We start from the raw sequence: 57,671 nt of genomic DNA on the forward strand, positions 1-57,671 counted from the left end.
GAAAGCACCGGTCTTGAAAACCGGCATACGTTAATAGCGTATCTAGGGTTCAAATCCCTATCTCTCCGCCACTTTTAAAAAAACCGCTGTTCTTACAGCGGTTTTTTTGTATCTGCTGTTTTTTAACCGCTGTTATCGAAACTTCTAATTGGTTTTTCTCTAGCTCTTTCTTCAAGTTTTTGCGTACCTACTTTGGGTTTAGTTTACGCAGTAATACCTTCAATCGAAGACATTTCCATACGCCATTTGGGCTTCAAATAGAGCTTTTTTAAGTCTCAACGTGGGATGCTTAAACGCATTTTGATAGAGTTCCAGTCTAAATACTGCGGATGCACTTGGAGAAAAAATGAAGCTACTTTACTGGTTAGATGAATGGCAAGCTCTTACTCAGCAAGAACAAGAGATGGCTTTACCTATCTCTGGCTACGATTTACTTGATGATGTATTTGTGAAGTATGAACTCGTCGATCTTAACAAGCCATTGTTATTCACATTTTCTCCTTCTGGTACTGATGTGCAGGTACAAGACTTAACTCCGGATTTTTCTCCTTGGGGCTACGAGCTCGGAATACAACAAAAAGTAAACATTATTGCCTTTCAACATTTAGGACAAAGTAATTGGTTCCGTAGTCGGAATTTGATTTTCTTTCTGGAGCAGCTATCTGAGTTGCTTCATCCCTTCAAATGTCGTTTGGGTTATGGGCAAAGTCGAGGTGGCTTTGCAATTGGCGCGTTCGCTAACTTGCTGAAACTAGAAAATCTTTTGTTGTTTTATCCTGTTAGCACAAAAAATAAAGCGTTAGTGCCTTGGGATGATCGGCCGAGTACTGAGCTTGCTCAGCAGTTTGCTTGGGAAAGCGGCTATCATGATAGAGATTTGGGCAATGCCAAAGGTTATATTATTTATGACCCATCCAATCGCATTGATCGTCTTCATGCTGAACGTTATCCCGAGCTTACCCATTTAAAAGTCGTCGGTATGGGACACGGCACTCAATTCGCACAATTAGATAAATTAGAATTTTTTAATCTGGTGGCGCAGGAGTTTGTTCGCCATCAAACCTTAGATATTGACCAATTTAATAAGCAAATTCACGCTTTGTTTTAAAAGAGGACTGATATCAGAGTCCCCTGTAACCAGGGGGAGATGATCACACACTAAAAACTAGATTTTTAACACAATTGCTAGGCGCAATTTAGATGGAGGATTAATGAAGTTACTGTACTGGTTGGATGAATGGCTGGTTCTTTCTCGTGAAGAACAGCAAACCAGGCTACCGATGTCCGGGGAGGACTTACTTGATGATGTATTTGTTAAGTATGAGTTTGTCGACCGCAATAAACCGTTGTTGTTCACCTTTTCCCCTGCTGGTACGAATCTACAAGTACAGGACTTACACTCAGACTTTGCGCCTTGGGGTTATCGCTTAGCCCAGAAACAAAAAGTAAATATTATTTCATTTCAGCATCTTGGGAAAAGTAACTGGTTTCGCAGCCGTAATTTGATTTTCTTTCTAGAGCAGCTATCAACTTTACTTGAGCCTTTTGAATGTCGTTTAGGTTATGGGCTTAGCCGCGGTGGTTTTGCTATTGGTGCCTTTTCTAATCTATTAAAGTTGGATCAAGTATTGATGTTTCACCCGGTCAGCACAAAAAACAAAGTGCTGGTGCCATGGGATGATAGGTCAAGTACTGAACTTGCCCAACAATTTGATTGGGAAGGAAAGTATCACGACCTCGACCTTGGCGATGCAAAAGGCTATATCATTTATGATCCAACTAATGAAATCGACCGCCTTCACGCCAAACGCTACCCAGAGCTCACTCACTTGAGAGTCTTTGGGATGGGACATGGTACCCACGCGACGTATTTGAATAAATTCGGTTTTTATAAGCAAGTGGCCGTAGACTTTATACGTTATCAGAAGATAGATATAGCGCAGTTTCGTCATCAGACCAAAACGCTGCGCTTAAAAGAAGATTACTATAAGTGCCTTAACAAGGCGAATGCGAGTTCACAGCATCGTTTAAACTTACTGAGTACCGCTCATAATGTACTAATTGAAGAAAAGAAAGAACATGTGAAAGAGCATCAAGCGCAAATCGATATTCAGCCACTTGTTGATATTGCACTTAAGCATGAGTATGACAACCCGCAAGATGCAGTACAGCTTTTGGAAGTCGCTCAGCAGTTGGTTCCGAATGATCCCGTTGTGGAGCACAAGTTGCAGCAACTGTCGTAACGTTGAGATGTAATGCGGACGATATTGGTCGAAATAGGTCAGTGGCTTTTGTCGCTGGCCTTTTTAATAGCTTATGGATTGATATTTCGATGAAATCTAATGAAGCAGTACAAAATAAAAAGCCCAAGCAAATGCTTGGGCTCAATAAATGTTAATGCGAGTTTTAAAACTCTTTTGGCGCAAAGCCTGTCATCACATCAAGGCGAAGTTCTTTACCAACTTTTGTTAATGGGTGAACGATTACTAAGCCGCGTACGCGTTTTTTCAGTTTGCCGATGTCCGCTTGTTCTGCTTTGGTGATTTCACGAGAGAAAGGCATATCAAGTAAGCTTTTACGTTCTTTGTTCAGCTCATAGTTTTGCTTGTGCTTTAACTGGTTAAGCTTTTTGGTAAGCTGTTCTACTTCATCCGTGAACTTTGTAATCATTTCGTGATCACCACGAGAACGTGCCGCATCAAGTTTACGTTGGCATGTATCTAAACGGTTGTGCAGCTTTTGAATATCAGTTTTTATGCTCATGGTAATTTGGCTCAAATTTTAAATAGTCGAGGAGTATAGCATAGCTGAGATCACACGCTCTACTATACTTCTCGATTGTCTGGCTTTAGTTAATCAGTTCATTGCCCGATACGTTACCAGAGAAAAAGGCTTCGACGTTATCAAGCGTCACAGAGGCAATATTATTCAGTGCTTCGTGAGTCAAGAATGCTTGGTGGCCAGTAAACAGCACGTTATGACAAGCCGATAAACGGCGGAAAACATCATCTACAATGACATCGTTAGATTTATCTTGGAAGAATAAGTCTTTTTCATTGTCATACACGTCTAGGCCAAGCGCACCAATCTTACCTTGTTTCAACGCTTCTATCGCCGCTAGTGAATCTAGCAACTCGCCTCGACTGGTGTTAATGATCATTACACCATCTTTCATTTGCGCGAAGGCTTTTTCGTTCAATAAGTGATAGTTTTCTTCACTCATTGGACAATGGAGAGAGATAATATCCGCATTAGCGTAGATTTCTTCAAGCGAACAGTAACGGGCTCCCATTTCTAGCGCTAATGGGTTTTCGTAGGGGTCGTAGCAAAGCAGTTCCATGCCAAGCCCTTTGAAGATACGCATCGTCGCGATACCAATCTTACCCGTACCAATAACACCAACGGTTTTTCCGAAAAAGTTAAAGCCAACAAGACCTTCTAGCGAGAAGTTGGCGTCACGTGTCCGTTGGTAGGCCTTGTGAAGGCGACGGTTTAGGCACATCATTAAACCAACCGTGTGCTCTGCCACTGCTTCTGGTGAGTAAGCAGGAACTCGAACCACTTGTAAGCCTAGTTCTTTGGCTGCTTGTTGATCAACTTTATCATATCCCGCGCAGCGCATAGCAATAAGCTTGGTCCCGCCCAGAGAAAGCTGTTTAAGGACAGGAGCTGAAAGATCATCATTAACAAACGCACATACGACATCACTGCCGTGCGCCATCTTGGCTGTTTTTTCGGTTAGTCGGAAGTCGTGATAGTGAAATTCAAAATCGCGGTTATTTTTAATTTTATTAAAAGAGGCTTCGTCGTAGGATTTTGCACTAAAAAAAGCAATGTTAATCATGGTTCCCTCTCAAAAAGTACGGACTTTATAAATAAATATGCTTATAAAGTAATGCAACTTAGCCGCAATGAATAGAGAAATCTTCTCTTTGACTTTTGTTGTATCAAACAACAACAAGAAGTACGCCTTTCAGCGAGTGCTATCTTACGGTTCCGCATTAGATACTGTTTGCTTTACGAGCATTAACTGACTAGCATTATCGCTCTTTTCTTGTTCACTTTATTAGCTTAGGCGTTACGACAATGTCAGTAAAATGGTTCTCTATGTTCTTGTGTTGTGTGTTTGCTTCGGGCACTCACGCAGCTGTTGACCTTGTTAAAGTCGACAAGTCTAAGCGTCGAATGTATTTGATGGAACAAGGAGCAGTGCTAAAAGAATACCGAATTGCTTTAGGAGCGAACCCGCAAGGACATAAACAAGAAGAGGGAGACAATCGCACGCCAGAGGGCGAGTACACTCTAGATTATGTTATAGAGGACTCTGCTTTTTATCGTTCTGTGCATATCAGTTACCCTGATGCGATTGATACGTTGGAAGCGAAGCGCCGAGGTGTGTCCCCTGGAGGGAACATCAAAATTCATGGCTTAAAAAACGGTGAGAGTCAGTTGCCGATTTACATCCAAAGTTTTGATTGGACTAATGGGTGTATTGCGATTACCAACGAGGAGATGGATGAATTTATCCAGCTTGTCGAGATGGGGACACCAATTCAGATTGAGTGGTAATAAAAGGTCCCCTTTAATGTTCTGGCTCTTATAGGCTATGGCATAAAGCGCTGTGGATGATCACTAAAAATACCGTCTAACTGAGGCAGGTATTTCAGTTTATTTGGATTGTTCACCGTATAGCACATCACTTTGTAACCGGCTTGTTGGAGTTTGTTTATCTGGCGAGTACGAACCCAGTTAATATTTAGGTTGCAGCTATAGGCACTAACTTCTTCCAAAAGGCGTTTATCTTTTCTCGTAAAGAATTCACTTAACACACCCAATCGGTAGCCACTGCAGTATTTGTGCATCGCTCTAATGACGTCATGACTAAAGCTCGATAGGAGTACATTCTCTTGCGGCATTGGACTTTTTGTTAACGCATTGGCGAGAGTCTGCGCCACTTCTTCCGCTGGATGGTTGTCTACTTTAACTTCGATATTCAAGTTAAGCTTATTCTCAGTAGCTAAAGTGAGCAGTTCATCTAGTGTCACGATCTTCTCGCCTGAAAAGTCTGTGCTAAACCAACTACCGAAATCTAATGCTTTTAAGTCTTCCAGGGTGAGCTCATCAACACGCCCTTGTCCATTGCTGCATCGATTGACGGTATGATCATGGCAAACCACTAAAACATTATCTTTGGTAGGCTGTATATCCACTTCCACCCACTTCAACCCCAGGTCAATGGCTGCCTGAATGCTTATTTTTGTATTCTCAGGATATGAACCTGCCACGCCACGGTGACCAATTAATAACGTTTCCATTCGCTTTATCTTTTGCTTTGCGGTTGCCAGATTGTACTCGTTTTTTCTATGAAGATATATCTAGGTGCATATTGTTAGGAACCTTTCGTAAAAGTGAACATTAAACTCTAATGGCACGTTGCTGCTTCTTGGACTGAGTCTTGTGGACTTAAAGCCTTAGAGTGTGTAGTTGTTTAATTGGTAAATGAGTAATAAAATGCGAACCATTTTTATTTGAATGGTGAGTGGTAATGTCACGAGTTTTGATAGTCGATGATGACGTTCCTTTGTGTGAGCTGTTAGAAGCGGTTTTGCAAGAGGAGGGCTACATCGTCTCTTCTGTACATTGCGGTGAAAGTGCGCTGCAATATATGGAAAAAACGCCTGTAGATCTTGTATTGCTTGATGTCATGTTACCAAACCTTAACGGCATGCAAGTTGCTCGTAGGATCTGTCAGCGCTTCGCGACACCTATCCTAATGCTTACCGCTCTCAACGATGAAAACTCGATGCTTGATGGTTACCAAGCGGGGGCCGATCAGTATATCGGAAAGCCTTTTAATGTCGCTGAGCTTCTAATGCGCATCAAAGCGATTCTTCGTCGTGTCGGCTTGGAACGTCAACGTCAGACGATGTGTAGTACCGTTCAAACGATCAGTGACCAGCTTAATAGCTTACCCCTCACAAGTACGGAAGCTGAACTATTGAGCTACTTGGTAAAAAACCAAGGAGTCGTGATTTCAAAAGCAGAGCTTCAAACCGAAGTGTTAAAGAAAGAGCTGAGTCCTTTTGATCGCAACCTTGATATGCACATCAGTAACATACGTCGCAAGTTAGTTGAAGCGGGGCTTTCCAAGCAACATATCAAAACCTTCCGTGGCAAAGGTTACAGTTATTTAGAGGCTGTAAACCGTTAATGAAGCTCCGGTGTCCACCTTTTATTGCAAAACGTAAAGATAGCTTAGCGTTCAAGTTATTTAGTTGCATGACCGCAATTGTAATTAGTATTTTGGTCGTGCAATCCTTAGCGGAACAAGCTCTGGTGAAAGCCATGTTGAAAGTGCCCGATAGTGTGCGAGAAGAAATGCTAGACCTTGCACATCAAGCCAATGTATTGATTGAGCACGGAGACATGGACGAACTTGCTGACTGGGCAAATGCGCAAAACTTTTATTTATTTGTGTTGAATGAACATCAGCAACCAGTTACGCACCGTCTGATGCATCCGCACTTCGAGTTCAAACTTCAATTTAAGAGAAGCATTGATGATCAACTTGAGGGGAAAGTGAATCGCCCCATCATCAATATTCCTTTAGTTCATGGCAATACTTTAGTGATTCAATTGCCACATCGACTGCACCCTGCAAATGACTTCATTCTGTATTTCTCTATTCTCAAAGTCGTGATTGCAGTGGTTATTTTGGCGCTCTTTTCGCTGCTAATGGCACGTAACTTACAGCAACCATTGGATCGATTGAGAGAAGCAAGCAAAAAGCTATCTAATGGCGATTTTAATGTCAGTGTCGTGAAAGAGCTGAAGTCGAGCACGCGTGAGTTTAACGAGTTAGCGCAAGATTTCGATCACATGACGCAACAGATTCATTCTCTCGCTGAAAAGCAGCGACTGCTTATAAGAGATGTCTCTCACGAATTGAGAACGCCGTTAGCGAGGCAGAACTTGGTTCTGCATCTTTTGCGAAAGCGTGTTGGAGAAAGTGAGCAAAGTCTAGTGACAAGGCTAGAAGATGAAGCAAAAGAGCTAAACCATTTGATCAGCGATATATTGGAGTTCAGTCGCTTGGAAAATGCGCGCTTCGACAAAGCCACGAAACGCTGTGATTTAGAAGTTTTGCTCTCCCCGCAAGTAGAGCGTTGCAAAATAGATTTGAAGTCAGAACAGACGTTGTCTTTCCGCTCAGAAGCTGTATGTGCTAAAGCCATTTGTGAAGAAACGCTCGTCATTCGTTGTTTGAACAATCTTATTGGTAATGCCATTAAATATTCAGGACAAGCATCTCAGATAGAAGTTTCTCTGGAAAATTATGTCAAAGAAGGGCAGCAGTTCACCATCATGTCAGTATCTGATGATGGGCCTGGTATTCCAGATAACAAGCTGGTCGATATTTTTGATCCGTTTACGCGCTTAGATGCTTCTAGAGATAAAAAGCTTGGTGGCTACGGTTTAGGTCTTGCGATTGTCAAAGAATCCATGCGTATTATGGGTGGAGCAGTTACGGCGAAAAACCGTGAGCAAGGTGGTCTGAGGGTTACTTTAGTGTTCAAGCAATAAGTATGATTAAGTCGTAATTTTTGTGATTAATATCACATTATCATGGCGCATCATCAGAGAGTACTTTACAAAAGTTTGCAAATGCAAAGAATGTAAATTTAATGCAAATGGTAATACTTATCACTTATATTCACCCGCGAAATAATTAAGAGGGAATCGCATTCAACAAGTATGTGACCCGAAAAATAATAATCGGAGTGAAAGGATATGTTTACTAAGAGCCATTTGGCGTTAGTGATCGGTGCAGTGTTAGCAACACCTGCAGTGGCGGAAGTTCAAACAGACGAACATGTAGTTGTAGAAGGTCGAGAGTTCGGCTACAAGGCAGATACAAACAGTACAGCAATGCGCATGGAAATGACGCAGCTGGAAACGCCGGGACAAGTAGCGGTTATCGATGAAACGGTAATTGATGAGCAGCGTGCAAGTACACTTGGTGAAGTGCTACGTAACGATGCAAGTGTTAGCGCGGGTGGTACAAGCCGTAACCGCGAACGTTTCTCTCTACGTGGTTTTGAACTTAGCAGTTCAGACGGTTTTCTTCGTGATGGTCGTCAACACTGGTCACATTACCGTCAGCCAATTGAGCTTTTAGAGCGTGTTGAAGTGCTTAAAGGTCCATCAGGTCTGCTATACGGCAAATCTGAGCCGGGTGGCTTGGTAAACATGGTTTCGAAAAAACCAACAACTCAAACACAAGCAAGTTTGAGTCAAGATCTAGGTTCGAATGATCACTCACGCACTGTGCTTGATGTGAGTGGCGCACTAAATGATGCAGAGACACTGCGTGCGCGCGCAATTTTTGCCAAAGAAAGCTACGGCTCTTGGCGCAGATACGGCGATGGTACAGAGCCAGAAACAGATCGTACGGTAGCGGGCCTAGTGGTTGAGTACGACATCACCGACAACTTTATGGTATCGGCTCATTACGATCGCACGAAAGACGATGGTAGCGTGGACTCTGGCGCATACATTGTTGATGGCAAAGCGGTTCGCGGTGATAAGTACATTTGGGATGCGCAGTGGTCTGAAATTGATAACGAAGTAGAAAACTACGGTGTCGATATTAATGCGCAAGTCACGGATAACGTGAACGTAAAAGCAGGTTACAACCGTCAAGACTTTAAGCGTTTTGATGTGGAGTCTTACCCAGGTTTCGAAACTTATGACCAAGATACTAAGATCGACCATTCTGGTAACGAACGCAAAGATAATTGGGTGTTTGATACTGCATATATAGATGTGACGACGGACTTTTCTCTGTTTGGTACAGATAACACGTTTTTGGTAGGTGCGAACTATCTAGAGTATACCTATGACCGTTTCCAAAAGTATTACAACCCTATAAGTATAGAAGCCGGTCAGACAGTGCCTCGTCCTGGCTACTCAGGGAAAGTTAAACAGTCCACAAGCGAGCACGATACTTGGGGTATCTACGCGCAAAATATGATGACGATTAATGATTACTGGCAAGTGCTTGCAGGTGTTCGTTATGACGAAAAGCGTGATGATGACCTGACCGAAAACCAGGTTTCTCCAAAATTTGGTGTAATTTTCCACCCAGCGACGAATGGCTCGGTTTACGTTCAGTACTCTGAAAGCTTTATGCCGCAAGGTGAAGTCAGCAGTGGTCGTGGCAAAAAGTATATCAATGATGGTGAGAAGCTAGACGCAGAGCGTGGTATCTCTTACGAGATCGGAACTAAGTGGGAACTGTTTGATCAGCGCTTATTTGTATCTGGTGCAGTGTTTGATATCACGTTAGAGAACATCTCGCTGGATGTTGAAAGCGGCAAAGACGCGGGCGGCAATCTCCTACACAAGAAAACGCAAGGTGGTGAGCAAGTTCACAAAGGTGCTGAGTTAATGGCTCAAGGTTTTGTGACCCCAGAGTTGTCGCTAACGGCTTCTGCAATGTATTTGGATGCAGAGTTGACGAAAGCGGATAAAAAATTCGAGGGTAACCGCCCTGTAGACGTGCCAGAGTTCTCGGCAAGTCTATGGTCTAGCTACAAGGTTCAAGACAACACTAACTTAAACCTTGGTTTGATTTATGAAGGTGATCGCTACGGTGATGCAAAGAACACCTTCAAGAAAGATGGCTACGCTCGCGTTGATATGGGCGTGTCATACAAACATAAGTACGATGAAAACTTGGATATCATTGCTCGATTCAATGTCGAGAATTTATTCGATACCGACTACTTCGCAGGTGGTGGTAGCACGAATAGCGAGCAAAAAGGTGCGAGTGGGGTTGTGGTTGGAGAAAGCCGCAACTACATGGCAACAATCCAGTTCAAGTACTGATAACAATTTGATTATTAGAGGGGAAGGGTAGTCTTCCCCTTTGGTCGTTTTTGGAACACAGAAATATAACTCGTATGAATCTAATGAAATCAAGTATCGCTCTGTTGATATCATCGGTTTTGATTCCCGCTCACGCGGCGAACTTAAACGATGCACAAGCTGTGCAGAGTAAAACAAACCAGTCGTCGGCGGTAAGCCAAAAACGTATTGATGCAAGCGCAGAAAAATCACTTACTCTAGAAGCTGAAATTGAGCAGCTGCAAGAGGAAGTCGGTAACTTGAAGATTTATCGCGATCATCTTGCAAGCCTTGTTGAAAGTCAAAATCAAGAAGTTGATAGCTTGAACGAGCAAATTGAGCAGATTGCTCAAACTCGTCAAGGTGTCGTGCCTTTGATGTATCACATGCTTGAGGGCTTAAAAGTGCTCGTCGCTAACGACAAGCCTATACGCAAAGCGCAACGTGAGGAGCGAATTGCAAAGCTGGATTCCATGATGACGCGTGCAGACGTTGCGGATGCAGAGAAGTTTCGTCGTATTTTAGAAGCGTACCAAATTGAAATGGATTACGGCACCAAGCTTGGCGTTTACCAAGGCAAGATTAACCTAGGTGACAATGAAGCTGTGGAGGCGGACATTCTCTATTTAGGGCGTTTGTCTTTGGTAGCGCGTAGCTTATCTGGTGACACATTTTGGAGCTGGCAACAGCAACAACAAGCATGGCAACAAGTGGGTTCTGAGCAAAAATCAGAGCTAGACAAAGCGTTCGCTATGGCGAATAAACAGATCGCGCCGAGCATGTTAACTCTACCAGTGTCGTTAACCGCTGCGGAGGGCAAATAAATGATGAAAAAATGGTTATCGGTTGCATTAATCTCGACAGCCGCATTAATGCCTCATACAACTCTTGCTAGTGATGCGTTGTTACAAAAGGCGCAGCAAGAAAATCGTCAACAGCAATCGCACAATGTCGCGCGTGAATCAGGTTTTAAGCAAACAGAGCAAGAGCTACAGGCTATAAAGAATAAATTGGTGGCAGAGCGGGCTGCTCTTCAAGCAGAAGCGGACTCATTAAGTGTTACCTTCGGTGAAAATGAAGCAGAACTGGCACAGCTAGAAGAAAAGTTGCGTCTAGAAACCGGGAGCCTAGGTGAGTTATTTGGCGTCGTTCGCCAGAACGCAAAAGAGCTAGAGTCTGAGCTAAAAAGCTCAGTAACCGGTGTAGATGCAAACTCATATCAGAAAGATATCGATGCTATTGTTGCGGCTAAATCACTGCCAACGTTGACCCAACTTCAGGCGATGTGGCGCAGCATGGAAGAACAAATCAAAGCAAGCGGTGAAATGGCAAACGTCTCTTTCACACTGCTAAATGGCGAAGGTCGTGAACAAACGGTTAATGGTGTTCGTCTTGGTTCTATGGCGCTGCTAGATGAGACTGGCTACGTTAAGTGGAATGGTCAACGCGGAGACGCGGTAAACTATCTTCGTCAGCCTGAGAACGGTCCAACAGCGAATACTATTTCCTCTGGTGACATTGATGCACTTGTCATTGATCCGTCACGTGGCATTCTTCTTGAACAGCTTGCAAACTCACCGACTTTGGCTGATCGCCTAAATGCGGGTGGCGTTGTCGGTAAAATCATCCTTGGTTTATTGGCTATCGGCCTATTGATTGCGCTCGTACGTGGTGCATCACTGATGATTTCGCGCCAGAAAATCATGAAGCAGCTGAAAACCCCAGCTCAGCCAGGAAACAACCCTTTGGGTCGCGTGCTTGCGGTATACCAGAAAGACAAGCATCGCAGCGTAGAAGCGTTAGAACTACGTCTTTTGGAAGCTGTTGTTGATGAGCAAACCCACCTAGAAAAAGGGTTGTCGATGCTTAAGCTTCTTGCTGCTCTAGCTCCTATGCTTGGCCTACTAGGCACGGTAACGGGTATGATCGAAACCTTCCAAGTCATCACTCAATTTGGTAATGGTGATCCGAAAGTAATGGCGGGTGGTATTTCAATGGCACTTGTGACTACCGTACTTGGCCTTGTTTCAGCCATGCCTTTGCTATTAGCGCACAACGTATTGAGCTCTCAAGCAGAAAATATTCGCAGTATCTTAGAAAAACAAGGCATCGGTTTAGTTGCAGAACAAGCTGAGCGTGATATGCCGAATAACAAAAGTCACTCTAACACCTTAGCGGAGAACGCAGCGTAATGGAGCAGATCCTACTCAGCACATTGGGTTTGATCAGTGAGGATTGGGCCACAACCTTGACGAGCTTTATGCAGCAAGGTGGTCAAATCCTATGGTGGCTGGCCGCCGTCGTGGCGGTGTGCTGGCTGTTGGTTATGGAGCGAGTTATTTATCTCACAACGGTTTTCCCTGGGGTAAAAAAACAGCTTTGTGAGCAGTGGCACGCAAGATCAGAGCACCACTCTTGGTACGCGCATCAAATCCGTGAAGGATGGATTGCAAAAGCGCAAATCGAACTACGCCAAAACCTATCGACTATTAAGCTACTTGTGGCGGTTTGCCCAATGCTAGGGTTGTTAGGGACGGTGACAGGCATGATTACGGTGTTTGACGTAATGGCATCGCAAGGCAGCAGCAATCCGAAATTGATGGCTTCTGGTATCTCACTTGCTACGCTGCCAACCATGGCAGGTATGGTAGCAGCGCTTGCGGGCATGTTTATTCATGCTCGCCTTAGCAAAGTGTGTGAACGAAAAGCTATCCAGTTAGAACAATCTTTAAGGAGTCAAAAGTGAGACTCGGACGCAGACCTAACCAACAAGATGAAGCTCAAGTCGATTTAACCTCGATGCTTGATATCGTCTTCATCATGTTGATCTTCTTCATTGTGACCAGTTCGTTTGTACGTGAATCCGGTGTAGAAGTGAATCGCCCTCAGGCTTCTAATGTAGTAAGCCAAAAAGATGCGGGCATTTTTATCGCAGTAACGGCAGCGAATGATGTGTACATTGACAAACGAGTGGTTGATATTGAGCGTGTTGAGGCCTCTATTGAGCACCTGTTACTTGATCAACCTGATGCCTCGTTAGTTATCCAAGCTGACGAGCATGCTTACAATGGCACTGTCGTGAAAGTGATGGACGCTGCAAAGGCGGCGGGTGTGAAGAACATTGCATTGGCGGCGGAGAAACCTTAATGGGCAGGCTGTTACTTGCACTACCAGCATCACTGTTAATTTCTGTGAGCTTGTTTAGCTTTATGGCGTGGATGGTTGATAAAGGCAACCAGCGTGCACCAGAAGCTTCAGAAGCCGTTCGTTTTGATATGGTGATGGTAGAGAATGAAGCAGACGTGCAGCGTCGTCAACGTTCAGTGCCGGAGCAACCAGAACCACCTCAAGCGCCGGAGCCAATGGATCTATCTCAAGCTGATACTCAAATGGAACCAATGAGTCAGATGACGCCAGTCAGTGCTTTAGGTTTAAACACTGCCCTTGAAGGCATTGCGATTAGCGCCCCAAACTTGAAGGGAACAATGGGCAACCAGCAAGCACTGCCGTTGTATCGTGTTGATCCTCGCTATCCAAGTAAGGCGCTGAAACGTAGAGTGGAAGGTTATGTCATTATGCGTTTCACGATCGATGCAACTGGACGACCAAAAGATATTGAAGTGATCGAGGCTGAGCCCGAGCGCATGTTTGAAAGGGAAGCAATCCGTGCGCTTAAAAAATGGAAGTATCAGCCAAAAGTTGAGGATGGTGTGTCAATTGAGCAGTTCGGACAAACCGCTAAAGTGGAGTTCAAGTTAGCCAAATGATGAAAAAATTCTTAATCGGTACGGTATTAAGCCTGAGTGCACTCTCAACCATTGCCAGTGAGTTAAGCCAATACACCGCAGCGAGAGTTCAACGAGCACACAACTTGGCTCAAGAGGAGAAACTAAAAGAAGCGATTTCATCTCTTGAAGCTATGGAGCTTTCTCGTGGATATGACCAAGCTTATGTTGCTCGAATGTTGGGTATTTTTTACTGGCAGAACGAGCAAACTCAAGCGGCGATTAAGCAACTTGAGTTGGCAGTCAATAGTGGTTTGCTACAAGATGAGCAAGCATGGCAAACCCGAAAAATGTTGGCTGATATACTGCTGAACGAGCAACGTTTTTCTAAGGCGTTACCTCATTACTATGCCTTGAGCCAAAACATTCCTAAAGGTCAACAAGCGCATGAGCTATGGCTACGTATTTCCCAATCTCATTATCAACTGAGTCAGTGGCAAAAAGTGCTTTCAGCAATGGCTCGTTATGAGAAATTTGGTCAGCCAGACAAGCTTGGCGCATTGTCGATAAAGCTTTCTGCTGAGCTAGAACTGAAAAAGTGGAAGCCGGCAATCTCGACCATCAAACGCTTAATCGTGATTGAACCTGAGCGAATTGAATGGTGGCGTCAGCTTGTTGCTCTATACCTACGGGTTGATGACAACAAACGTGCCCTAGACTCTTTGGCGTTGGCAAAACTGAAAGGGTTACAACTTAGCCAAGATGACTTAAAGCTGCTGGCACAATTGTACGCGAAACGAGGTATTCCTGAGAGAGCTGCGTTGGTGATGAACGAGCTAGAGGATGTAAACTCGAATAGTAAGCTAAAAGCTCAGCAAGCAACGTATTGGCAAATGGCAAAAGAGTGGGAAGAGTCTATTGATAGCTGGCGTATTGCAGCTCAGCTAGATAGGCAGTATTACTGGAACTATTCTCAACTGTTGGTGCAAGAAGGCCATTATAAAGATGCCATTGCCGCGCTCGATAATGTCAGAGGTCGTAAAGCGGATGTTGCACTTATCAAAACTCGCGCTTACTACAAACTTAAGCGGTTTGACGATGCGCTCGCTAATGCCAAAAGAGCGAATGAGATTAAGCCATCGAATCAGGCAAAAAGTTGGGTTAAGTATCTATCTCAGCTACGCAAAGTAGAATCGACGCAGAACTCATAGCGAACATTTTTATTAAATACCCGAGCTCAGTCTCGGGTATTTTTTGTCTAAAGTCATAAAGGCTATTTACTGCATGAGTTTTTCATAAAAGGCTAACGCATCAAATGGTCGGGAGAAAAAGGGGCTTTTCTCTATATATTCTTGATGTACTTTGCTCAGTGTTTCAAACTTTTCTATAGATGTAGGTTCGATATGGAAAGTAAGGCTTTCAGTCGATTCTACAAGCTTTAATGTTGAGGTTCTTGAAGCGTTATTTTTTGCTATTAATAAGTAATATGCTAGTTCTTGTTTCTCTTTTAAGACACAAGCTTCAAAAGCTTTTTCGCTTAAAAAAGGTAGAACAGGAGTTAATGCTTCTATATGGTTCTTTGAATACTCTAGGGTTTGTTTGTCAGGTGTATTCTGGTCTGCCATAGATTCGCACAGCTTTATCTTAGCACCATAATTATCGATAGATTGGCTTACGTTGTTAAACAAACTGGCTTCAAACTTTTCACTTGCGAAAGTGACACTTGAGAAAAGTGATAAGAGAATTATTCCAACATTCTTGTTCATATTTTTCCTTCTGAACTACACCATAACGTTTGGCTAGCATCAGAAAATCTTCTCTATCTAACCCTACACTAACTTCTTAGCTTACCTTTTTTATCTAGTTTATGGATAGCTTTTAAGCTTTTCATTAAATATACATAAAGGCGCATTTTGGTGGAGTCTATCCCACTTTTTAGTATTGGAAATATCATTAAATTTTGAGTCATTAAAATTGATAGGGTTATTATCTAGAGGGTAGGCAATCGGTAACTCGCATTGGCCCAAATAGCTAAAACATGTGCAAGCCAAGCTGAATTGAAAAAGTAAACAATGTAAATTAAATGCCAATACGAATGATTATCACCTAAATTATGCCCCACATTTATTGGTGATGATTGTTTCTATGTTGCTTAAAAGCAAAGGTGTTCAAACTTGGGCTCGCCGCCTACATATCTATATTTCGATGGCTCTTCTCTTAGTTACGCTGTTTTTTGCAGTAACTGGTATTACCCTCAATCGCCCCGAATTGTTTGAACGCAGTGAACCTATCATTCAACAACATACTCTGACGGTTCCGCACTCAGTTCTATTCTCACATTCAGATACCTTTCAACCTAATCGTGAAGGGCTGGTGGCTTTCTTGACTAAAGAAACCGAGCTTCGCGGCACTCCCTCCGCACTAGATGTGTATACCGAAGTTGAGCAAGGTGAGTTGTTACTCGGAGAGCTTTCTATGGATTTTAAAGGCCCAGGTTATAACGCTACGGTCTTTATTGATATGACTACTGGTGCGGCAGATGTTGAAACGACGCACTACGGTATTGTTGCGCTGCTGAACGATCTACATAAAGGGCGCAACAGTGGTGGGATTTGGAAGTGGTTTATCGACGTCACTGCGCTTTTGATGGTGTTTTTTGTTCTTACAGGCGTGTGCTTGTTACTGCCTAAGAAGAAGACGCTCAGAACGTCTATGCAATGGATGAGCTTTGGTACGTTACTGTCGCTCGTAATTTATTTTGTTGCTGTTCCATAACAGCTTTTTTAGAGAACACTTATGTTGAACACAGGAAGATTTTTCCGCCGTAATCACTTTTGTAAAGCCGCTTTGATCGCGGCTTTTGCTCCTTTCTCTCTTTCCGCGGCGCCTCTACCAGATAACGCGAAGGTCGACTTCGAACTCGAACTTCCAAAGATAGATACCTCAATGTATGCACGCCCTTATGTGGCGGTTTGGGTTGAAAACGATCAGCGTAAACCGGTTAAAACCATTCAGTTATGGGTAGGGAAAGACGAATGGTTAAAAGATCTACGCAGCTGGTGGAGAAAAGCGGGTCGTTATGATCGTGAACTTGTTGATGCGGTGACTTCTGCAACACGTCCTGCTGGTCAATACCGCTTTGTCTGGGATGGAACCAATGACGCAGGGGAGCGTTTGGAACAAGGAAATTACACGTTGTACGTCGAAGTCGTTCGTGAACACGGTGGGCGAAACTACTTACGTCAAAAAATAACGCTAGCGGACAGTGACGTGCGCTATGAGCTTAAACCAACACAAGAGACGGGTGTCATCACCGTCAATTATCAAGTTAAGTGATTAAAGGACACAACAATGAAAACCAAAATGAAAGCAGTGGCATTGGCGAGTGTAATGGCAATGGGATTGGCTGTAACCACCACCGCACAAGCACATCCACGTTGGGTTCTGCCCTCTCACTTTACGGTTTCTAAAGAAGGCGGTGACTGGCTGACATTTGATGTTACTGCCTCTCACGGAACGTTTGTTTTTGATAAGCCTGCGGGTAGTGACCAGGCGTTTGTGGTGATGCCGGATGGCCGCTCTGAGCGTCCTAACTTTGTTGTTCGTGGCAAGCGTCGCTCTATGTTTGATTTCTTTTTTACAGAAGAAGGCACGCACAAAGTTGCGATTAATAATCAGCCGAGCTACTACACACAATACAAAGCGGGCCGTCGTGATACGGTGAAATGGGCGCGAGCAAGCAAAGCTGAGCGTGGTGATGTGCTTCCCGAGCAAGCGCGTGATGTGGTTACTCAACTAAGTTACACCCGAGCAGAAAGCTACATTACGGTTGGTATGCCAACGGACAAAGCGTTGGAGATTGAAGGCAAAATGCTAGAGATGAAACCGATCACGCATCCATCGGACATCATTGAAGGTGAGCCTGTGACTTTCCAGTTTTTCTTTAACGGAGAGCCACAAGAGGGCGTTACTGCTGAGATTACACGTGAAGGGACCATGTACCGAAACCATCAAGAACAAATCGATGTGGTGAGCGATAAAGATGGCAAAGTGATTTTCACGCCAGAAGTCGCCGGGCGCTACTTAATGAAAGCGAACTACAAAGGTGAATTGAAAGATAATCCATTGGCGGATAAAGCGAGTGCCAATGTTCACCTAACGTTTGAAACTCAACTTAACTAATCGAATTAGGCTCAGCAATTGCTGGGCCATTTTGGAATTATCATGAATAACACTTCTCTTCTAAAAGCGGTTTTGCTTTTTTCTGGATTTGCGTCCTTTCACGCTGCTGCACATTTTCCTCTGATGAGCTGTCACTTGGCGCAAGATAAAGTGATTTGTGAAGCGGGCTACTCGGATGGATCCACAGCGGTCGACTACGATGTCGAAATGTACGATTACGACGACAATCTGATCGCCAAAGAAAAAACAGATAAGCGTTCCATCGCAGAATTTACTCACCCTGAAACAGATTTCTATTTGGTATTTGATGCCGGACATGAAAGCCCGGTGGAAGTGGATATCGTTGAGCTGAAAGAGAAATGAGTGTACAGAAAGTTCGCCCTGATGATGGTAACCGAGAAGGAAAGTGGGTCGCACTGACAATCGCAGCAATTCTCAGTTCAGCAGCCATACTTATGCCCTACCATCAGGTCGCGACTGAAAAGCCAGACATGCAGTCTCATCAAGTGTTAATCACGGATTTACATCAAAATGAGTTGGGGTTGATCGCTGAACTTAAGCTCGCTCATGAAGAGATTCGTGATTTGCAGTTAGATACCGGAACTTGGCCTGAGATCTCTGATATGGAGGCGCTTTGGATTGCTCCTTTCGTGAAAGACCAAAATTGGAAGCGTAAAGGTTCTCATCAGTGGCAACGAATTGATGACGGTGTCTACATTGGCGTGAAGACCAGTGCCCAAGGCTCTGCTTCCATGCTGTTGGATAGCCGCAGTTCTCAAGCTGATATTTGGTTTAATGATTCTAGCCGTTCGTTAAATGTGGATGGACTAAGCGAGCTAGCAAAACGCCACGATTTCGGTTGGAAACAAATCGTTGTGTCAGACTCTTCTTCCCACTCTCACGCCCATTAAGACAACATAATTGATAAGTACTATGATCAAACGCTCTCTTTTACGTCGTATTCTTACAGCCACCGCGTTATTGACGGTGTCTTCTACTGGCTTTGCTGCCGAAAAACTCAGTATTGGTATTACGCTACAACCTTATTACAGCTATGTTAAAGCCGTTGTTGGTGAGAAGGCGGACATCATTCCTTTGGTTGATGCTGGTTTTAATCCTCACAACTATTTGCCACAACCTAATGATCTTAAGCGCTTAAATGAAATGGACGTAATAGTGATCAATGGTATTGGTCATGACGATTTTGCACTGAAAGTGATCAAGGCTTCTCAGCGTGATGATCTCGTGGTTATCGAAGCGAACAAAGAAGTGCCTTTATTGCCCGCTATGGGGCAGTCTGTTGGTCAAGGAGCAGTGAACCCTCACACCTTTGTCGGTCTATCAACAACCATTCAAAAGGTTTACACCATCGCGAGTGAGCTAAGCCAATTGGACCCAGACAATGCTACGTTCTATCGCCAAAATGCTCGTAAATACGCGAAAACATTTCGCCTGATGAAGCGTGATGCAATGTTGTCTCTTGGTGAGTTGGACACGGCTGGTATGAAGGTGGCGACAACCCACAATGCTTACGGATATATCCTTCAGGAGTTTGGTGTTGACGTTGCCGCTGTCATTGAGCCTGCTCATGGCGTTGAACCAAGTGCAAGTCAGCTACAGGAAACGATAGAGAAAATTCGTGAATCGGGCATTGATGTGCTGTTTTATGAGCTCAATATGCCGAATCGCTTTGTTGATACCATCGAAGAGGCGACTGGGGTGCAGCTTTATCGCTTTTCTCACATGACTCACGGTGAGTATGAGGCTGATAAAGTCGAGGTTGAGATGCGAGATAATGTGGAAACACTAATCGAAGCCATGAAATTTGTGGCGAGTAAGCGAGCAGGGGAAAAGGCGTAATGACCGGACCTTCCGTTTCCTTAAGTAACGTGGGCCTAAAATACGCCGACAATATCATTTTGCAGAACATCAGCGCCGAATTCGAGAACGCGAAATGTCACGTGATTATGGGACCGAACGGCGGTGGTAAAACCTCTTTGCTTCGTTCGGTACTTGGACTTACGCCATTTTCGGGAAACATTGCACTCAATTGGCCAGAGCCATCAGCTGCCTCGGGGAAGATAGGGTATGTGCCACAAAAAGCGATGTTTGAAGCAAGCCTCCCGTTAACCGTGATGGATTTTGTACTGCTTAACCAAACCCGTATCCCTCTATTTTGGCGACGTAAAACGAAACAAACTCAACATGCCCTGGCCCAACTGGATCGCGTGGGTATGGCAACGCGTAGCGACCGTCGTATGGGGCAACTCTCTGGCGGTGAGCAACAGCGTGTTTTGTTTGCGCAAGCTTTACTGGATGAGCCCAATTTATTGGTTTTAGACGAACCTACAACTGGCATGGATGAGCAAGGTGTTCGATATCTTGAAGGTTTGATTCATGAAGTCGTTGGAGAAGGCAAAACGGTACTGGCAGTACACCATGACGTGACCGCAGTGCGCCGTTTAGATGCGCAGGTCCATGTTGTAAATCGTCAAATTGTGGCGTCAGGGCACCATTCAGATGTACTAAGTCCTGATCGTATAGAAACATTATTCAAGCACTACACAGCAAAAGTGGAGGCTGCATAATGGATTGGTTGCGAGAGTTAGCGGTTAGCGGCGTTGAAGCTGGATGGTTAAGCGATAGCTTTTCTTATGCTTTCATGGTGAACGCAATTGTTGCAGCGCTGATATTAGGACCATTACTTGGTGGTCTTGGTACATTAGTCATCGCCAAGCGACTGGCTTTTTTCTCTGAAGCGGTTGGGCATGCTGCGCTTACCGGAATCGCGATTGGTGTGTTGCTCGGTGAGCCGCCAGAGAATCCGATCATCGGATTGTTTAGCTTTTGTATGATTTTTGCGCTGTTGCTTCACTTTGTTCGTAATCGTACGAATGTACCTTACGACACACTGGTTGGGGTTTTTCTTGCACTAGCGTTAGCGGTTGGTGCTGCGCTGTTAATGTACGTTGCTCGCAAGATCAACATTCACATGTTGGAGAACGTGTTGTTTGGCTCGATCTTGACTGTGACGGACAACGATATCCTTATTTTAGCGATCAGTTGTTTGATCATATTACTGCTTCTTATTCCAACGTTTAACCGCATTTTGCTAACTTGTATCAGCCCGGATATTGCACGTGTACGCGGCTTTAATACCAGCTTTTATGATTACTTATTTGTCATGATGATCACCTTGGTCACCATCGCCGCTGTAAAGATTATTGGCGCGGTATTGGTTGGTGCATTGCTACTGATTCCTGGTGCAACGGCTAGGTTATTGACTAAACACATGGGCAGTTTTGTTCTCCTTTCTTCTTTATTGGCAACCATTGCGTGTTTAGTAGGAACCATACTGCCGATGGAGCTTGAGCTACCAGTGCCATCAGGCGCATCCATCATCATTGTTTCTGCGGCATTTTTCCTAACAGCAACGGTTTACCGAATTATCCAAAAAGCGTAACCCTTTTTATAAAGTAATGAACATGAAGATAAAAAAATTAGCGATAACTTTTGGTTTGGTTATAGCGACAACACTTCCATCGTTGGCAAGCGCCAAAGACATTTTAACCAGCACTCCCGTCACGTACATGTTGTCTGAGCAACTCATGAAAGGTACAGGGATAGAGACTCAGTATCTGCCTCCAAAGCGTTACGGCGTTGAGCGTCTTGAAAACTGGTTCGCAAATAAAGGTACAGAGCAAGTTAAGCAAGCGGGTCAAGTCGCGACGGTTGCTATTACTCTTGGTGCGATTTGGAAACAAGACCCGACTTATGTTTACGCTCGACAGGGCAACATTCACTTGATTGAAATCGATGCATCGCAGGCCATTTCTCCTAGAGCTCAAGGAGTTGCAGTACTGACATTGGAAAACGGGTCAACATCGAAGTACGCGTGGCTTAACCCTACAAACTTAATCCGAATGGCGGGTATTGTTGGAGAGGATCTACAACGTGTATATCCTGAACACCAAAAGACGATTCAAACGAATCAACAGGCTCTTATGCTCAATGTGCGTGAACTGATCAACCAACAACAGGCAGAGATCTTCGATAAAGGCATCGATTCAGTGGTACTGATGAGTGAGTCATTAGAGGACTTTGCCTCTGGCAACCAATTGTTTGTGGTTGGGCGCGAATTTAAGCCGGAACTCGAGTGGACAGAAGAAGACAAATTATCTTTAAAAGCTCAGTTTGAACAAGATAAAACGCTATGGTTGGTGACGGATAAACGACCGTCGAAAACCTTGACATCGCTTATTAAACCGAGTCGTATACTGCAAATTGATGTTATTGACCGCTGGGGCAGTAAGGGTATCAAAACTGAGAAGCCACTCGCACGTTGGGAGATGTGACACGTAAAAAGCCACAGATTTTATGATGGGGAATGAAAAGTTCCCTATTTTTTTGTGACTCAGTTCAAAATGTGAACATTAATACCACTGGTTGCATAAGAAAGTGTTTGTTTCATTTCTATTTCATTACTACTTTGTTATGTGTTCGTTGCGATTGATTCGGATTTAATCTGTTTCTAAGCGAACCGGTACAAACAACTATACGGATGTTAACAATGAAAATGAAAACTCTAGCCGTTGCAGTGGCGGCACTAGCATGTGGTTCACAGGCCTTCGCAGCAGAAGTTTACAACAGCGATGGTACATCTTTATCGATCGGCGGTCACGTTTCAGTTGGCGTGGGTGAGTATTTCGAAGAAGATGTAAAAGTTCACCAAGTGTCTCCACGTATTAACGTTGCGGGTAAGAAAGACATTGGCAACGGTATTACTATCGACGCTAAAGGTGAATGGGCGCTTAACTACCTAAACGGTGGCGAGCAATCGTTCAAAACTCGTCTAGGTTACATCGGTGCTACTCATGAGCAGTTTGGCCGTTTAGTAGCAGGTACTCAATGGTCACCTTACTACGATGTCGCTGGCGTTGCGGATCTACCAATCGCGTTTGCGAACGACTTTTTGTACGACAACCACGGCAACCTAGGCTCAGCTCGTGCTGATAAAATGCTTAGCTACCGTAAAGGTTTTGAATTTGGTGAAGGTTTTGCTTTCAACCTAGGTCTAGGTTGGCAAGGTGAGCAAACTTCAGATGCAACAACATACGAGCAACGTGGTCAAGTTGCATTGAGCGGTTCTGTAGCTGGCTTTGGTCTAGGCTACGTATACAGTGGTGGTGATGTTAAAAACGCGACTCTAGGTACTAAGAACGCTGAATCACACCTATTCTCTGTAAACTACGGTCAGTACGGTTCAGGTCTATACGCAGCAGTAGTATACGGTATGAACGAGTACTTCTACCAAATGCGTAAAGACACTTCTCAACTTGAAGCTCTTTTGGCATACGGCGTAAACGATTGGACATTCAGCGTTAACTACGAAGGCGTAGAAGACGAAGAAGACAATAAGACAGTTTCAAGCGAAACTGCGCTACAAGCAGAGTACGCTGTAACTCCTGCTTTCGTAACGTTTGCAGCTTACCAGTTTGATCTAGGTAACGACTACAACAATGAAGAGAACGACTACTGGACTCTAGGTGCTCGTTACTACTTCTAATAAATAGGCCAGTTTCTACTGCCTAAACACATTTATTGTGTTAACGCCTACTCGTTGTGAGTAGGCGTTTTTCTTTCTGCTATCCTTTGGCTATAAGAGACGCTAGTCATTCTGTGCTTAGGTAACCCCACTCTTTGTTTAGAGAGTGCGTCTATAAAAATGCCCGCAACTTGCGGGCATTTTTTGTTGTTAGAGATACAGTTCTATTAATACGCTTATTTTTTATCGAGTAAATCGAGGAAGAAGGCATACTCTAGCGCATCTTCTTTTAAGCGCTTAAATCGACCAGATGCGCCGCCGTGTCCGGCTTCCATATCGGTTTTGAACAATAAGACGTTATCGTCTGTCTTCATTTCACGAAGTTTGGCGACCCACTTCATTGGTTCAAAGTACTGTACTTGAGAGTCGTGCAAGCCAGTCGTTACCAACATGTTCGGGTAGTTTTGCGCCTTGATGTTGTCGTAAGGCGAGTAACTCAACATATAGTCATAGTATGTTTTGTTATTTGGGTTACCCCATTCATCATACTCATTGGTGGTCAATGGAATTGATTCATCGAGCATAGTGGTTACCACGTCCACAAACGGAACATGTGCACCGATACCGCGGTACAGTTCTGGTGCTTGGTTGATGATAGCCCCCATTAAGAGACCTCCTGCAGAGCCACCAACAGCGAAGACTTTATCTTTCGCGCCGTAGCCTTGTTCAACCAAACCTTTAGTCACATCAATAAAGTCGTTGAATGTGTTTTGCTTGGTTAGTTTTTTACCGTCTTCATACCAAGGGCGGCCAAGCATTTCAGATCCACGAATATGAGCAATGGCGTAAACAAAGCCGCGATCCAATAGACTCAAACGTGTCGAGCGGAAAGTTGGCTCAATGGTTGCGCCATAAGATCCATAACCATATTGGTAGAGTGGATTTGTACCATCTTTCTTAAATAAGTCTTTACGATACACCAAAGAAACGGGTACTTCTTTACCGTCACGGGCTGTGACCATGATGCGTTCTGATTGGTAATTGTCAGGATTAAAATCACCAAGTACAGGTGTTTGCTTCATGATTTCTGACCCGCCCGTTTTTAGATCGAAATCGTAGTAGGTTCCTGGAGTGGTTAAACTGCTGTAATAAATACGAACTTTCTCGTTATCCAGCTCTAGGTTACCTGTCAAATAGGCAGCAAACGCATCGTCATTAAATGTGAGGGGGAGTTCTTTTCCTGTTGAAAGCTGACGTACAGTGACGCTTGCTAGGCCGTTAGAGCGCTGCTCATAGACGATGTGATCATCGAATAACTCGAAGTCGACAAGTTGAGTGTTGTCGTCTGCGGCAATCACATCTTGCCATTTAGAGCGGTCATGCATGTCATTTTGATGAACTTTCATCAAACGGAAGTTGACGGCTTGATAGTTAGTATAAATGTAGTACCAATCGCCTAGCTTAGAAATACTGTATTCAATGCCATCTTCACGAGGATAGAACGGTTTCGCCTTTGCTTTAGGGTTGTTCGCATCAATGATAGAGACCCCACTGGTTTCTGTACTCGAATGCCAGATATAAATATCTTCGCCATCTTTGCTTTTGCTTAGTGAGGTGTAATAGGCGCTGTCGGTTTCCTCAAAAATCAGCTCATCGCTGCTTTGTGGTGTGCCCAATACATGACGATAAACTTGGTAGCCCAATAAGGTCTGTGGATCTTTTTTGATGTAGTAAAAGGCGTTGTTATCGTTCTGCCATGCGACAGCGCTTGAGGCCCCTTCGATTTCATCTTGTAGGTAATTGCCTGTTGTCAGGTCTTTGATCTTAAGGGTGTACACGCGGCGGCTTAATGTGTCTTCGCCATACGCCAATAAGTTTTCATTCGGACTAACGTATAGGCCGCCGATACTGAAAAATTCATGTTCTTTTGCTAGTTCATTGACATCTAAAATGATTTGTTTGTCTTTGCCTGCAAAGTCTTTAGCTCGCAAATGGACTTCGTACTCGTTATCTCCGGTCACTTCACTGGAGTAGAAGTAGTTGCCTTTACGAACCGGTACTGAGTTGTCGTCTTTTGCGATGCGCCCTTTAATTTCTTCAAATAGCGTATCTTGAAGTGTTTCAGTGTGCTTTAGAACGGTTTCTGCGTACTGATTTTCTTTCTCTAGGTGCTGTAAAATTTCAGGGTCTTTACGTTCGTCGTCACGCATCCAGTAGTAGTTATCAACGCGGGTATCGCCATGAATAGTCATCGAGTGAGGGACTTTTTTCGCAACCGGAGCTTGAGTTTGTTGAGCAACGATCTGTGTTTGGGAGTATTGAGTCATGCTGGGGATTCCTTGATTGCTGCATCCGGCGACAAGCGCGACCGAGACGGCCAACGTAGTTAAAGTGAAACGCATCTGATTTTATCCTTATTGTACACTCAAGTGGCCTCATCCTGAGGGCTGGGCTTTCATTTTGTTAGTGGTTTTCAGTTGTCCATTCTTTGTTATGGGGTATGCCGAAAAAGTGAGAATCCTCAATATTTTCGAGTTGGCTACTCAATTTGAAGGAAGCTGAAAACACATTGTGTAAGCAGCTGTTATTTTTAACAAATATCAATTCGAAAGTTAAATCATTCTCATCGGGAAATCGATATAGTGTGATATGAAAAAAGGGACACACTTGTTGAGTGTGTCCCTTTTGGATTTTGAAAGTAAGCTGATAATGATCAGATAACTTGCGGTACTTCGTTTGAGTGATTGTGTGCTCGATTCACCCACATTAACCCAAGCATTGCAATTACCGACATTGCCATCATCAAAATGCCCAAAGGCATCTGGTTATGCGCTGGAAATAGTGACGCGAGCAAAGTTGCTACACCTGCCCCCAAGTTTTGCATGCCACCCAATGTCGCGCCTGCTGTTCCTGCATGGTATGGGAATGGCGCAATCGCTCCAGTTGTTGCTGCTGGGAAGAGAATGCCCGCACCCAAAAAGTACACGGTTGCGCCTCCAACCAGCGTTAATGCCGTGGTTAAACCAAACAAGCCTGGGATGAGCACAATAGCAGAGCCTACAAAAATAGAGACCAAGCCTACATTTAGAGCACGACGCTCAGAGCGACGTCTTGCGATGTAGCTAGATAAGCCCGCACCCACCAAGTAACCTGGGATCGGCAATATAAACAGCAAACTTACCGTTGTTGCAGGTAATTCTAATACCCCACCTAACAACACCCCAGCCGCCGCTTCGAATACACCCACACCTGCGAATGTTGCAACCAGGCAAATTAAAAAGCCTTGAAAGCGACGGTCAGACAAAACGTGTTTGTAGCTTTTGGCTACTGGTTCGAATTTGCGTTTCTCTTTTGGTAGCGTCTCCATCATGCTTGTCATCATGGTGATCACAACCGCGATAGCAAATAGCGCTAAGAACAAGTAGCTCGACCGCCATCCGAAAGCTTCTGTTAGGTAGCCGCCTAATACTGGTGCCATTAATGGTGAGAAAATCACACACATGCTAATTAAGCTGTTTGCTCTGTGTAGATCAGAGCCTTCAAAGCAATCGCGAGTCAGAGTGCGTGACATCGCACCGCCGCAACCAATACCTAAGCCTTGGATAAAGCTACCAATCAAGAACCATTCAAATTGATGTGCAAATAATGCTACCAGTGTACCCGCGATGTAGATAAGCAGCCCGACGATGATGATCGGTTTGCGTCCCAAGCGGTCCGATAGTGTGCCATACGCAAATTGCGACAAGCCATATGGGATTAGGTAACAAGCCATCACAGCTTGAAGTGATGACGCAGATACCAAAAACTCGCCCGCCATATGACCGATTGAAGGCACGTACATTGTCTGGGTCATTTGACCCACGGCAGTCAATATAGCGATTAAAAAGGTAAGTTTCGCTAATGGAAACGAAGCAGACATTTGCGTATCTCTCCAAAAAGTTTAAGACGTAAAAACCCTTAGCGCTCTTTTACAGAGTGCCAACTGACTTCTTGTGTTGCGGGGATATTTGCGCGAGATAATAGTGCTTGCTTGTATAATTAGCAATCGAAAAGTGTGAAGTCGAGCAAGATAAAAATCTATGATTTCAATTAGAAAAACTAATCCGATTTTGTTTTCAAAAAGAGGTGCATTTCTTTGTCTATTTACGTTAAATCTTTTGCTTTTCGTGAATAGTATGAGCCTTATAGGTAACTGTTTTTAATGGTTAAAGTGCAAAAATAAAGCGTCTGCTCGGTTGATCTGAGTTCAAGATGAAACGAGTGAATAAAAGGTAGAGGAAGGCATCAGAAAGAAAAGGGAGCCGAAGCTCCCTTAGAAATGATTATGTCTATTCGCGCTCAGATGCGTATGCGTAAAGCATTTCTAGTGCGATGGTTGCTCCCGCTAGTGCGGTAACATCACTGTGGTCGTATGGAGGCGATACTTCGACAACATCCATACCCACGATATTCATGCCGGCTAAACCACGAATAATTTTCAGCGCTTTGTCTGAGTTCAAGCCACCACAAACTGGTGTACCAGTTCCCGGTGCGAAGGCCGGGTCTAAGCAGTCGATGTCAAAAGTGACATATACTGGCTTGTCTGCGACGGTGCGACGAATTTCTTCTAGGATCTCGTTCACCGACATGTCATTCGCTTGCATCGCATTAATCACATTGAAGCCGTGATCTTGCTGTTTGTACTCCGTACGAATGCCGATTTGTATTGAGTTCTTTGCTGAGATCAAACCTTCTTTCGGCGCATGGTAGAACATCGTACCGTGGTCGTATGAACTGCCATTTGCATAGGTGTCCGTATGAGCATCAAAGTGAATCAACGCCATTTGGCCATGATGCTTCGCATAGGCACGCAGGATAGGTAGCGTAATGAAGTGGTCACCGCCCAATCCCAACATGGTTTTACCACTTTTTAGAATTTCACTGGTTGCCGCTTCAAGGCGGTAAGTAAAATCTTCCGCATCACCGCAATCGAACACGAGATCACCTGCGTCGATCACTTTCAGTTTATCCAATACGTTGAAGTTCCACGGGAACTTCTTACCTTCCCATGCCAAGTTGACTGAGGCACGGCGAATTGCATCTGGACCCATACGCGCACCTGGACGTCCAGATGTTGCCATGTCCAGAGGGACTCCCAACACCACAACGTCTGCGTCTGCCGATACCGGGTTACGAATGTACGGCAGACGTAAAAACGACATAGAGTTGGAGTAAAGCGAATAATCAGTTTTAGTAAACAAATCATTCATATCAGAAGTCCTCTAAATAGGTGTATCCTGCTAGACCTTGTTCTAGTTCTGCTAGGATTTGTGCTTGTTCATTGGCTTCAACTCGCTGTGAAACCAATTGTTTATAATTGTCACGAATCGCATCCACGTCGATATGAACGTAGCGCATCATGTCTTCTACACTATCACCTTCGTTGATGTAACTGATCTCAAATTGACCATGTTCATCAACATTGACTACAGCACTGTGGGTATCACCAAATAGGTTGTGCATGTCACCAAGGATTTCTTGGTATGCGCCTACTAGGAAAAAGCCCATTAGGTACGGTTTGTCTTTGCTCCAAGCTGGTACAGGTAGCGTGCTCTCGATGCCTTGACCATCAACGTAGTGATCGATCGCGCCATCAGAGTCACATGTGATGTCCAACATCACTGCACGACGTTCTTCCGCCTCGCCAAGACCAGAAAGTGGCAGAACAGGGAACACCTGATCAATACCCCAAGCATCTGGTAGAGATTGGAAGAGAGAGAAGTTCACGAAGAACTTATCTGCAAGACGTTCGCTCAACTCGTCCAGAATCGGACGGTGGAAGCGATTCTTAGTGCTCATCTTTCGGCTTAATTCGAAGTAAATGCGTAGTGACAATTGTTCTGCCCACGCACGTTGTTCCAAGTTAAGCACGCCTGTAGCAAATTGAGAGTGCACTTCTGCCAAATCACTTTGGGTATCATTGTAAATCTCAATTAACGCACGAGCGTCTGTACCATCTTGTAAGTTTTCCCAGTTTCGCCACATGTTTTGTAGCAAAAGCGGAGCGTCATCATCAAGCTCATGTACTTCTTCCGGTAGGTACGACTCGGTACCAATTACGTTAGAAATCAATACAGCGTGGTGCGCTGTTAGCGAGCGACCCGATTCCGAAATGATCACTGGCATTGGTTGTTCGTATTGCAGACACACATCGCCCACTGTGTTCACGATATTACGTGCGTATTCTGCAAGGCCGTAGTTCATCGAATTCGATGATTGGCTGCGTGTGCCGTCATAATCCACTGCCAAGCCGCCGCCCACATCGAAGTACTCGATGTTTGCACCGAGTGCGCGTAGTTCGCAGTAGAAACGTGCAGACTCGTTCACACCATTGCGTACATCACGGATGTTTGCCATCTGTGAACCAAGGTGGAAGTGAACCAGTTGCATCGCGTCTAGGTTGCCTTCGCGTTTAAGACGTTCAATAACGCTAAGCACTTGCGATGCTGATAAACCAAACTTCGATTTTTCACCGCCACTTGCTTGCCATTTCCCTGCGCCTTGAGAGGCGAGGCGAATGCGTAAACCAAGGCGCGGTTTTACGCCCAAACTTTTCGCTTCTTCTAGTACCAGATCCAGCTCAGAAAGCTTCTCTAGTACGATGAATACCTTGTGACCCAGCTTTTCACCGATCAGTGCAAGACGCACATACTCACGGTCTTTGTAGCCATTACACACGATTACGGAGCTACCTTGTTGAGCCAATGCAAGTACCGCCAACAATTCTGGCTTGCTACCCGCTTCAAGACCAAGCTGCTTGGTTTCTAGTTGAGCTTGGCTCGCTAGAATTTCATCCACCACTTCACGTTGTTGGTTTACTTTAATTGGGTACACCAACAAGTATTTGTTTGGATATTGGTATTCTTCAATTGCTTGGTTGAATGCGTGGCAAATACCATGCACACGTTGGTGCACGATTTGCGGGAAGCGTACTAATACAGGCAGATTTAACTGCTTCGCTTCTAGCTCATTTACAATAGCGCTGAAAGGGATTTGATGTGCACGATCACTACGTGGTGATACATATACTTCGCCTTGGTCATCAATGCCGTAGAAACCTTGGCTCCAGTAGTGAACGTTGTAGTCCGCGCGGATGCGGTCTAATTTAGTTGCTTTTTCCAACTCGATTCTCACAAAAATGTACTTAACTCCTTAATTAATTAGAAGGAAAAGTACAAAAAAGCAAATCATGAGGTATTTACCTCATACCCTGACACGAACTCCGTGTGCGCGCATTAACGGATAAAAGGGTCCTTGAGTCTAATGATTAAAATCTATCATCTCGATTATGATTTGTTGTCGTCGCTACGTGTGAATATTTGTTTACCGAAGCGTCCATTCTGCTGTTATAGTTGGTCTGACCAGTAAGGGTTCGGTCATGAAGCATCTCACTAAAATAAGGACATATTTTGCAGCTGCACAGAATTCAGGGGTACATTCAGACCATGTATCTCGCCGAATATCCCGATAAATTATTGTTGCTTGATGGTGCCAGTCGAGCAGACATTCCTCATCTTAAAGACTTTATTGAACATCAACTCCATCGTCCTTTTTCTGATCTAAAGTTGGTTGTTGTGACCCACATGCATCCAGACCATGCTGGTGGTGCGCACAAACTACGTGACTTAACAGGATGCAAGCTATTGGCCGCAAAGCGAGAGAACCAGTGGTATAGCGGTGTAGACGGTTGGCTAATGCATTTGACCGATTTGATGTTAGCACGCTGGATGGCGAATCGGATGCGTAAACCAAAGCAAAACCTGTGGTATTCCCGCAAGCTAAAGCCAGATATTGAACTTATTGATGGAGAGTTTATTCCTGGATTTGATGATTGGCAGGTGCTAGAAACACTAGGGCATACCGACCGAGATCTGTCGGTTTATCATTCTGAACAAGATGTACTGTATGTGGCGGATTTAATGGTGCAGGTGAAACAGCATCTGATTGCGCCGTTTCCCATATTTCATCCGAATCAATATCGGCAATCATTAAAGCGTGTGTTTGAGATGAATCCGCAATGTTTGCTTTTGGCACATGGGGGAGAGGTGACTTTGGATGAAAAAGCGTATCAGCACATTTTGAATACAGCGCCGACTAAGCCAATGACGCACTGGCGAGTGACAAAAGTTAAAGCGAAGGGATTGTTGTTTGCGTTATTTCGTAGGAAGTAGGCTAAGATAAAGCCAGACGAGTGATGCTCAACAAAACGTTCGATCACTCATCTGAAGCTACGGGGTTAAGATGCCAATAAGTGAGATTGGCTAGGATCAACGAGCACTTTGTCTGCCATACCCTGACGACCTAACAACATCATGTAAGTCATTTTTTCACGGTTAGTCAACGTAATGTCGATTGGCCATTGTTGGTCGCCCATACGCAGCATCGTTGTGATCACGCAGCGGTGCTCAAAAGTACCGTTAGAAGATTTAACCTTACGGTTTGCTTTTAGTTTCGCTGTGCAGCGAACCACTTGTTCTAAATGGTATACATCTGGGTGCAAATCGAATGCAACATAAGACTGACCATCTTTTTCAAAGCAATCAATATTGTCTACATGTAATGAAGAGGTTTGAGCGCCTGTATCAATACGCGCTTCAAGGTGAGTAATCCCTAACTCTGGCAAGCAAATAGCTTCGGCATTCCCAATGATCATTTTCTGATTCATAGTGTCATCCTAGCGACGAGTAACAAGAGAGCCGGTTTTTGGCTCTCTTGTGCGTTAAACAAAAATCAACCTTTACCGCGAGTACGGTTTGAATTTGGCTTAGCGTTTTTCTCGATAAAATCGAAGATCATACCTGCAATGTTTTTACCCGTTGCTAGTTCGATGCCTTCTAGACCAGGGGAAGAGTTCACTTCCATTACCACTGGGCCATTTTTAGATTGAAGGATATCCACACCACAAAGGTTCAAGCCCATCACTTTCGCTGCATTTACAGCGGTCGCACGCTCTTCTTTGCTCAAACGCACGAGTTGTGCAGAGCCACCACGGTGAAGGTTAGAACGGAACTCGCCTTCTTTTGCTTGGCGCTTCATTGCGGCAATCACCTTATTACCGACAACAAAACAACGGATGTCCGCGCCTTTTGCTTCTTCGATAAATTCTTGCACCATGATGTTAGCTTTCAAACCCATGAAAGCTTCAATCACGCTTTCTGCCGCTTTATTTGTTTCAGCAAGTACAACACCAATGCCTTGAGTGCCTTCTAGCAATTTAATCACTAGAGGTGCGCCACCAACGTTTTTGATCACGTCCTGAATGTTGTCAGGATGGTGAGCAAAGCCAGTGCGTGGCAAACCGATGCCTTTACGTGATAGCAGTTGTAATGAGCGCAACTTGTCACGAGAGCGGCTGATCGCGACAGATTCGTTGACACAAAATGTACCCATCATTTCAAACTGACGTACAACAGCAGTGCCGTAAAACGTAATAGATGCCCCAATACGCGGAATAACAGCATCGTATTGCGGTAATTCTTCACCCTTGTAGCGGATCTTAGGGTTGTTGCTCGTAATGTCCATATAACAGTGAAGCGTGTCGATCACATCGATTTGATGCCCACGTTCTTCACCCGCCTGTTTTAGGCGCATGGTTGAATATAAATTCTCATTACGAGAAAGAATAGCAATACGCATGGCAATTCCTTAGTAAGTCAGTACCAAATTAAAATATAAGTATAGAGCATAGAATGCAGTAGGCAGGTGATCATGTTATGACATAACCTACTTACTTCAACGATTTAGAATTGTGGTTGAACAACCACGTCGTCAGAGGTGCGCACCTTAGGGCGTTTTTTTGTGAGATGAAAACGAAAAAGCATCGTCGACACGACAAAAATATTTTATCGAACGCTCACGCCTTGCGGTATGAGACTGTCAAGGGTGAGATAAATAAAATTGAGCAAAAATTTCATCGCTTTGTCACGAATTATCGCTTAAAAAAGCGGCCAATTTGACCGCTGTTTTTAGCTGTTTTGATAGTGACTTAAAAAAAGTTCCGCCGTTTGGGTAGCTAACAGCCTAGATTCTTCATTCGACAAAGAGGGGCGAATTCCCATTAACTGTGGCCAGAATGCACTGCCTTTAAGTAAGTTGTGCAATTGAGTGCTTGCTATATGTACATCATCAATTTGCAAAGCGCCACTGTTCGATTTCTCAGTAAGCCAGCGGTACAGGGCGGTTTCCTGTTTCGACATTTGTTCTGCTTGTTCTTTGAGATCTTCCGGCTTAAATAAGAAGTGCCCAAATGCCACTTTTGCCAGCTCAATATAGTTTGGTTCCGTTACCACAATGATCTCGCTGTAGAGTAATTCAATCAATTGATCTTTGAGTGGCAGAGTGGCCAAGCGTTTAATATCGCTTTCCATCATTGACGAACGCCAAAGCTCAGTCAGCAACTCCGTCACGATCGCTTCCTTAGAAGGGAAGTGATTATAGACCGTGCGCTTAGAGACTTGTGCGATTGCAGAGAGCTTATCCATGCTGGTGTTTTGCACCCCAAACTCTTGGAACGCTTGCCTTGCCGCGCACAAGATGGCTTCTCTTTTGGTTTCGCTACGACTTTTTCTTTTTACATTCATAAGCTTGCTAAGTTAAGAAGATCATTTCTTGATCTATTTTACACTAAGTAGTTTACTTTTGATAATTAGAATGTAAACTGCACCGTGTAGTTTACTTTTGTTCGGGTTAACTTTTTATGAAAAAAACTTTGCTAGCCACAGTAGGAGCGTTCGCGATGGGTACATCAATGATTTCTTGTTCTAATGTTGATACTGAAAAAGCGCCAACATACCCGGACAAATTTGCAAATACAGAGTTGGAATACAAAAGCGGTTTGGGCGACATGTTCGAAATCATGAAAGCGTATTTTACGACTGAGCGCCTTAACCCAACACCAACGATTGAAATTCCAGTGCATGTGATCACAGCGCGGCAACTGTTAGAAGAGCAAGATGACGTCATCTATCGTCTGGGTCACTCAAGCGTATTAATGAAGCTCGATGGAAAACTGGTGATGACTGACCCTGTATTCAGTGATCGCGCGTCTCCTGTACAATGGGCAGGGCCAAAACGCTTTCACCAAACCCCCATCACGATAGAAGATCTGCCAACTATCGATGTGGTGGTGATCAGTCATGACCATTACGATCACCTAGATAAAGCTTCTATTAAAGTGCTAGGCGACAAGGTGGGCACTTTCTTGGTGCCGTTAAAAGTTGGCCAATTACTGGTGAATTGGGGTGTACCCAAAGAGAAAGTGATCGAACTAGACTGGTGGGAGTCACACTCTGTTGACGGCATTGAATATACACTAACTCCGACTCAGCATTTCTCTGGTCGAGGTTTGACAGACCGCGATACGACGCTGTGGGGCAGTTGGGTTATCAATGCACAACAACACAAAGTGTTCTTCAGTGGTGACTCTGGTTACTTCAATGGCTTTAAAGAGATTGGCGAAAAGTACGGTCCATTTGACTTCACCATGATTGAAACAGGTGCGTACAATGAACTCTGGTCAGACATTCACATGTTCCCAGAGCAAAGCGTTCAAGCACACATCGATGTGCAGGGCAAAGTTATGATGCCGATCCATAACAGCACGTTTGATTTATCGATGCACGATTGGAATGAACCGATGCAACGCGCGTTAGACATCAGTGAAGAGCGCGGTGTAACGTTAGTTAGCCCTGAGATCGGTCAACGCTTGGCGATTGCGGAGCCTCAGCCTGCTCAGGCATGGTGGCAATAATTGCTGAACTAAACAGCCAAACACCAGAATAGTTAAGTCACTTATCAGTAGTTACTATTAGTAGTTACGTGGTCAGGGATAAGGATAAAGGTGCGATGAAAGCAAAGTGGACGTTGTTACTTACATTAAGCATTCTGCCGACCTTTGCACTAGCAGGGGTAGAGCAAGATATCTCGACGTTGATAAAACGAGTTGAGCAATCCTCTTGCACCTTTATCCGCAACGGCAAGGCGTACACTAATCAAGAAGCGGCAGAACACATGCGCAATAAATGGGATTACGCCAAAGATGACGTTGATTCCGTGGATGTGTTTATAAAAGAGGTCGCGTCAAAGAGCTGGTTATCTGGCAAACCATATTGGGTGGATTGCCAAGAGGAACGCATTACCAGCGAAGAGTGGCTAACATCATTGATGCGCGCCACCGATCACATCCAATAACACTTCTTTGATGGTCTGATAGCGCAGAGGTAGAGCACGACTGCGCTTACGAACTAGAAATAGCTCTTCACATACAGTGTTTTTCAATTGAGCAATGTGTAACGTGTCTTTTAGCGGAAAATTGTCGACCGCACTTTGAGGCAGCACGGTGAAGCCAAGTCCTTTGCTGACAGGCAGCAAAATTTGGCTCAATTGATTTACGTAGCCGGATAATGGTAAATCGCTCATCTTAATTTCTTGGAGCTGTGGTTCTTCACATTGGTCAAAAAAAAGTGTCATGTAATGCTCGGCATCAGGGTGGCTAATGACACCACAGTCATGCAAGAGTTGTGGCGTTATCTGCTTATTTTGATAATGCTTTGGCAGAACCAAGCACAACCTCTCTTTACCAATTCGCTCACTGTGAAACAGACCTTTGTTGGGAACATCAGTCACGATACCAATATCGATGTGCCCTTGCGTTATGGCGTTGAGAATAGATTGATTTGGCGCGGCTTCTAAATGTAACGATAAGCTCGGGTGCTGTTTTTGCTTCTCCAAAATGGGCCCATACAACATTAACGCCATTGCACCAGAACAAGCCAGTTTACAGTGGCCTGAAAACGCATCATCAAAACTGAGCTCTTCGAGCAGCTTCTTCTCTCTATCTTCTAACTCGAGCGCATATGCGTAGACAATCCTGCCTTGCTCGGTTAATTCGAAGCTTTTGTTTTCGCGCTTGATCAAGGCATGCTGACAACTTTGCTCTAATTTTTTGATGTGTTGGCTGACGCCAGGCTGAGTCATAAAAAGTTTTTCTGCCGTTTGCGTAAAATGACCGACTTCAATCAATGTCTTAAATGTATGTAACCAAACAGGATTAAGCATAGTGTGTGATTTTCTGAGAGCTTTGTTGGGAGACGTAAAGAAAATGATAGCACGGTGTTTTATGAAAACAGAGAAGACTTAAACGATAAAGATGAATCGCTATCAATACATTACAGACAAAATAAAACCCCGCCTGGTTTCCCAGACGGGGCTTATTCTTTTTCGCAGCAATCCAGCTACTAATAGGTGCTCCCTGCATCTATCCTTGATTGTGGCTAAGTCCTTTAACCGAGTTCCTTGTTCATCGCCTTCCTAGCGGTGTCCATTCTTGCCTATCATCCTGACGGGCGAACTCTATCCTAGAGCTTAACTACATCCTTGCTGACAACTCATCCTAAGCTATCAAATCTTCATCCTGAAGATACCCAATCCTTTAGGCTTTTTTCCTGTTCCCGCCAACATCCTGTCGACAAATTGAGTATTGATGTTTTGCTGATTTGACTCAATTAACTTTTCTAAATTATTTTTACTTATTATTTTAAGTGAATTTAAATATTACTTTTAAATCATATATTTAATGTTTTTTCTGGCATTGCTCTTAGAGGTGATTAATCTATTTGCTTACAACTCTTGTAAGAGATCTCGCACAAGTTTGGTGGTGAATGTATTAATGTGCGCTTTTTGTTCCGAGTTCTGTGGATTGAACTGGATCACAATGCGTTAAAAGGGAGACGATAAAGATGAAAGTGAATTGATCTTGAGTAGAGATTTGTTTGAAAAGAAATAAAAATTCTTGCGGTTTTTATAAACAGTATGGTAAATCTGAAATGCCCACCTTGTTAATCCTTATTAAGATTCAATGACAGTATAAGTAGGGAACTTGATTGCCATTTTTCTGTCATATCTGGTGAGTAAGTTAACCGTGTCAGATAGATAATATGCCGTTTGCCAGTAAAAACAGGCTGCAAGAAACCGGTATTTATCATTATGTTGTGAAATATGTCACGGTTAAATGATTGATTCCCTTATAGATTGAAGGGGATACGACCTTAGACAATAAGCTCCATGAGGAGCGTTACTTATATAAGATGAGGGACTTTACTATGAAAAAGACTAGAAGAGCTCAGCTACATCGTGTGCGTATTCAATACTGGAAAGACACGAAAGACGCCCCAGCTAAAAAATCATAGTTAATTATACCTAAAGGCACGAGCTGGCTGTGGAACACAGTTTCCCGTTGATTGCCAGCTCAAAAACACCACAATCACATTCACTCCGCGCAACTTCCCAAACCCCTATTTTTACTATCGCATTCTTCAAAAAATAAAAAAGCCAGTCTTAAGACCAGCTTTCTCTACCATTTACTGAGCTCTGCGTATTACAGGTTGCCCTTTAGTTACAGGTAGTTGGCGTCAACTAGTTCGCCCGCTTGCGCGCTTTTCACTTCTGGACGTGCTTCTAACCATTTAATAACTTGCGCTTTCTGTTCTTCAGTCGCACTGCCGTAACGGTCAGTAGAACATAGGAAGCCTTCAAACAGTTCTAGACCACCGCCACCGAAGCAAAGACCAAGCTCGTCAATGTAGTCGATAAAGTCATCAACGAATGCATCGTAACGGTCGAAGTCGTTAATGTCTGTTTCACAGCTGATCTCGAAACCTAGGATTGCGAACTCACCTAAGAACAGCTTTTTACGGATACGACGGCTCTTGTTATCGATCTTGTCTAATTTCATGATTATCTCTCGTAGATGATTTGATTTCGTACACCTTATACCTTCTATCACACTTTAGCCCAAGTAAAATCAGAATGAAGCGATACAGTTGGTGATTATGTGACCAGAATTTAATTGCTTCGTTAGCTGTGTTGGTTGGTTTGCAGTATTGTTGAAACACAAGTTTCATATGTTTTAAGCACTTTTGTCATTTTTCTTATCCAAACTTCTTGCCGTTCAACTAATCACTTATTTATTAATTAAACTATAAGATCGGGAAAGTAAAAATGAGCAAGGAAACCTTTGACGCGACGCGTTATAACCAAAGTGAAAACAAACCATTTGAAGAAGTATTAGAAGCGAGCCTATCTCGACGCAGCATTCTGAAAGGTGGTTTAGGTATCAGTGCGATGACAGCGTTTGGTGCTTTCGGATTGGCTGGTTGTAACTCGTCTGACTCAGGGAGTACAGTAAGCAGTGGTTCGGGCGCATCTAAAGCCGTTCTTAACTTTGAATCTATCCCTGGCTCACTCACTGACGCAGTTTCAATTCCACAAGGCTACACCGCACAAGTACTAGTACCTTGGGGAACACCACTTAATGCGCAAGGCAGCGCATGGCAAAATGATGGTACCAACACCAGTACCGATCAGTTAAATGCGCTAGGCATGCACCATGACGGCATGCATTTTTTCCCATTGAACGATAGTACTACAGATGGCTTGCTATGTATTAACCACGAGTACATCGACACATCAGCACTGCATCCAAATGGTCCGACGGTTGAAAATGGCGTACGTACCATTGTAGATGAAGTGCGTAAAGAGATTAACGCGCACGGTGTGTCAGTGGTTCGCATTCAACTGGAAGACAACATGTGGAAGTTGGTTGATACCGACCCACTAAACCGTCGTTATACTGGTGCGACAGTCATGGATTTGTCTGGCCCGGTGGCCTACACATCTTTAACTGTCACTCGTTTCTCACCAGATGGCAGCCAAGCGCGTGGTACGTTAAACAACTGTGGCAACGGCTACACGCCGTGGGGCACGTACTTAACGTGTGAAGAGAACTGGCCTGGTTACTTTGTTAACGCCGGGACTCGTACAGAAGAGCAAGATCGCATTGGTGTTGATGACCAAAGCACACGCTACTTGTGGGAGACATTAGCAGGAAATGCAGAAGAGCGTCTTGATGAGTTCTCTCGCTTTAATGTGGCTCCAACAGGAGCAAGTGCGATGGATGATTACCGTAATGAAGCCAATGGTCACGGTTACATTGTCGAGATTGACCCTTACACGCAAAACTCACGTGCGAAGAAACGTACTGCGCTAGGTCGTTTCCGTCACGAGGGCTGTACTTTCGGTAAGCTTGAAGAAGGCAAACCAGTGGTATTTTATTCTGGTCACGATTCTCGCTTTGAGTACCTATACAAATTTGAATCTGCGGCAGCGTGGGATCCAGCAGATGCTAACCCTGATAACCGCTTGGCGATGGGTGACAAGTACATGGACGAAGGCACACTGTATGTGGCGCGCTTCAATGAAGACAGCACAGGTACTTGGTTACCATTAACGCTTGATAGCGTAACAACCGCTGGTGGTACATTAGCGGATCACTTTGATTCACTGGCTGAAATTATCATCAATACTGCGGGTGCGGCGGATTTAGTTGGGGCAACACCAATGGATCGACCAGAGTGGTGTACGGTTGATCCATTCACGGGTTCAGTATATTTAACATTGACGAACAATACGCGCCGTACAGATGAAACCAATCCTGCGAATCCACGTTTGAATAATAAGTTTGGTCATGTTATTCGTTGGGATGAAGGTGCTTCAGCAACTGACTTTAATTGGGATATCTTTGTGTTTGGTTCGCCAGCAAATGGTGATGCAGATACCAACCGTTCTGGCTTGAATGAGTTAAACCAGTTTGCGAGTCCAGACGGATTAGCGTTTGATGGCCGTGGTATTTTGTGGATTCAGACTGATAACGGCGCAGATGAAGTTACATCTTACACCAATGATCAAATGTTGGCTGTTGTGCCATCTAAGCTAACAGATGAGAATGGTGATCAAGCTGTGATTGGTGCGGATAATCAAGCTGAATTGAAACGCTTCTTTGTCGGACCAAATGGTTGTGAAGTAACAGGCTTTACCATCAGCCCTGATTACAAATCATTGTTTGTGAATATTCAGCACCCAGGCAACTGGCCATACAGTGAAGATGCAGCCGAAGAAACGCCTGCTGGTGTTTCTGTGCGCCCACGAGCGGCGACAGTGGTTATTCGCCGTGAAGACGGTGGAGAGATTGCAGTTTAATCTCTAAATGAATAAACACCTTAAAATTCAAGCCCTGCAATTGCAGGGCTTGATGGTTTAGGCGAATGCCTAGTTGCACTTTGTACCTAAACAACAGGCTTAGCTTTTCAATGAACCGCCTGAAGTACGAATCACGTCTTGATACCAGAAAAAGCTTTTCTTACGTTTACGTTCTAGCGTTCCTTGCCCATCATCATGACGATCGACATAGATAAAGCCGTAACGTTTGCTCATCTCAGCGGTTGAGTTCGCGACCAAATCGATTGGTCCCCAACTGGTGAAGCCCATCAGCTCAACGCCATCCAAAATTGCTTCATATGCTTGTACAAGATGGTCGTTCAAGTAAGCGATGCGGTAATCATCTTGAATCTCACCGTTTTCATCGATTTCATCACGTGCACCTAAGCCGTTTTCTACGACGAACAGTGGCTTTTGGTAGCGATCGTGAAGGAAGTTCAGCAGAATGCGCAGGCCTTTTGGATCGATCAACCAACCCCACTGGCTCTTTTCAAGGTATGGGTTTGGTACGCTATCGACAATGTTACCCACTTCCTTCTGTTTCGGGTCTGCACTTGCACAGCCACTTGCGTAGTAGCTGAATGAGATGAAATCGACACTTGCCGATGCAATTTCTTCTAAGTCGCCTGCTTCCATCTGAATTTCGATACCGTTTTCACGGAAGTAACGCTTCATGTAGCCAGGGTACTGACCACGTGTTTGCACATCACCGAAGAACAACCACTTGTTGTTTTCATGCATTGCTGCCAGCACGTCATCAGGATTACAGGTGTATGGGTAGTTGATTGCGCCAAGCAGCATGTTACCAATCTTGCCGTTTGGTACGATTTGCTGACACAGTTTTACCGCTTTTGCGTTTGCGACTAGCTGGTGGTGAATCGCTTGGTAAATCTCTTGTTCATTGGCGTCTTCTTGCAAACCAACACCAGTAAATGGTGCGTGTAGAGACATGTTGATTTCGTTGAACGTTAACCACAGCTTCACTTTGTCTTTGTAGCGTTCCAGCACTGTGCGAGCATAACGTTCGAAGAATTCGATGACGCGACGATCGCCCCAACCGCCATAGTTTTCAACCAGTGCGTAAGGCATTTCGTAGTGAGATAAGGTCACGAAAGGTTGGATGTTGTGCTCGGCAAGTTCGTCAAAAATTTTATCGTAGAACGCCAAACCTTCTTCGTTAGGTTCTAGTTCGTCCCCGTTCGGGAAGATGCGGCTCCATGCCAAAGAGAGACGCAGACAGTTAAAGCCCATCTCTTTGAACAGCGCGATGTCTTCTGGGTAGCGATTGTAGAAGTCGATCGCCACGTCTTTGATACCCGGTGTACGCTCTTCACGGGTTTGATGCGGACTCAAAATACCGTTTGGCAGCATGTCTGATGTCGATAACCCTTTACCCCCAAGGTTGTACGCCCCTTCTACTTGGTTTGCAGCAATGGCACCACCCCAAAGAAAATGTTCAGGAAACTTAATCATGCTTCTCACTCTTTATATTTAGGAAATGTTTGTGGATTTATTGCTTGAGAATAGTGTAGGAGACACCTCGATACTTGTATCGAGATCGTATTTTTATCAGTTCATCACCAAACGTCAGTAATGATAAACATTGATATATAGGATGGTTGTTAACAATGCCAACCTAAGTGAATTTAGATTGGCATTCATATTCAAAACGTAAATGCTAAATTCGCCGCCGCACCAAACTGGTTATCGCCAGCGTAAGAGCCAGCTAGGTCTAAACTGATCACATCAAAAGGACTGATGCCAATGCCACCTGTCACTGAGTTATCGAGATTATTTTCTAGGTCAATTTCATAACCAGCGCGAAGTTGTGCCCACCCCCAAGCATTCCCCTCGATACCGACACGAATAAACTGAGTGTCATCGTCGAGCTCTTTAAAGCGCTTTTGTCTGGTGAGATCGGCGTCTAAGCTCAGAGCTACATAGTTCCCGACATAACCGATGCCAACTGTCGCTTGTGGTGTGAGTTCGTAGGTATAGTTGCCCAGTTTTGTTTCAATATCTTGCTCGAAGACGTCTTTTAATGAAAGGCCTGCTCTAAATGCGTTGTGATACCAAGCGACCCCAAGATCCATATTGAAAGTATTCTTTGATACTTCACTTTTGTCGTAATCCTCGATATCAAAGTCGTCTAGTGTTGTACGTTGTGTGTAGGTTTTAAGTTGTTGGTATTTTGGTGTAATACCAAATGCGAATTGTTGTTCGCCTATAGTGTAAGCACGAGATAGAGCAATACCATATTCCACATTACCGAAAGCAGCTAGGTTAACGGCAGAATTGAGGTATCGATCTGCGGTGTTTGTTGAATCTGAGATATCGGGTGCAGCAAGTATCTCCACATAACCAGTGCTAAACAGGTTTACAGACATGTAGCGAGTCGGAATAGCAATTGCGAGGCTTAGCCCTCCGTTAATGACAACTGGTACGCTCTTATCCAGCTGATCGAGGAGGCGATTAAGCTCGGCCTCGTTCGCTGGAGTAGGAATGCCCTGAATACTATCATAAAGGTCTTGGGCGTCATCTACGGCTGACAACGCTTCATCCTCGTCGTGGATATTTACCCCGACAGCCGGAATGAGCAGACCGATATCATCATTTTCTCGATAGAGTGCACCCAAGGCTGGGTTATGTAGGGGCGCGGTCAAATAGTCAGCAGAAACGACGCCTGTATTTCCCATACCATGACTTCGAGCGTCGGCAGCGTAAGGTGCAGAAAAAGCGTGAGGTGATAATACAAAAAGCGCTCCTGCTGCAGCTAAAGTTATTTTTCTCATAACGCATCCATTCTTACTTTAAAATAATTACTTATCATTAAATTAGACGGTGGGAGCTAAAACTGGTGTCAACCACCAAAAAAATTGTTCTGATGAATGGTATGTGGCGATTCATCAAGTTAAGCGTAGGTTAGGCAACTCGCTTTATAAAGTTGAACAGGATTTATATTGCTCTCTTATTGAGAGAAAAGGATTGAGAGATGGGAGAAGTTAGGTCAGCTTCGGTGAGGAGCGAGTTTAAATACTAAGATGAAGGACATTCCTTCAGTAGTGTTGAGCTGTGCGCTGACTTTCCCTTGCATATCACGCATATTGTTGGCCGTAATCGCTAAACCCAGCCCCAATCCTTCACCAATTTTCTTTGAGGTTTGGAAGGGTTCGAACATGGATTCAAGCATCTCATTCGACACGCCACAGCCATTGTCACTGACGATCAGTTCGACCTGATTAACAGTTGGATTGACGATCAAGTTGAGCTGCGGGTTGGTGGTGTTGTTCATTGCGTCTAGCGCATTCGAGACAAGATTACCGAGCACCTGAAGCAGTCGTTGTTCTTCACCCATGATGTTAGGTAAGTCATGAGGAACCCGAACACGCACATCCACCTTATCTAATTGGGATTGATAGACGCGCAAGGTCTCTTCGAGTGCGGAGGTAAGAGAAATCGCTTGTAGGCTTTCTGGTTTGTTATAGGCGAACGTCTTTAACTGGCTGGTCATGCTTGCCATGCGATCAATCAGCTTCTGCACCAATACGTTGTTGGCTTTCATCATCTCGGTTTCGCCACGTTCTGCTAACAGTTCGTTTGTTGTGAGCAAGGTACGTAAGCCCGTCAGTGGCTGATTGAGCTCATGAGTAATCGCGCTCGACATGCGACCCAAGGCGGCCATTTTGCTCGATTCAATTAATTGGTTTTGCGCTTCTTTTAGCGCTTGAGTACGCTCTTCTACCCGTTGCGCCAGTTCTTGGTTGACCTGTTGCAGCGATTGCTCGGCTTTTTTCCGCTTACTGATGTCTATGATCGTGGCAAGGAAATACTGCTCGCCATGCCAAGGGAAACTGGTTAGCGAGAACAGGACAGGGAAGACGCTTCCGTCACTGCGTCTGGCAATGGTTTCGACCGTGCTGATCTCTGCGAGCTCTTTATGTTTAGGTAAGTCCTTGAGCAACTTAAGTGTGGTGGAATTAGGATTGCCTGCATCGAATAACTCCCAAGCAAAAGCATGTCGATTGACGCTTTCTGGTAAACAGAATAAACGCTTCGCCATTGGGTTGAGATCGAACAGTTGCCCTTGTTCATCAATCAATAGCAAACCAACGTGGGTCTTATTGATCATCTGTTTCAAGCGGCGTTGAGACTCTTCTAACAGAGCTTGAATTCTTTGTTGGTTGATGTGCTTTTGGCGGCGTTGTAAGCCAATAATGACGAGTAGTATAACCAATAAGAGTAGCGCTGCTACGCTCCAACCAATCACGTTGATGGTTTGTTGAATCGGCTGAGAAGGGGTGAGGTAGCTGACGTACCAATTCAAATCATCCAATTTAACGGTGTGCGCAAAATAGCGTTGCTGGTTGAGCGTCCACACACTGATGTTGGTGTTGTCGTATAAGCGCTGCGTTTCTAACTGAACGGCGTTGCTCGGTTCGTTAAACCAGTCTGCGTTATAGAGCGAGCTGCTTGATAGGAAAAAGCGTTGCTGGCGATTTTGCAACGTAATGATGTCTTGGCTAGTGATAGTCTGTTCGGTCAACAGACTGAGGTTGATTTGCACCACTACAATGCCTGCGATATCCAGACCGTCGTAGATAGGGGCTGCAAGATAATACAACGGGCTCGAACCTTTGGTTTTGTTCACCAAGGAAACACCGCCGCCTTGATTGTGAATTTGTTCCACAATGGCTTTTCGGTCAGACAGGCTAAAGCGCTCTTCGATCAAACTCGATACCAATACTTCGCCAGAGTTAGACAGGATTAGCCAACCTTCCGTATTGGCGGCTTTATCTAGCTGAGTCAGTTGGGTTTGCAATGGCTCGTAATAAGTCCGGTTTCCTTTCACAAACGCGATGGTTTCTGGGTTATTGGTGACGAGGTAAGGTAAGTGGTAGAAGCGTTTGAGTGCACGGCGAACTTCACCAATATAGTCGAGTAGTTTTTGTTGAGCTTCGGTTTGAGTTTGTACACTCAACCACTGACGGGCAACCTCTCTGCTGGCGCTATAGCAAGACAACATCAGCACTGCCGCAATTGCGACTACAAGCCATGTTTTGCCATTCCTTTTGCGCTGCATACTGACTCCATTCAGCTAGTGCGTTCTCACCAACAGTTATTAAAGAGTGCGCCTAACTGGTTGGATGTTAAAGACTTGTAAGCAAGAAGTGAGATCTAGCTCCTTTTCTCCTCAGTGGTTTTTGCTACCGTTAGCAAAGAGCGATTTCTATTCCACCTACGGTAGTAACTCATGGCTTTTGACGACACCCCTAAAATTGCACTTATCGAAGACGATGACATTGTTCGTCAGGCTACCAGTCAGTGGCTGCAACTGGCGGGGTTCGACGTGACCGCATTCAGTTTAGGAGAAGAGGGTAAAGAGGCCATTCTTAGCCAAGAATTTGATGCGATTGTCAGTGATGTTCGCCTGCCGGACACCGACGGCTTGTCGATACTAGAAAGCCTGATTGCTAATCACATCCCAACGCCAGTTATCTTGATCACCGGACATGGTGACGTCGATATGGCAGTAGGGGCGTTACAAAACGGTGCGTTCGATTTTATTGAGAAACCTTTCCAACCTGAGCGTTTATCCCAACGAGTAACCGAAGCGGTCGAGAGCTATCGCGCACAAACGTCTACTCAAGATCGCCAAGAGTACCTATCTAGCGTTAGCGGCTTAGAAGAGGTGTTGATTGGGCGAAGCCGAGTGATGCAACAGCTTAGAGAACAAGTAGCCAAGTTAGCACGCATTGATACTAACGTGATCATTTACGGCGAAACAGGTTGTGGTAAAGAGCTGGTGGCGACCAGTTTGCATAATGAAAGCCAACGCAGATTCTATCATTTTGTGCCAATCAACTGTGGCGCTATTCCTGAGAACCTGTTTGAAAGTGAGCTGTTTGGGCATGAAGCAGGGGCATTTACCGGAGCGGGTAAAAAGCGCATTGGTAAGTTGGAATACGCGGATAAAGGCACTTTATTCTTTGATGAAATCGAGAGTATGCCGCTGTCCATGCAGGTGAAAGTCTTGCGTTCATTACAGGAACATACGGTTGAGCGCGTTGGGGGTAACCAACAGATCTCGGTTGATTTAAGAGTGATCGCCGCCGCGAAAGAAGATCTCAATGATCATGACGAGTTTCGTCAGGATTTGTACTATCGTCTTAATGTGGCACAGATCTATTTGCCACCACTACGTGAGCGAGAAGAAGATGCGTTGATCTTGTTCGAACACTTTGCTCTGAAAAGTAATCCTGAGAGTCGTCCGCTGAGTGAAGCCGATAGAAAGGCCATTCTTGCTTACTCTTGGCCCGGTAACGTACGTGAGCTTAGGAATGTAGCGATGCGTTTTGCATTGGATGAAACCGTCTCCGTGATGGAAATTCTCTCCAGTCGACCATCCTCAACAACCGAAGAGACGCATGCGGGCGTGCCGTTGGCGATTCAGCTACATAACTTTGAACGTAAGGTGCTACATGATTCTTTAGTCAGGCATCATGGACGCATCAATGAGGTGATGCAGGAGTTGGATTTACCACGTCGAACCCTTAACCAAAAGATGCAGAAGTTTGGTTTGAATCGCTCCGACTATACTTAGTACGATTTCTAGCTAATGTAAAATCATTGGCATAACAAACATATTATGCGCTTTTGGCAGGAGCTGGGACAAACTTATAATTTAGGTCTTTACCTTCTCCAAACAAGGTAACGAGGTTCCTTCCTGTATGTTTAGAGCTATATAGCGCTTCGTCTGCTTCAGCAAGCGCCTCTTGAAGTGATTGCCCCTCAGATAACTGACTGATACCAAAGCTCATGGTCACTTCAGTTTTAAATGATTGCAAAGCGGTTTCAGTTTCGACCGCAAGGCGAATTTGCTCTGCGAAAATTTTGGCTTGCTGTGCTTTTTCGAGCAAAACAATCATGAACTCGTCACCACCAAATCGCACAATGCAGGCTGACTCAGGAAGATGCTTTTTAAAAATAGTGGAGATCGTTGCCATGACGGAGTCGCCAACCGTGTGACCATAGTGATCATTAATCGCTTTGAACTTGTCGACATCAGTCATAATAATGCTGATTGCTTGGCTTTTTTTATGTGCTTTACTAACCAAGTTTGGAACGATTTCTTCCATGGCTCGACGATTATATAGCCCTGTGAGTGCATCTAAATGAGAGAGATCATTAATGGATTGCACCAAGCGTCCGTTAATTAACCACAGCATACTAAAGCTCAAAGCAACGATCAGGCAGATGCTAAATAAGAAAGTCAGCTGATGGATAAGGCCTGCGACCATAAAGCTTGGTAACTCACCTGAAAAAGTACTCCAAAGCGCCCTAAATCCCATAAAAAAACTAAATCCAAAGAAAGAGTAAGCCATTGCTTTAACAGGGAGCTTTAAGTCCTTTTGGGTACCTTTAAGCATGGCGACACCACTAAAGAAGGTGACGATACAAATATACATGCTCAGATAAATAATACGGCTTTTGATAGAAGGGTCATGGAAGGTGAAATAGTAAAATGAACCACTAAAAACAGGTGTTAACAAGGTGAGACAGTGAGCCAATTTTAAAGGGTATTGACGAAAAATGCTTACGCTATATAGCGTAAGCAAGAAGCCGACTAATATGAGAGTGTTGGCTATGACGATGGTCAGCCAGTCTGGCGCAGAGCCTCTAAAGCCAAGTAAAAAAGGGCCTAAACCAATAAACAGTAGTGATATCGAGAAGGTTTTTAAGCCTTTGACTCTACCCTGAGTGTATTGATAACAAAGCAGACTAATAGAGTAAATGCAAGAGAACAGAATAACGATAAAGTTCAGTGTTCTGATGTCTAGATACTGATTATCCATAGGCGACCCATATCAATCTTTCATTCAGGCAACTCCTTTGCCTGATATCAATAAGCGAGCTACATAGTAACGCACTTATTGAGCGATGTCTTATGTTAAACGGCTATTCATTCACCAGCTCGAATTGTTCGGTTTGGTTGGTTTTCGTCGTAAACAGCAGACCAACAATCATCATAAATACGCTAGGCACAATCCAGCTAGCAAAGTCATTGTACAGAGGCATGTAATTACCCATCCACTCATCAGTGGAACTTGGCATGTAACCTAGGATGTGCAGCGCATCAACACAACCAAACGTTAGAGCAGTGAATGCGGTCACGACCACCATGATTTGCGACATCTTGTTGCGAACCGGTGCCATGATCATCAACGCAATCGCTACTGGGTGAAGCGCCACAACCGCTGGCAATGTGATAGCCAATAGTTGCTCTAGACCTACGTTGGCGATCAAACCAGCCAATACCATGGTCGTGATAACGCAGCCTTTGTAGTTCACTTTGCTGAAAGTGTTGTCGTAGAACTCACTGCCTGCGGTGGTTACGCCGATAGCAGTAGTCAAACACGCCAATACCATCACGGCACCTAGTAATAGTGAACCAAACGCGCCAAAGTGGCTGAAGGTGAATGCCGTTAAAATGTCGCCACCATTGCTGAACTCAGAACCCAAGTATGAGCTTGTCGAGCCAATGTAAGCCAATGAGATGTAAACAAACGCCATGGCAACCGCGTACATCAAAGCTGCGATTAGCGTGTATTTTGCGGTGGCTTTCGGACAATCCACACCCATGCTGCGAATCGCGCGGAAGATAATCCAACCAAAACCGATAGAACCTAGCGCATCCATCGTCATGTAGCCTTGGGTCAAGCCTTCAGCAAATGCGCCAGATACGTATGGTCCCGTTGCGGCAGTTAGCTCTCCTACAGGAGAAACCAAAGCAGTCACGGACATGATGATTAAGATAGCCATTAATGCAGGCGTTAAGATCTTGCCTAGGTTGTCGACCAATTTACCCGGATATAGGGCAAATAGAATGGTGATAGCGCAGAAGGCAATAGTGAAAGGCACCAAAGCGGCATCACCAAACATTGGTGCAAAGCTAAATTGGTAAGCGACGGTAATCGCACGTGGGATTACGAACGCAGGGCCAATCACGATAAACACCATCACCCAAAAACTGGTTGCCAAAGGTTTAGGTAGGGCGGCGGTTAGTTTGTCTGAACCGTTTACGATAGCCACCATCACTAATGCCATTGCAGGCAGACCGACGCCCGTTAAGAGGAAGCCAGACATCCCGCTCAGAAAGTTTTCACCTGCTTGGTAACCCAAAAATGGAGGGAAGATCAGGTTACCCGCGCCTAAGTACATGGCGAAAGTCATGAAGCCCAAAGCGGTGATATTGCGTGCGCTTAACATTGTTATTCCTCTTATGTTTCGCTTGGAAGAAACTGAAAGGAATGGGAGGAGTATGTGGTGTTCCCGTCAGCTTCTTCTCAAGCTGACAGAAAGTTTAGATATAGCCTGTCAGCTCTGAATCAGTTCCAGAGAGAGCAGGAGGATCGCAGCAGCAACGCCAGATGGGCGTTTTAAAGCGAATTGTAATTGCGCAGTTGCTGACATGGGTGATCCTTAAAGACGAAAAAATACCAAGGAATATGTTTGCCTTGGTGTGTTGTTACACTAACGAACATAGGGCCATTGGCACAACCCCGAAGTAGAAAATAAGTTGATACGGTCAATGTTTGTTTCTGAACTGGTGGATCGAGCTGCTTTTTAAATTCAAAATTAGAATAAATGACTTTTCATTTCTGTAACATGACTTGTTTTGCTGTATTTTTGTGCTATTTGTAGTCGTTTAGGCTATAAACCTCCGCTGATAAAGTGAGCAGTTTAGAATGATGCGCTTTTTCTTCTTATTGTTAAGACGATCATTAGTTGCAGTTCAATCCAAAATTGCATCGGCAAAATATTGCTTATTAGTGAATCGTGCATTTATTTTGTCTTGATCACATTTTATTAACCTTTTGCGATCTAGGCGTGCAACCTTCTTCTCTTCAATGAGCAAGATCTTGCTCATTACTTTGCTATCAAATCAGCATGATTTTGCTCATTTTTGATGTCTTTCAGCGCTTAGTTCAATAAATACAAAGGGTTAAAAGTTGGCATTTCAATTGCTCTAGGGAATGTGTTGTTAATAAAGGTTTAACATGATGTAAATCCCCAATCGTGAAACGACTACACGGAGAGTAATAATGAAAATGAATAAGCTGGTAAAAGCTTTGGCTGTCGCTGTGACTTCTTTTGGTATTGCTGCTAACGCTGCGGCAGAAGATCGTAGCTACATTCTTGCAACGGCATCGACAGGTGGTACTTACTACCCTGTGGGCGTAGCGTTGGCGACGTTAAGCAAAGTGAAATTGGCACCAAAGCACCACTTCTCCCTTTCTGCAATCAGCTCTGCGGGCTCTGGTGAAAACGTCAAACTGCTGAACGAAAACGAAGCACAGTTCGCGATTCTGCAAGGTCTTTACGGTGCATGGGCTTGGTCTGGTGAAGGTCCTTATGAGAAGAGCGGTCGCCAAGAGCAGCTGCGTTCAGTCTCTATGCTGTGGCAAAACGTCGAGCACTTTATTGTTCGCTCTGACCTAGCAAAAACGGGCACAGTGACTGATCTGAACAACCTAGATGGCAAGAAGTTCTCTATCGGTAAGAAGAACTCAGGTACTGAGAACTCTGGTCGCCAAATCATGAAAGGTCTGAAGGTCGACCCTGATAAATTCAATCTTGCTTACATGGGTTACGGCGGCAGTGCGAGCGCACTTCAAAACGGCACCATTGACGGCATGAACACGCCTGCGGGTGTACCTGTTGGTGCGGTCACTCAAGCTTTTGCTGCGTTGGGTAAAGACATTTCGATTCTTTCGTTTACTGACGAACAAATCAAAGAGGCGAACGGCAATTACAACCTATGGACGAAGTACGAGATCCCAGCGAACACGTACCCGGGTCTAGATAAGCCGATCACCACCATTGCACAGCCTAACTTCTTGGCAGTTCGTGAAGATATCTCGGAAGAAGACGTTTACCAGCTAACCAAAGCGATCTACGAGAACCTGCCTTTCCTACAAGGCATCCACAAAGCAACAAAAGCAATGGCGATTGAGAAAGCGATCGCTGGCTTGCCAGTGCCTCTTCACCCAGGTGCGGTGCGTTACTACAAAGAAATGGGCATCGAAATCCCATCAGACCTAATGGCGAAATAACGCCAACTTCGCCCCGAGTTTCGGCTCGGGGCATTTTATCCCTACCGATTTCTAAGATGGAAAAAGCCGCCAGAGCTTGGAGTATGAGATGAGCGACTCAATAGAAAAGGAATTGCAGAAGTTTGAGCTGCCCACGCGCACTGATTTTCCGTGGGTAACCACCACAATCACAGTGTTTGGCGTGGTGTTGTCTGCTTTGCACATTTGGTTTAATACCTTATCGACGTTACCAGAGTTATGGATTTCCGCGACCCACTTTGCTGGCTTTGCGGTGATTTGTGCGCTTTGGTATCCGGCTCATATCTCTCTCAAGCAGAGTAAGATTGCACTCGGCATCGATGTGTTGATTGCCATGGGCGCGGTCGCGTGTTTGCTCTACATTCCCTATGCTGAAGATGCGCTATATGAACGCGGTGTGAAGTTCGTGGCCAGCGATTGGGTCTTCGCCATCATGGCAATTTTGATTGTTATCGAACTGATTCGACGCACCATGGGCTGGTTTATTCCAGTGTTGATTGTGGTGTGTTTAAGCTACGTTGTGCTTTGGGGTAAGTGGGCGACAGGTATTTTCCACTTCCCGGGTTTGAGCATGGAAACCTTGCTCTACCGTAGCTTCTATTCTTCTGAGGGCATGTTTGGCTCTATCTCGCGCATCAGTTGGACTTTCGTATTCATGTTCATTCTGTTTGGTGCGTTTCTTGTTCGCTCTGGTGTTGGTGATTACATCATCAATGTGGCACGTGCTGCGGCTGGTAAAATCATCGGTGGTCCCGGTTTTATCGCAGTGATTGGCTCGGGATTGATGGGCTCAGTATCTGGATCTAGTGTGGCAAATACGGTTTCAACCGGTGTGATCAGTATTCCTTTGATGCAAAAAGCAGGTTTTCCTTCGCGCTTCGCGGCGGGCGTTGAAGCAGCGGCATCGACAGGTGGTCAGTTGATGCCACCAGTGATGGGCGCGGGTGCTTTCATAATGGCGTCTTACACGCAAATTCCTTATGTTGATATTATTGCCGTTTCTTTCATTCCTGCTCTTATCTATTTCTTGTCTGTGGCGTTCTTTGTGCGTATCGAAGCCAAACGCAGCGGCGTTCAAAAAATCACGACCAGCGATGAATCTCTACTGAAAGTGTTGATCAGCGGTTGGCACAATCTTATCCCACTGGCGGTATTGGTTACTTTGTTGGTTCAAGGCTTTACGCCAACTTACGCTGCTGGCTTGTCGATCATTTCTGTGGTGGTGGCTTCTTGGTTCTCGAAAGATCACAAGATGGGACCAAAAGCGATCATCGAAGCGCTATCGCAAGGTGCGAAAAACATGGCGACAACAGCCGTATTGCTGGTGGGTATCGGTTTGGTGATCAACGTGATCAGTACAACGGGCATCGGCAACACCTTCTCATTGATGATCGACGGTTGGGCGAATGGCGACTTGTTCATCATGATCGTTCTGATTGCGCTCGCTTCTCTTGTTTTGGGTATGGGTTTACCTGTTACAGCGGCGTATATTGTGTTGGGCACACTGTCTGCCCCTGCGCTTTACAAGTTGATTGCGGAAAACCAATTGCTTGAATTGATGGTGTCGGGTCAATTGCCAGAACAAGCAAAAGCCATCTTCATGTTGGCGGCGCCAGAAAAGTTGGAACTTCTTAATGCACCAATGGCGTTGGAAACTGCGAAAGAAATGGTGGCGTTAGTACCTGCAGACTTTATGGAAACCCTACTAGAGCAAAGTTTGGGTATGGAAGCGGTAGGCTTGGCATTGCTGGCTGCTCACCTCATCATCTTTTGGTTATCGCAAGACAGTAACGTTACGCCACCAGTGTGTTTGACCGCTTTTGCAGCAGCAACCATCGCCAAAACACCACCGATGCGCACTGGTTTGATGGCGTGGAAAATCGCCAAAGGTTTGTATCTTGTACCGCTACTTATTGCCTATACAGGCTTGGTCAGTTGGGATGTGACGTCGGTAATTACCGTAGGCTTCTTTGCCATCATCGGTACCTATGCATTGATTGGTGCGATTGAAGGCTACTTGGAAGGTCCTCTAAACATTCTGACGCGTCTCTTGTTGGTAGTGGTGGGTACATTGCTGGTTTGGCACGATATCCCAATGTTGGTTCGTGTGGCAAGCTGTGCGGTATTTGTCGCGGTGTTCATTTACAGTGGTCGCAAGTTCAAATTGCAACAATCTCAACTATCGGTTTTATAAGAGGTCGTATGAAATCAGTCTATGACTACATCATTGTTGGTGGCGGTATCGTTGGTGTGTCGACAGCATGGCAACTGCAGCAACGTCATCCAGACCAATCCATTTTATTGGTTGAGAAAGAGTCCGGTTTTGCCAAGCACCAAACCGGACACAATAGTGGCGTGATTCATGCCGGGGTGTACTACGCTCCGGGCAGTTTAAAAGCCGACTTTTGTAAGCGTGGGGTAGAGCGAACCATTTCGTTCTGTGCTGAGCACGATATTCCGGTGGAGAACTGTGGCAAGTTGTTGGTTGCGACTAATGAGCAAGAAGTCGAACGCATGAATGCCCTCTATGAGCGCTGCCATGTCAACGGCATCGACGTAAAGCTACTCGATGAAGTTCAACTCAAACTGGCTGAACCAAACATCACAGGCTTGGGCGCGATTTATGTCAAAACCACCAGTATTGTGGACTATCGTTTGGTCACTGAGCAGATGGCGGAAGAGTTCAAAAAGCTCGGAGGTCAAATCAGCCTGAGAACCAAAGTGGTGGCTGCCGAAGAGAAAGACGAAGAAGTTCAATTGACCTGCATTTCAGACGGGCAAACCATGCAGCTCAATGCCAAATTCTTGGTCACTTGCAGCGGCTTGATGGCGGATCGTATGACTAAGATGATGGGTATTCCAACCGATTTCCAAATTATCCCTTATCGTGGTGAATACTACCGCTTAGATAGCAAACACGACCAAGTGGTGAATCATCTTATTTACCCAATTCCCGACCCTGATTTGCCATTCTTAGGTGTCCACCTGACTCGCATGATTGATGGCAGTGTGACCGTTGGTCCAAACGCGGTGCAAGGCTGGAAGCGAGAAGGGTATGACAAGGTTAACTTCAGCTTGCAAGATACCATGCAAATGCTCAGTTTCTCCGGTTTCTGGAAGGTGACACAAAAGCATCTAAAAGCCGGATTGGATGAGTTTAAGAACTCGTGGTGGAAGCCGGGCTATCTCAAGCTGGTCAATAAATACTGCCCAAGCATCAAGGTAGACGATCTCAAACCATATCCAGCGGGTATTCGTGCGCAAGCGGTGTTATCCGACGGAACCTTGGTTCATGACTTCTTGTTTGCCGAAAGCGCAAGAAGCCTGCACGTTTGTAACGCACCCTCTCCCGCAGCGACATCTGCAATGCCGATTGGGGAGTACATTTGCGATAAAGTGAATGAAAAGATAGAGGCGAAAACGGTATAAAACAAAGGCGATGTAACTGTCGCCTTTATTGTATTTGAATCTGGGAATTAGGAGTTGCCATCTTTAGGGCAGAGTTCGCCTTTCTTGGCGTGTCTCTCGATCATGTAATCGCCGCGAGCACTGTGCAATACAATTGCATTCCAGACTTGACCATCTTGCAACTCGAACTCAAACGCATAATGGGTGCCGCCGACCATTTTGGTTCTCACCTCATGAATTGCTCTCAATTTATCATCGGCATTCATTTGATAAAGCACCATGTTGAGTGAGCGTCTGGCGTCAGGAGTTGCCTCAGCAAGTTGCCAATGACCCTGCTCGTTTGTTGCGGAGCAAATAGACCGCATTTTACTTTTCATGGCGGATGACATCTGCTTGTCTACGGCCAATGCATTTGGTGAAAACAGTGGAACCGTCAAAAGAATCAAAGTTACCAGAAACTGCTTTAAGGTCATAAAAACACTCCGTTGTTTTACTCTTGCTTGAGTATAGACCTCAATAGCTTCAGATGTGGTGCAGTTGACTCCGGGCCTACAATATCGCAGTTCGTATCAACGAACTGATAACAAACAAGGCGACCACGCTTGCCAGCCAAATGCCAATGAACCACAAAATGGGTTTTAGTTTCATCAGTGATATCCTTCTCCACGTTTCATCTTGCCGCGGAAAACCCAGTACGAATAAGCCGTGTAGGCTATGATCAGAGGAAGTAATACCACCGCACCGGCAAGTAAAAATGCCAAACTTTTGTCTGGCGCAGCGACGTCTTGATAAGTGAGTGCGAATGGGACCAAGTAAGGGAATGTACTGACACCGAAACCCATCGCGGACACAAGAAACAGGCCGATCGCAAGAACGTAGGCTCGGACGGCTTTGTGGTCGAGTAAGGCTTTGAATAGCTGCCAAATAAGTGCCGCTGCAATAATTGGTAAAATGAAAAACAGTAGCGAGTTTGGTAATGAGAACCAACGTTCAAATACGATATTTTGGCTCAATGGCAGCCACAAACTGGCGATGAATATACAGGCTACCATCGCTAGTCCCCATCGTCGCGCGACCACGTAATAGCGCCCCATCAGCTCTTCTGGAAGCTTGATTAATAACCAGCATGAACCGAGCAGAATATAAGCACAAACAAGCGCCAGGCCACAAAATACGCTAAATGGCGAAAGCCAATCAAACCATCCACCTGCGTATGCTCGTTCACTAACCTCTATACCTTGGAGCAGGGTTCCGAGCATAATGCCTTGCATCAATGCCGCGGTGAGTGAACCAATGAAAAAAGCGCTATCCCATAAAAACTTTCCGCGTTGTGTTCGGAAGCGATACTCAAAAGAAACCCCGCGCAGAATTAACCCGAGCAGCATTAAAATCAGGGGAGCATAGAGTGCTGGCATAATGACCGCGTAGGCGAGGGGGAACACGGCAAAAAGCCCACCTCCGCCAAGAACTAGCCAAGTTTCATTCCCATCCCAAACAGGAGCGATGCTGTTCATCATCATGTCGCGCTCTTCATCGTCATTAGCGCTGAGAAATAGGATACCAATACCGAGATCAAAGCCATCTAACACGACATAAATCAGAACAGCGAGCCCAATCAAAGCGTACCAAATTAATGCGTAATCCATGAGTAAGCTCCTAGGTTAGATGGTTAGAATGTGTGATGGCATCGGTTTTCGTGCCATCAGGAAGTCGGCTATCTAGACCTTCTTCATATCGAGTTGGAGACTTGCGCATCAAACGTAGGAGATAGAAGAAGCCAGCTCCAAAAACCACAAAGTAAACCACGATGAACGCCGTCAGGGAGACGCTCACCGCGGCGGCATCAATAGGCGATGCCGAATTGGCTGTGGTTAAAAGACCGTATACGGTGTAAGGCTGTCGACCGACTTCGGTAGTTATCCAGCCTGCTAAAACTGCAATGAACCCCGCTGGGGCAAACAGCACACAAATACGTTGAAGTGCCCTTGAATCAAATAGTTTGCGACGCTTTCTTAGCCATAGGCTCCACAAACCAATAACAAGCATGCCAAAACCAAGCGCGACCATTACTCGGAAAGACCAGAAAACGATAGAGACAGGAGGGTGTTCCTCCTCTGGAAAAGCATCTAATCCCTTCACTTCACCGTTGAGGTCATGAGTTAAAATCAAACTACCGAGTTTGGGGATTTCCAGTGCGTATTCCATACGTTTTTCTTCATCGTTAGGGATACCGAAGAGGATCAATGGCGCGCCTTGGTGAGACTCATAGTGCCCTTCCATCGCGGCGACTTTGGCGGGTTGATGTTCAAGGGTGTTTAATCCATGCACGTCTCCAGCAACGATTTGAATTGGTGTCACGATGGCAGCCATCCACATTGCCATCGAGAACATAATTCTGGCTAGAGGGTTATGGTTTGCTTTTAGTAAGTGATAAGCGGCAACGCCAGCTACAACAAAGGCAGTAGTAAGGTAAGCGGCGAGCAACATATGAACGAGCCGGTAAGGAAAAGAAGGGTTGAAGACAATCGCCCACCAGTCTTCTGGGATAAACTGTCCGGCTTCGTTGATACTGTAGCCCGCTGGTGTTTGCATCCAACTATTAACCGAAAGTATCCAAAAAGCAGACAAAAACGTCCCGAATGCGACAATACAAGTCGCGGCGAAGTGAAGCTTCTTACC

General features: G+C 44.9%; 51 protein-coding genes (1 of these 51 running past the window's edge). 30 read left to right on the plus strand and 21 right to left on the minus strand.

The features are described 5' to 3' along the window. The first annotated feature begins 346 nt into the window (after positions 1 to 346). Complete coding sequence (locus R7Q38_RS00005) at positions 347 to 1,108, plus strand: cytosolic protein (protein ID WP_239939311.1); 762 nt, start codon at positions 347 to 349, stop codon at positions 1,106 to 1,108. Positions 1,109 to 1,211: 103 nt separating this feature from the next. After that, entirely contained in the window at positions 1,212 to 2,243 is a 1,032-nt protein-coding gene (locus R7Q38_RS00010) for a cytosolic protein (protein ID WP_104976326.1), read from the plus strand. A gap of 163 nt (positions 2,244 to 2,406) precedes the next feature. On the opposite strand, the gene R7Q38_RS00015 is transcribed toward R7Q38_RS00010, so the two are convergent. Both R7Q38_RS00015 and R7Q38_RS00020 read right to left on the minus strand, forming a co-directional pair. Continuing rightward, positions 2,407 to 2,763: a YibL family ribosome-associated protein gene (locus tag R7Q38_RS00015; RefSeq protein ID WP_005374274.1), complete on the minus strand. Its 357-nt coding sequence runs from the start codon at positions 2,761 to 2,763 to the stop codon at positions 2,407 to 2,409. Between the two features lie 85 nt (positions 2,764 to 2,848). Further along, positions 2,849 to 3,844, minus strand: coding sequence for a 2-hydroxyacid dehydrogenase (locus R7Q38_RS00020; protein WP_054579202.1), 996 nt, complete (start codon positions 3,842 to 3,844; stop codon positions 2,849 to 2,851). 242 nt (positions 3,845 to 4,086) lie between these two features. Between R7Q38_RS00020 and R7Q38_RS00025 the strand changes: the two genes are divergently transcribed. Further along, on the plus strand, positions 4,087 to 4,569 hold the full coding sequence (locus R7Q38_RS00025; RefSeq protein WP_005374271.1) for a murein L,D-transpeptidase family protein: 483 nt from the start codon (positions 4,087 to 4,089) through the stop codon (positions 4,567 to 4,569). Positions 4,570 to 4,604: 35 nt separating this feature from the next. Here the strand turns inward: R7Q38_RS00025 and R7Q38_RS00030 are convergent, their stop codons facing one another. Then, positions 4,605 to 5,315, minus strand: coding sequence for a glycerophosphodiester phosphodiesterase family protein (locus tag R7Q38_RS00030; protein WP_017819703.1), 711 nt, complete (start codon positions 5,313 to 5,315; stop codon positions 4,605 to 4,607). A gap of 230 nt (positions 5,316 to 5,545) precedes the next feature. Here R7Q38_RS00030 and R7Q38_RS00035 point away from each other — a divergent pair, with 230 nt between their 5' ends. The 9 genes from R7Q38_RS00035 (at position 5,546) to R7Q38_RS00075 (ending at position 14,845) form a co-directional block, all read left to right on the plus strand. Beyond that, positions 5,546 to 6,211 (plus strand): response regulator transcription factor, encoded by a 666-nt coding sequence (locus R7Q38_RS00035; protein WP_005386018.1) that lies wholly within the window; start codon positions 5,546 to 5,548, stop codon positions 6,209 to 6,211. After that, positions 6,211 to 7,584, plus strand: coding sequence for a sensor histidine kinase (locus R7Q38_RS00040; RefSeq protein WP_136976329.1), 1,374 nt, complete (start codon positions 6,211 to 6,213; stop codon positions 7,582 to 7,584). The genes R7Q38_RS00035 and R7Q38_RS00040 overlap by 1 nt, the downstream gene beginning before the upstream one ends. A 207-nt stretch (positions 7,585 to 7,791) precedes the next feature. Next, positions 7,792 to 9,891 (plus strand): TonB-dependent siderophore receptor, encoded by a 2,100-nt coding sequence (locus tag R7Q38_RS00045; RefSeq protein ID WP_053304676.1) that lies wholly within the window; start codon positions 7,792 to 7,794, stop codon positions 9,889 to 9,891. 74 nt (positions 9,892 to 9,965) lie between these two features. After that, positions 9,966 to 10,733, plus strand: coding sequence for a DUF3450 domain-containing protein (locus R7Q38_RS00050; protein WP_025998693.1), 768 nt, complete (start codon positions 9,966 to 9,968; stop codon positions 10,731 to 10,733). Next, a complete protein-coding gene (locus tag R7Q38_RS00055; protein WP_239938517.1) occupies positions 10,734 to 12,101 on the plus strand; it encodes a MotA/TolQ/ExbB proton channel family protein in 1,368 nt (455 codons plus the stop codon). Further along, positions 12,101 to 12,655, plus strand: coding sequence for a MotA/TolQ/ExbB proton channel family protein (locus R7Q38_RS00060; RefSeq protein WP_005374258.1), 555 nt, complete (start codon positions 12,101 to 12,103; stop codon positions 12,653 to 12,655). The genes R7Q38_RS00055 and R7Q38_RS00060 overlap by 1 nt, the downstream gene beginning before the upstream one ends. Next, positions 12,652 to 13,056 carry an ExbD/TolR family protein gene (locus R7Q38_RS00065; RefSeq protein WP_005374257.1) on the plus strand — a complete coding sequence of 135 codons (405 nt, stop codon included), beginning with the start codon at positions 12,652 to 12,654 and terminating at the stop codon, positions 13,054 to 13,056. The genes R7Q38_RS00060 and R7Q38_RS00065 overlap by 4 nt, the downstream gene beginning before the upstream one ends. Further along, positions 13,056 to 13,676: an energy transducer TonB gene (locus R7Q38_RS00070; RefSeq protein WP_005374256.1), complete on the plus strand. Its 621-nt coding sequence runs from the start codon at positions 13,056 to 13,058 to the stop codon at positions 13,674 to 13,676. The genes R7Q38_RS00065 and R7Q38_RS00070 overlap by 1 nt, the downstream gene beginning before the upstream one ends. After that, positions 13,673 to 14,845: a tetratricopeptide repeat protein gene (locus tag R7Q38_RS00075; protein WP_213903174.1), complete on the plus strand. Its 1,173-nt coding sequence runs from the start codon at positions 13,673 to 13,675 to the stop codon at positions 14,843 to 14,845. The genes R7Q38_RS00070 and R7Q38_RS00075 overlap by 4 nt, the downstream gene beginning before the upstream one ends. Positions 14,846 to 14,911: 66 nt before the next feature. Here the strand turns inward: R7Q38_RS00075 and R7Q38_RS00080 are convergent, their stop codons facing one another. Next, a complete protein-coding gene (locus R7Q38_RS00080; protein WP_213899769.1) occupies positions 14,912 to 15,400 on the minus strand; it encodes a hypothetical protein in 489 nt (162 codons plus the stop codon). Positions 15,401 to 15,779: 379 nt separating this feature from the next. On the opposite strand from R7Q38_RS00080, the gene R7Q38_RS00085 reads away from it, so the two are divergent. From R7Q38_RS00085 to R7Q38_RS00130, 10 genes are all read left to right on the plus strand, one after another. Next, a complete protein-coding gene (locus R7Q38_RS00085; RefSeq protein ID WP_005374254.1) occupies positions 15,780 to 16,409 on the plus strand; it encodes a PepSY-associated TM helix domain-containing protein in 630 nt (209 codons plus the stop codon). Between the two features lie 21 nt (positions 16,410 to 16,430). Next, positions 16,431 to 16,970 carry a DUF2271 domain-containing protein gene (locus tag R7Q38_RS00090; RefSeq protein WP_033906231.1) on the plus strand — a complete coding sequence of 180 codons (540 nt, stop codon included), beginning with the start codon at positions 16,431 to 16,433 and terminating at the stop codon, positions 16,968 to 16,970. Positions 16,971 to 16,985: 15 nt separating this feature from the next. After that, positions 16,986 to 17,816 (plus strand): DUF4198 domain-containing protein, encoded by an 831-nt coding sequence (locus R7Q38_RS00095; RefSeq protein ID WP_025768070.1) that lies wholly within the window; start codon positions 16,986 to 16,988, stop codon positions 17,814 to 17,816. Between the two features lie 42 nt (positions 17,817 to 17,858). Further along, positions 17,859 to 18,179: a hypothetical protein gene (locus R7Q38_RS00100; RefSeq protein ID WP_005374251.1), complete on the plus strand. Its 321-nt coding sequence runs from the start codon at positions 17,859 to 17,861 to the stop codon at positions 18,177 to 18,179. Further along, positions 18,176 to 18,727 (plus strand): DUF6162 family protein, encoded by a 552-nt coding sequence (locus R7Q38_RS00105; protein ID WP_104980328.1) that lies wholly within the window; start codon positions 18,176 to 18,178, stop codon positions 18,725 to 18,727. Before R7Q38_RS00100 ends, R7Q38_RS00105 begins: the two co-directional genes overlap by 4 nt. Positions 18,728 to 18,749: 22 nt before the next feature. Beyond that, positions 18,750 to 19,676, plus strand: a complete 927-nt coding sequence (locus R7Q38_RS00110; RefSeq protein WP_130546497.1) for a metal ABC transporter solute-binding protein, Zn/Mn family — start codon at positions 18,750 to 18,752, stop codon at positions 19,674 to 19,676. Further along, complete coding sequence (locus R7Q38_RS00115; RefSeq protein ID WP_017635536.1) at positions 19,676 to 20,404, plus strand: metal ABC transporter ATP-binding protein; 729 nt, start codon at positions 19,676 to 19,678, stop codon at positions 20,402 to 20,404. Before R7Q38_RS00110 ends, R7Q38_RS00115 begins: the two co-directional genes overlap by 1 nt. Continuing rightward, entirely contained in the window at positions 20,404 to 21,279 is an 876-nt protein-coding gene (locus R7Q38_RS00120; RefSeq protein WP_158155661.1) for a metal ABC transporter permease, read from the plus strand. Before R7Q38_RS00115 ends, R7Q38_RS00120 begins: the two co-directional genes overlap by 1 nt. Positions 21,280 to 21,301: 22 nt before the next feature. Beyond that, a complete protein-coding gene (locus R7Q38_RS00125) occupies positions 21,302 to 22,171 on the plus strand; it encodes a metal ABC transporter solute-binding protein, Zn/Mn family (protein WP_158155663.1) in 870 nt (289 codons plus the stop codon). Between the two features lie 215 nt (positions 22,172 to 22,386). Beyond that, positions 22,387 to 23,382 (plus strand): porin, encoded by a 996-nt coding sequence (locus R7Q38_RS00130; protein ID WP_017635534.1) that lies wholly within the window; start codon positions 22,387 to 22,389, stop codon positions 23,380 to 23,382. Positions 23,383 to 23,597: 215 nt separating this feature from the next. On the opposite strand, the gene R7Q38_RS00135 is transcribed toward R7Q38_RS00130, so the two are convergent. The 4 genes from R7Q38_RS00135 to speA all read right to left on the minus strand — a co-directional run bounded on the left by R7Q38_RS00135 (position 23,598) and on the right by speA (position 30,522). Next, a complete protein-coding gene (locus R7Q38_RS00135) occupies positions 23,598 to 25,763 on the minus strand; it encodes a S9 family peptidase (protein ID WP_081886414.1) in 2,166 nt (721 codons plus the stop codon). A gap of 311 nt (positions 25,764 to 26,074) precedes the next feature. After that, positions 26,075 to 27,280 (minus strand): multidrug efflux MFS transporter EmrD, encoded by a 1,206-nt coding sequence (emrD, locus tag R7Q38_RS00140; RefSeq protein ID WP_005374234.1) that lies wholly within the window; start codon positions 27,278 to 27,280, stop codon positions 26,075 to 26,077. Positions 27,281 to 27,689: 409 nt separating this feature from the next. Then, entirely contained in the window at positions 27,690 to 28,610 is a 921-nt protein-coding gene (speB, locus tag R7Q38_RS00145; RefSeq protein ID WP_213874395.1) for an agmatinase, read from the minus strand. Position 28,611: 1 nt separating this feature from the next. After that, entirely contained in the window at positions 28,612 to 30,522 is a 1,911-nt protein-coding gene (gene speA / locus R7Q38_RS00150) for an arginine decarboxylase (RefSeq protein WP_033906546.1), read from the minus strand. 323 nt (positions 30,523 to 30,845) lie between these two features. Here speA and R7Q38_RS00155 point away from each other — a divergent pair, with 323 nt between their 5' ends. Next, complete coding sequence (locus R7Q38_RS00155; protein ID WP_161441194.1) at positions 30,846 to 31,571, plus strand: MBL fold metallo-hydrolase; 726 nt, start codon at positions 30,846 to 30,848, stop codon at positions 31,569 to 31,571. Between the two features lie 65 nt (positions 31,572 to 31,636). Here the strand turns inward: R7Q38_RS00155 and R7Q38_RS00160 are convergent, their stop codons facing one another. The 3 genes from R7Q38_RS00160 to R7Q38_RS00170 form a co-directional block, all read right to left on the minus strand. Further along, the gene (locus tag R7Q38_RS00160; RefSeq protein WP_005384193.1) at positions 31,637 to 32,065 is read right to left on the minus strand and encodes an ATP-dependent zinc protease; all 429 of its coding nucleotides are present in this window, start codon (positions 32,063 to 32,065) and stop codon (positions 31,637 to 31,639) included. Between the two features lie 65 nt (positions 32,066 to 32,130). Then, positions 32,131 to 33,036 carry a 30S ribosomal protein S6--L-glutamate ligase gene (rimK, locus tag R7Q38_RS00165; protein WP_005374224.1) on the minus strand — a complete coding sequence of 302 codons (906 nt, stop codon included), beginning with the start codon at positions 33,034 to 33,036 and terminating at the stop codon, positions 32,131 to 32,133. 329 nt (positions 33,037 to 33,365) lie between these two features. Continuing rightward, a complete protein-coding gene (locus R7Q38_RS00170; RefSeq protein ID WP_025768062.1) occupies positions 33,366 to 33,980 on the minus strand; it encodes a TetR/AcrR family transcriptional regulator in 615 nt (204 codons plus the stop codon). 155 nt (positions 33,981 to 34,135) lie between these two features. Between R7Q38_RS00170 and R7Q38_RS00175 the strand changes: the two genes are divergently transcribed. Then, a complete protein-coding gene (locus R7Q38_RS00175; RefSeq protein ID WP_053349394.1) occupies positions 34,136 to 35,149 on the plus strand; it encodes an MBL fold metallo-hydrolase in 1,014 nt (337 codons plus the stop codon). Between the two features lie 95 nt (positions 35,150 to 35,244). Beyond that, a complete protein-coding gene (locus R7Q38_RS00180) occupies positions 35,245 to 35,589 on the plus strand; it encodes a DUF5329 family protein (protein WP_033906240.1) in 345 nt (114 codons plus the stop codon). On the opposite strand, the gene R7Q38_RS00185 is transcribed toward R7Q38_RS00180, so the two are convergent. After that, positions 35,557 to 36,456 (minus strand): LysR family transcriptional regulator, encoded by a 900-nt coding sequence (locus R7Q38_RS00185; protein ID WP_005384184.1) that lies wholly within the window; start codon positions 36,454 to 36,456, stop codon positions 35,557 to 35,559. The genes R7Q38_RS00180 and R7Q38_RS00185 overlap by 33 nt on opposite strands. A gap of 1,336 nt (positions 36,457 to 37,792) precedes the next feature. After that, a complete protein-coding gene (locus tag R7Q38_RS00190; protein ID WP_005374208.1) occupies positions 37,793 to 38,131 on the minus strand; it encodes a YggL family protein in 339 nt (112 codons plus the stop codon). Between the two features lie 266 nt (positions 38,132 to 38,397). On the opposite strand from R7Q38_RS00190, the gene R7Q38_RS00195 reads away from it, so the two are divergent. Further along, on the plus strand, positions 38,398 to 40,434 hold the full coding sequence (locus tag R7Q38_RS00195; protein WP_213893597.1) for a PhoX family protein: 2,037 nt from the start codon (positions 38,398 to 38,400) through the stop codon (positions 40,432 to 40,434). Between the two features lie 99 nt (positions 40,435 to 40,533). Here the strand turns inward: R7Q38_RS00195 and R7Q38_RS00200 are convergent, their stop codons facing one another. The 3 genes from R7Q38_RS00200 to R7Q38_RS00210 form a co-directional block, all read right to left on the minus strand. Then, positions 40,534 to 41,925, minus strand: coding sequence for a glycoside hydrolase family 1 protein (locus tag R7Q38_RS00200; protein WP_239938519.1), 1,392 nt, complete (start codon positions 41,923 to 41,925; stop codon positions 40,534 to 40,536). 191 nt (positions 41,926 to 42,116) lie between these two features. Further along, a complete protein-coding gene (locus R7Q38_RS00205; protein WP_239938520.1) occupies positions 42,117 to 43,244 on the minus strand; it encodes a conjugal transfer protein TraF in 1,128 nt (375 codons plus the stop codon). Positions 43,245 to 43,459: 215 nt separating this feature from the next. Next, complete coding sequence (locus tag R7Q38_RS00210; protein WP_167415767.1) at positions 43,460 to 45,532, minus strand: sensor histidine kinase; 2,073 nt, start codon at positions 45,530 to 45,532, stop codon at positions 43,460 to 43,462. Positions 45,533 to 45,703: 171 nt separating this feature from the next. On the opposite strand from R7Q38_RS00210, the gene R7Q38_RS00215 reads away from it, so the two are divergent. Then, entirely contained in the window at positions 45,704 to 47,053 is a 1,350-nt protein-coding gene (locus R7Q38_RS00215; RefSeq protein WP_137282870.1) for a sigma-54-dependent transcriptional regulator, read from the plus strand. A 43-nt stretch (positions 47,054 to 47,096) separates the two neighbouring features. Here R7Q38_RS00215 and R7Q38_RS00220 read toward each other — a convergent pair whose 3' ends face one another. Together R7Q38_RS00220 and brnQ are read right to left on the minus strand one after the other, a co-directional pair. Next, positions 47,097 to 48,305: a GGDEF domain-containing protein gene (locus R7Q38_RS00220; protein ID WP_154204156.1), complete on the minus strand. Its 1,209-nt coding sequence runs from the start codon at positions 48,303 to 48,305 to the stop codon at positions 47,097 to 47,099. A 103-nt stretch (positions 48,306 to 48,408) separates the two neighbouring features. Beyond that, positions 48,409 to 49,719, minus strand: coding sequence for a branched-chain amino acid transport system II carrier protein (gene brnQ, locus R7Q38_RS00225; RefSeq protein WP_239938521.1), 1,311 nt, complete (start codon positions 49,717 to 49,719; stop codon positions 48,409 to 48,411). Between the two features lie 836 nt (positions 49,720 to 50,555). Here brnQ and R7Q38_RS00230 point away from each other — a divergent pair. From R7Q38_RS00230 to lhgO, 3 genes are all read left to right on the plus strand, one after another. Next, a complete protein-coding gene (locus R7Q38_RS00230; protein ID WP_017635521.1) occupies positions 50,556 to 51,566 on the plus strand; it encodes a TAXI family TRAP transporter solute-binding subunit in 1,011 nt (336 codons plus the stop codon). Positions 51,567 to 51,654: 88 nt separating this feature from the next. Then, the gene (locus tag R7Q38_RS00235) at positions 51,655 to 53,778 is read left to right on the plus strand and encodes a TRAP transporter permease (protein ID WP_203342679.1); all 2,124 of its coding nucleotides are present in this window, start codon (positions 51,655 to 51,657) and stop codon (positions 53,776 to 53,778) included. Between the two features lie 8 nt (positions 53,779 to 53,786). After that, positions 53,787 to 55,013: an L-2-hydroxyglutarate oxidase gene (lhgO, locus tag R7Q38_RS00240; RefSeq protein WP_239938522.1), complete on the plus strand. Its 1,227-nt coding sequence runs from the start codon at positions 53,787 to 53,789 to the stop codon at positions 55,011 to 55,013. Between the two features lie 47 nt (positions 55,014 to 55,060). On the opposite strand, the gene R7Q38_RS00245 is transcribed toward lhgO, so the two are convergent. From R7Q38_RS00245 to R7Q38_RS00255, 3 genes are all read right to left on the minus strand, one after another. Further along, complete coding sequence (locus R7Q38_RS00245; protein WP_213870221.1) at positions 55,061 to 55,465, minus strand: cystatin; 405 nt, start codon at positions 55,463 to 55,465, stop codon at positions 55,061 to 55,063. A 174-nt stretch (positions 55,466 to 55,639) separates the two neighbouring features. Beyond that, positions 55,640 to 56,638 carry a cytochrome d ubiquinol oxidase subunit II gene (gene cydB, locus R7Q38_RS00250; protein WP_005374173.1) on the minus strand — a complete coding sequence of 333 codons (999 nt, stop codon included), beginning with the start codon at positions 56,636 to 56,638 and terminating at the stop codon, positions 55,640 to 55,642. A gap of 10 nt (positions 56,639 to 56,648) precedes the next feature. Continuing rightward, positions 56,649 to 57,671, minus strand: the 3' portion of a protein-coding gene (locus tag R7Q38_RS00255; RefSeq protein ID WP_239938523.1) for a cytochrome ubiquinol oxidase subunit I. 366 nt of this gene lie beyond the right edge of the window; 1,023 of the gene's 1,389 nt are visible here — the last part of the coding sequence; its start codon lies off the right edge, out of view; its stop codon occupies positions 56,649 to 56,651.

Source organism: Vibrio sp. Vb0598 (assembly GCF_033338935.1).
Classification (GTDB): Bacteria; Pseudomonadota; Gammaproteobacteria; order Enterobacterales; family Vibrionaceae; genus Vibrio; species Vibrio alginolyticus.

Excerpts from the sequence above, each read along its gene's own strand:
- R7Q38_RS00070 (WP_005374256.1), top strand. The coding sequence starts at position 13,056 with ATGGGCAGGCTGTTACTTGCACTACCAGCATCACTGTTAATTTCTGTG.
- R7Q38_RS00175 (WP_053349394.1), top strand. The coding sequence starts at position 34,136 with ATGGGTACATCAATGATTTCTTGTTCTAATGTTGATACTGAAAAAGCG.
- R7Q38_RS00105 (WP_104980328.1), top strand. The coding sequence starts at position 18,176 with ATGAGTGTACAGAAAGTTCGCCCTGATGATGGTAACCGAGAAGGAAAG.
- R7Q38_RS00035 (WP_005386018.1), top strand. The coding sequence starts at position 5,546 with ATGTCACGAGTTTTGATAGTCGATGATGACGTTCCTTTGTGTGAGCTG.
- lhgO (WP_239938522.1), top strand. The coding sequence starts at position 53,787 with ATGAAATCAGTCTATGACTACATCATTGTTGGTGGCGGTATCGTTGGT.
- R7Q38_RS00015 (WP_005374274.1), bottom strand. The coding sequence starts at position 2,763 with ATGAGCATAAAAACTGATATTCAAAAGCTGCACAACCGTTTAGATACA.
- emrD (WP_005374234.1), bottom strand. The coding sequence starts at position 27,280 with ATGTCTGCTTCGTTTCCATTAGCGAAACTTACCTTTTTAATCGCTATA.
- R7Q38_RS00215 (WP_137282870.1), top strand. The coding sequence starts at position 45,704 with ATGGCTTTTGACGACACCCCTAAAATTGCACTTATCGAAGACGATGAC.
- R7Q38_RS00085 (WP_005374254.1), top strand. The coding sequence starts at position 15,780 with ATGTTGCTTAAAAGCAAAGGTGTTCAAACTTGGGCTCGCCGCCTACAT.
- R7Q38_RS00205 (WP_239938520.1), bottom strand. The coding sequence starts at position 43,244 with ATGAGAAAAATAACTTTAGCTGCAGCAGGAGCGCTTTTTGTATTATCA.
- R7Q38_RS00235 (WP_203342679.1), top strand. The coding sequence starts at position 51,655 with ATGAGCGACTCAATAGAAAAGGAATTGCAGAAGTTTGAGCTGCCCACG.
- R7Q38_RS00120 (WP_158155661.1), top strand. The coding sequence starts at position 20,404 with ATGGATTGGTTGCGAGAGTTAGCGGTTAGCGGCGTTGAAGCTGGATGG.
- speB (WP_213874395.1), bottom strand. The coding sequence starts at position 28,610 with ATGAATGATTTGTTTACTAAAACTGATTATTCGCTTTACTCCAACTCT.
- R7Q38_RS00010 (WP_104976326.1), top strand. The coding sequence starts at position 1,212 with ATGAAGTTACTGTACTGGTTGGATGAATGGCTGGTTCTTTCTCGTGAA.
- brnQ (WP_239938521.1), bottom strand. The coding sequence starts at position 49,719 with ATGTTAAGCGCACGCAATATCACCGCTTTGGGCTTCATGACTTTCGCC.
- R7Q38_RS00155 (WP_161441194.1), top strand. The coding sequence starts at position 30,846 with ATGTATCTCGCCGAATATCCCGATAAATTATTGTTGCTTGATGGTGCC.
- R7Q38_RS00190 (WP_005374208.1), bottom strand. The coding sequence starts at position 38,131 with ATGAAATTAGACAAGATCGATAACAAGAGCCGTCGTATCCGTAAAAAG.
- R7Q38_RS00245 (WP_213870221.1), bottom strand. The coding sequence starts at position 55,465 with ATGACCTTAAAGCAGTTTCTGGTAACTTTGATTCTTTTGACGGTTCCA.
- cydB (WP_005374173.1), bottom strand. The coding sequence starts at position 56,638 with ATGGATTACGCATTAATTTGGTACGCTTTGATTGGGCTCGCTGTTCTG.
- R7Q38_RS00075 (WP_213903174.1), top strand. The coding sequence starts at position 13,673 with ATGATGAAAAAATTCTTAATCGGTACGGTATTAAGCCTGAGTGCACTC.
- R7Q38_RS00020 (WP_054579202.1), bottom strand. The coding sequence starts at position 3,844 with ATGATTAACATTGCTTTTTTTAGTGCAAAATCCTACGACGAAGCCTCT.
- rimK (WP_005374224.1), bottom strand. The coding sequence starts at position 33,036 with ATGCGTATTGCTATTCTTTCTCGTAATGAGAATTTATATTCAACCATG.
- R7Q38_RS00170 (WP_025768062.1), bottom strand. The coding sequence starts at position 33,980 with ATGAATGTAAAAAGAAAAAGTCGTAGCGAAACCAAAAGAGAAGCCATC.
- R7Q38_RS00100 (WP_005374251.1), top strand. The coding sequence starts at position 17,859 with ATGAATAACACTTCTCTTCTAAAAGCGGTTTTGCTTTTTTCTGGATTT.
- R7Q38_RS00110 (WP_130546497.1), top strand. The coding sequence starts at position 18,750 with ATGATCAAACGCTCTCTTTTACGTCGTATTCTTACAGCCACCGCGTTA.
- R7Q38_RS00080 (WP_213899769.1), bottom strand. The coding sequence starts at position 15,400 with ATGAACAAGAATGTTGGAATAATTCTCTTATCACTTTTCTCAAGTGTC.
- R7Q38_RS00050 (WP_025998693.1), top strand. The coding sequence starts at position 9,966 with ATGAATCTAATGAAATCAAGTATCGCTCTGTTGATATCATCGGTTTTG.
- R7Q38_RS00130 (WP_017635534.1), top strand. The coding sequence starts at position 22,387 with ATGAAAATGAAAACTCTAGCCGTTGCAGTGGCGGCACTAGCATGTGGT.
- R7Q38_RS00210 (WP_167415767.1), bottom strand. The coding sequence starts at position 45,532 with ATGCAGCGCAAAAGGAATGGCAAAACATGGCTTGTAGTCGCAATTGCG.
- R7Q38_RS00180 (WP_033906240.1), top strand. The coding sequence starts at position 35,245 with ATGAAAGCAAAGTGGACGTTGTTACTTACATTAAGCATTCTGCCGACC.
- R7Q38_RS00195 (WP_213893597.1), top strand. The coding sequence starts at position 38,398 with ATGAGCAAGGAAACCTTTGACGCGACGCGTTATAACCAAAGTGAAAAC.
- R7Q38_RS00030 (WP_017819703.1), bottom strand. The coding sequence starts at position 5,315 with ATGGAAACGTTATTAATTGGTCACCGTGGCGTGGCAGGTTCATATCCT.
- R7Q38_RS00025 (WP_005374271.1), top strand. The coding sequence starts at position 4,087 with ATGTCAGTAAAATGGTTCTCTATGTTCTTGTGTTGTGTGTTTGCTTCG.
- R7Q38_RS00125 (WP_158155663.1), top strand. The coding sequence starts at position 21,302 with ATGAAGATAAAAAAATTAGCGATAACTTTTGGTTTGGTTATAGCGACA.
- R7Q38_RS00200 (WP_239938519.1), bottom strand. The coding sequence starts at position 41,925 with ATGATTAAGTTTCCTGAACATTTTCTTTGGGGTGGTGCCATTGCTGCA.
- R7Q38_RS00135 (WP_081886414.1), bottom strand. The coding sequence starts at position 25,763 with ATGCGTTTCACTTTAACTACGTTGGCCGTCTCGGTCGCGCTTGTCGCC.
- R7Q38_RS00005 (WP_239939311.1), top strand. The coding sequence starts at position 347 with ATGAAGCTACTTTACTGGTTAGATGAATGGCAAGCTCTTACTCAGCAA.
- R7Q38_RS00095 (WP_025768070.1), top strand. The coding sequence starts at position 16,986 with ATGAAAACCAAAATGAAAGCAGTGGCATTGGCGAGTGTAATGGCAATG.
- R7Q38_RS00160 (WP_005384193.1), bottom strand. The coding sequence starts at position 32,065 with ATGAATCAGAAAATGATCATTGGGAATGCCGAAGCTATTTGCTTGCCA.
- R7Q38_RS00185 (WP_005384184.1), bottom strand. The coding sequence starts at position 36,456 with ATGCTTAATCCTGTTTGGTTACATACATTTAAGACATTGATTGAAGTC.
- R7Q38_RS00090 (WP_033906231.1), top strand. The coding sequence starts at position 16,431 with ATGTTGAACACAGGAAGATTTTTCCGCCGTAATCACTTTTGTAAAGCC.
- R7Q38_RS00220 (WP_154204156.1), bottom strand. The coding sequence starts at position 48,305 with ATGGATAATCAGTATCTAGACATCAGAACACTGAACTTTATCGTTATT.
- R7Q38_RS00045 (WP_053304676.1), top strand. The coding sequence starts at position 7,792 with ATGTTTACTAAGAGCCATTTGGCGTTAGTGATCGGTGCAGTGTTAGCA.
- R7Q38_RS00055 (WP_239938517.1), top strand. The coding sequence starts at position 10,734 with ATGATGAAAAAATGGTTATCGGTTGCATTAATCTCGACAGCCGCATTA.
- R7Q38_RS00040 (WP_136976329.1), top strand. The coding sequence starts at position 6,211 with ATGAAGCTCCGGTGTCCACCTTTTATTGCAAAACGTAAAGATAGCTTA.
- R7Q38_RS00230 (WP_017635521.1), top strand. The coding sequence starts at position 50,556 with ATGAAAATGAATAAGCTGGTAAAAGCTTTGGCTGTCGCTGTGACTTCT.
- R7Q38_RS00115 (WP_017635536.1), top strand. The coding sequence starts at position 19,676 with ATGACCGGACCTTCCGTTTCCTTAAGTAACGTGGGCCTAAAATACGCC.
- R7Q38_RS00060 (WP_005374258.1), top strand. The coding sequence starts at position 12,101 with ATGGAGCAGATCCTACTCAGCACATTGGGTTTGATCAGTGAGGATTGG.